Annotated in this window: 27 protein-coding genes (1 of these 27 only partly in view); 19 read left to right on the forward strand and 8 right to left on the reverse strand. The window is 58.8% G+C overall.

The window, feature by feature from the left end:
• The 3 genes from JL37_RS28835 to JL37_RS28845 form a co-directional block, all read right to left on the reverse strand.
• Nucleotides 1-1271: the 5' portion of an ATP-binding protein gene (locus tag JL37_RS28835; protein WP_043548708.1), read on the reverse strand. The gene continues 22 nt to the left of window position 1, outside the view; the window shows 1271 of its 1293 coding nt (coding positions 1-1271); it begins with the start codon at nt 1269-1271; its stop codon lies beyond the left edge, outside the window.
• Nucleotides 1264-1965 carry a response regulator gene (locus JL37_RS28840; protein WP_043548709.1) on the reverse strand — a complete coding sequence of 234 codons (702 nt, stop codon included), beginning with the start codon at nt 1963-1965 and terminating at the stop codon, nt 1264-1266. The genes JL37_RS28835 and JL37_RS28840 overlap by 8 nt, the downstream gene beginning before the upstream one ends.
• Nucleotides 1966-2113: 148 nt before the next feature.
• Nucleotides 2114-3241: a branched-chain amino acid ABC transporter substrate-binding protein gene (locus tag JL37_RS28845; RefSeq protein WP_043548711.1), complete on the reverse strand. Its 1128-nt coding sequence runs from the start codon at nt 3239-3241 to the stop codon at nt 2114-2116.
• Between the two features lie 314 nt (nt 3242-3555).
• Between JL37_RS28845 and JL37_RS28850 the strand changes: the two genes are divergently transcribed.
• The 9 genes from JL37_RS28850 to JL37_RS30270 all read left to right on the forward strand — a co-directional run bounded on the left by JL37_RS28850 (nt 3556) and on the right by JL37_RS30270 (nt 27290).
• Nucleotides 3556-4152, forward strand: a complete 597-nt coding sequence (locus JL37_RS28850) for an alpha/beta hydrolase (protein WP_043548874.1) — start codon at nt 3556-3558, stop codon at nt 4150-4152.
• Between the two features lie 791 nt (nt 4153-4943).
• Complete coding sequence (locus JL37_RS28855) at nt 4944-12566, forward strand: type I polyketide synthase (protein ID WP_043548713.1); 7623 nt, start codon at nt 4944-4946, stop codon at nt 12564-12566.
• 7 nt (nt 12567-12573) lie between these two features.
• Nucleotides 12574-13914, forward strand: coding sequence for an aminotransferase class I/II-fold pyridoxal phosphate-dependent enzyme (locus JL37_RS28860; RefSeq protein ID WP_043548715.1), 1341 nt, complete (start codon nt 12574-12576; stop codon nt 13912-13914).
• 367 nt (nt 13915-14281) lie between these two features.
• Nucleotides 14282-15424 carry a non-hydrolyzing UDP-N-acetylglucosamine 2-epimerase gene (gene wecB / locus JL37_RS28865; protein ID WP_043548717.1) on the forward strand — a complete coding sequence of 381 codons (1143 nt, stop codon included), beginning with the start codon at nt 14282-14284 and terminating at the stop codon, nt 15422-15424.
• Nucleotides 15421-16695 (forward strand): UDP-N-acetyl-D-mannosamine dehydrogenase, encoded by a 1275-nt coding sequence (gene wecC, locus JL37_RS28870; protein WP_043548719.1) that lies wholly within the window; start codon nt 15421-15423, stop codon nt 16693-16695. The genes wecB and wecC overlap by 4 nt, the downstream gene beginning before the upstream one ends.
• A gap of 116 nt (nt 16696-16811) precedes the next feature.
• On the forward strand, nt 16812-22148 hold the full coding sequence (locus JL37_RS30255) for a glycosyltransferase (protein WP_081955249.1): 5337 nt from the start codon (nt 16812-16814) through the stop codon (nt 22146-22148).
• Between the two features lie 5 nt (nt 22149-22153).
• Complete coding sequence (locus JL37_RS30260) at nt 22154-24649, forward strand: heparinase II/III family protein (protein ID WP_197064662.1); 2496 nt, start codon at nt 22154-22156, stop codon at nt 24647-24649.
• Nucleotides 24650-24779: 130 nt separating this feature from the next.
• Nucleotides 24780-25727, forward strand: a complete 948-nt coding sequence (locus JL37_RS30785) for a hypothetical protein (protein ID WP_197064663.1) — start codon at nt 24780-24782, stop codon at nt 25725-25727.
• 183 nt (nt 25728-25910) lie between these two features.
• Complete coding sequence (locus JL37_RS30270) at nt 25911-27290, forward strand: heparinase II/III family protein (protein WP_197064664.1); 1380 nt, start codon at nt 25911-25913, stop codon at nt 27288-27290.
• Nucleotides 27291-27292: 2 nt separating this feature from the next.
• Here the strand turns inward: JL37_RS30270 and JL37_RS28880 are convergent, their stop codons facing one another.
• The gene (locus JL37_RS28880; RefSeq protein WP_231570451.1) at nt 27293-28375 is read right to left on the reverse strand and encodes a glycosyltransferase; all 1083 of its coding nucleotides are present in this window, start codon (nt 28373-28375) and stop codon (nt 27293-27295) included.
• 282 nt (nt 28376-28657) lie between these two features.
• On the opposite strand from JL37_RS28880, the gene JL37_RS30275 reads away from it, so the two are divergent.
• Genes JL37_RS30275 through JL37_RS30290 form a run of 6 tightly spaced genes read left to right on the forward strand, consistent with a single transcriptional unit; the run spans nt 28658 to nt 35596 of the window.
• Nucleotides 28658-29437 (forward strand): ABC transporter permease, encoded by a 780-nt coding sequence (locus JL37_RS30275; protein ID WP_081955252.1) that lies wholly within the window; start codon nt 28658-28660, stop codon nt 29435-29437.
• Between the two features lie 4 nt (nt 29438-29441).
• On the forward strand, nt 29442-30095 hold the full coding sequence (locus JL37_RS28885) for an ABC transporter ATP-binding protein (protein ID WP_043548720.1): 654 nt from the start codon (nt 29442-29444) through the stop codon (nt 30093-30095).
• 17 nt (nt 30096-30112) lie between these two features.
• Nucleotides 30113-31219, forward strand: a complete 1107-nt coding sequence (locus JL37_RS28890) for an ABC transporter permease (protein ID WP_043548721.1) — start codon at nt 30113-30115, stop codon at nt 31217-31219.
• Nucleotides 31220-31230: 11 nt separating this feature from the next.
• Nucleotides 31231-32355, forward strand: a complete 1125-nt coding sequence (locus JL37_RS30280) for a polysaccharide biosynthesis/export family protein (RefSeq protein WP_231570452.1) — start codon at nt 31231-31233, stop codon at nt 32353-32355.
• The gene (locus JL37_RS30285) at nt 32298-34370 is read left to right on the forward strand and encodes a capsular polysaccharide biosynthesis protein (protein ID WP_081955254.1); all 2073 of its coding nucleotides are present in this window, start codon (nt 32298-32300) and stop codon (nt 34368-34370) included. The genes JL37_RS30280 and JL37_RS30285 overlap by 58 nt, the downstream gene beginning before the upstream one ends.
• On the forward strand, nt 34367-35596 hold the full coding sequence (locus tag JL37_RS30290; RefSeq protein ID WP_081955255.1) for a capsule biosynthesis protein: 1230 nt from the start codon (nt 34367-34369) through the stop codon (nt 35594-35596). The genes JL37_RS30285 and JL37_RS30290 overlap by 4 nt, the downstream gene beginning before the upstream one ends.
• 20 nt (nt 35597-35616) lie before the next feature.
• On the opposite strand, the gene JL37_RS30295 is transcribed toward JL37_RS30290, so the two are convergent.
• Nucleotides 35617-36522 carry a right-handed parallel beta-helix repeat-containing protein gene (locus tag JL37_RS30295; RefSeq protein ID WP_081955256.1) on the reverse strand — a complete coding sequence of 302 codons (906 nt, stop codon included), beginning with the start codon at nt 36520-36522 and terminating at the stop codon, nt 35617-35619.
• Between the two features lie 788 nt (nt 36523-37310).
• Between JL37_RS30295 and JL37_RS30790 the strand changes: the two genes are divergently transcribed.
• From JL37_RS30790 to JL37_RS28925, 4 genes are all read left to right on the forward strand, one after another.
• The gene (locus JL37_RS30790) at nt 37311-38807 is read left to right on the forward strand and encodes a hypothetical protein (RefSeq protein ID WP_043548725.1); all 1497 of its coding nucleotides are present in this window, start codon (nt 37311-37313) and stop codon (nt 38805-38807) included.
• A complete protein-coding gene (locus JL37_RS28915; RefSeq protein ID WP_043548726.1) occupies nt 38804-39973 on the forward strand; it encodes a glycosyltransferase in 1170 nt (389 codons plus the stop codon). The genes JL37_RS30790 and JL37_RS28915 overlap by 4 nt, the downstream gene beginning before the upstream one ends.
• Nucleotides 39974-40059: 86 nt before the next feature.
• Complete coding sequence (locus tag JL37_RS28920) at nt 40060-41832, forward strand: glycosyltransferase family 4 protein (RefSeq protein ID WP_043548728.1); 1773 nt, start codon at nt 40060-40062, stop codon at nt 41830-41832.
• Between the two features lie 47 nt (nt 41833-41879).
• Nucleotides 41880-43301 (forward strand): mannose-1-phosphate guanylyltransferase/mannose-6-phosphate isomerase, encoded by a 1422-nt coding sequence (locus JL37_RS28925; protein ID WP_052097664.1) that lies wholly within the window; start codon nt 41880-41882, stop codon nt 43299-43301.
• Here the strand turns inward: JL37_RS28925 and JL37_RS28930 are convergent.
• The 3 genes from JL37_RS28930 to JL37_RS28940 form a co-directional block, all read right to left on the reverse strand.
• A complete protein-coding gene (locus tag JL37_RS28930) occupies nt 43289-44803 on the reverse strand; it encodes an LTA synthase family protein (RefSeq protein ID WP_043548729.1) in 1515 nt (504 codons plus the stop codon). The two genes, JL37_RS28925 and JL37_RS28930, sit on opposite strands and share 13 nt — an antisense overlap.
• Entirely contained in the window at nt 44796-45593 is a 798-nt protein-coding gene (locus JL37_RS28935) for an SDR family oxidoreductase (RefSeq protein ID WP_043548730.1), read from the reverse strand. Before JL37_RS28935 ends, JL37_RS28930 begins: the two co-directional genes overlap by 8 nt.
• Before the next feature lie 104 nt (nt 45594-45697).
• Entirely contained in the window at nt 45698-46198 is a 501-nt protein-coding gene (locus JL37_RS28940; protein ID WP_013393962.1) for a Dps family protein, read from the reverse strand.
• Nucleotides 46199-46399 lie beyond the last annotated feature (201 nt).

Below are 46399 nucleotides of genomic sequence, written 5' to 3' on the forward strand. Positions count from 1 at the left end.
ACGAAACGCGCGCCGCCCAGCGGGCTCTCGGAAGCCTGCACCGAGCCGTTGTGCCAGCGCGCCACGCGGCTTACGATCGCCAACCCCAGGCCCACGCCGCCCGTGCCCCGGTCGCGGCTCTCATCCAGGCGGATGAACGGCTCGAAGATCCGCCCGCGGTCCGGGGCGGGGATCCCCGGGCCATCATCGTCCACGATCAGCACATACTCCCGCGCGGCCCCGCCGATCAGGCTTACCTGGACCAGCCCGCCGGCGTGCCGGATCGCGTTCTGCAGCAGATTCAGCAATGCGCGCGTCATGTACCGCTGGTGCACGTGCACTTCGCGCAGCTGGCATAGCGCGACCTCGCAACGCACCCCCGAGGCTTCGGCCTCGAACCCTGCGTGCTGCACCACCGAGTCCAGCCAGCCGCGCGCGTCCTGTGGCTGCAGCGCGACGCCGTCGCCCGTGGGCTCCAGCCGGGCATACATCAGCAGCTCCGAGGCCATGCCGTCCAGCTCGGCCACGTCGCTTTTCATTTCCTCTACCAGGCGCTTGCGCGCCGCCGGGTCTTCTTCCCGATCGATCATGTCCAGCTCGAAAGACAGGCGCGCGATCGGGGTGCGCAACTCGTGCGAGACGGCATTGGTCAGGTCCCGCTGGTTGCCGATCAGCGCGCTGATCCGGTCGGACATCTGGTTGAACGTCTCGCCCAGATTGCGGATGCTGGAATGCCGGGACAGCCGGGCGCGCGCCTGCAGATCGCCCTGCCCCATGCGCTGCGCCGCCGTCTTCAGGGCTTCCAGGTCGCGCCAGGTGGGCAACGCCCACACCAGCATGAACGCGCACAGCAGCAGCGCCAGCGCCGAATACACGGCGGCCATCACCCAGGGCCCCACGGGCGGCTCCGGCGGCAGCCTGACTTCCAGCCATTGATCGCCCGGGCCCGGCAGCGCCGCGACGAAAGTCTGCATCTTGTCGCGCACGAAGAACGTGCCCGAAGCGATCTGGGCGCGCTCATCCTCGCTCGCGCCGTAGCTGTCGGCGGAAGCCACTTTCAGGGCCAGTCCGTAATGCGGCGCAAGCTCGTCGCGCACATACCCCTCGCGCTCGGCGGGCGCGACGCGCCCCAGCTCCTGCACCAGGCTGTGGATCTGCCCTCGCACGGCTTCGCGCGTGTAGGCGTCGCTGACCGGCTCGAAAAAATAGTTGGCGGACCTGTCCACCACTTCATTCGAGATGACGAAGCCCACCGCCAGCACCACGAACAGCCGCAGCACGAACCTAAGCATCGCCGCCCTCGTGCGCCCTGGGCGAGAACAGATAGCCCTTGCCCCACACGGTCTTGATGCGGGCGGGATCCCGCGGGTCGTCGTCCAGCTTGCGGCGCAGCTTGCTGACGCACACGTCCACGCTGCGGTCCAGCCCATTGAACTCGATGCCGCGCACCGCGTTGAGCAGGTCGTCGCGCGTCAGCACCTGGCCGGCCTGGCTGGCCAGCGCCCACAGCATTTCGAACTCCATCGTGGTCAGGTCGACCTCGGCGCCGGCGTGGAACACCGCGCGGGCGCGCCGGTCGATCGCCAGCGGGCCGAATTCCAGGCGTTCCGGCGGCTCGTCCAGCTGGCTGTGCCGCCGCAGCAGCGCGCGGACCCGCGCCAGCAGCACGCGCGGCTCGACCGGCTTGATGACGTAGTCGTCCGCGCCCGACTCCAGGCCGAGGATCTGGTCCAGGTCGTCTTCGCGCGCCGTCAGCATCAGGATGGGCGCCGAGGAAAAGGCGCGCAGGTCGCGGCAGACCTGCAGGCCGTCGCGCCCCGGCAGCATCAGGTCCAGGATGGTGATGGCGGGCTCGTGCCGGCGGAACGCCCCCACCGCCTCGTCGCCCCGGTAGGCCTGGGCGACGCTGAACCCGTGCTGCTCCAGGAACTGCGCGATCAGCCGCGACAGTTTCGGATCATCTTCGACTAACAAGGCCTTGGTCATGGGAGTCCGGACAAAAAGGATCGATGGCGCCGCATTCTACGCGCGCGCCAATGAAAAACCGGGCCGGAAGACTATCGCTTCCGGCCCGGCCTGGCGTTCAACGACGGACGGCTTGCGCCGCCGCCACGGGCCTGCAGCCCGCCTGGATTTACTTGTAGACGGTCTTGGAGCCGTCCTTGTGCCAGACGAACACGTCGAACTGGAAGTTCGTCAGGTCGCCTTGCTTGTTCCAGGACACCTTGCCGATCGGGGTATCGAAGGAATTGGCGTGTAGGTACTTGGCGACCTTGGTCGGATCGTCGGTACCCGCGCCCTTGATGCCGTCGGCAATGACCTGGGTGGCCGTGTAGGCCGTCATCTGGAAGGCGCCGCTGGCGTTGCGCTTCTTGGCTTCGAATGCCTTGACGATGTCGGCGTTGGCGGCGTTTTGGGTGAAGTCGGCCGGCAGCGTCAGCAGCATGCCTTCGACCGCGTCGCCGGCGATGGCGTTGATGTCGGGGTTGCCCGTGCCTTCCGGACCCATCCACTTGGCCTTCACGCCCTGCTCGGCGGCCTGGCGCAGCAGCAGGCCCATTTCGGGGTGGTAGCCGCCGTAGTAGACGAAGTCCACGCCCTGGCTCTTCAGCTTGGTGATGACGGCGGAATAATCGCTGTCGCCGGCGTTGATGCCTTCGAAGATCGCGACGGGCACGCCGCCCTTCTCCAGGTCATTCTTGACCGCGGTGGCGATGCCCTGGCCGTACGACTGCTTGTCGTGCAGCACGGCGGCCTTCTTGGGCTTGATCTTGTCCAGGATGAACTTGGCGGCGGCGGGGCCTTGCTGGTCGTCGCGGCCGATGGTGCGGAAGATGAACTCGTAGTTCTTGCCGTCGGTCAGGGCCGGCGACGTGGCCGACGGGGTCACCATGACCACGCCTTCATTGTTGTAGATGTCCGCGGCGGCGATGGTGGCGCCCGAGCACACGTGGCCCACGACGAAACCGATCTTGCTGTTCACGACGCGGTTGGCGGCGACCGGGCCCTGCTTGGGCTCGCAGCCGTCGTCGATGACCACGGTTTCCAGCTTCTTGCCATTGACGCCGCCAGCGGCGTTGATGCGTTCGACAGCCGTGTCGACACCCTCGCGGACCATATCGCCATACTGCGTGACCGCGCCGGTGGTGGGGCCGACGACGCCGATCTTGATGGTCTGCGCCTGCGCTCCCGCGGCAAACGCCAACCCTGCGGCGACGCCCAGCGCGGCGATGACCGGGGTCAGACGGAATACTGGCTTCATGTTGGACTCCTCTAATGATTTGTAATCGTTAGTTTGTGCACCGAGCGGACGCCGGATCGTTTCCAGGCCCAGCACGCCTGCAGGACTGCCCATTGCACGGTGGTTCGGCCCTGGTCACGCCCGGTGGCATTGCGATTGCACGGCAAGCATACACTGAAAAATAATGGTTTTCGGGCCGGTTCCGAGCTGACATCGCGGCCATTTTCTTATTGCGCCGCCGCAATCATTCACCCTCCGGCTTATACCCGGCGCCATATATGCAAAAGACGATTTATTCGTTTGCGTTACTAAGGCGGCGCGGCATCATGGCCGCCATGAGACTCCAACCGATCATCGTTCCCGGATGGAAAAACTCCGGGCCCCAACACTGGCAATCGCGCTGGGCGGCGTTGCTGCCCCATGCGCGCCGCGTCGAACAGTGCGACTGGGAGCATCCGGCGCCCGCCGAATGGCTCGCGGCGCTGGCCGCCGAAGTCAATCAGGCGCGCAGCCCGGTCCTCCTGATCGCCCACAGCCTGGGCTGCGTGATCAGTGCGTCGCTGCCGGTGCCTCTGCGCGCCAAGGTCGCGGGCGCCCTGCTGGTGGCGCCGGCCGATGTGGAACGCACCGACGCGCCAGTCTGCCTGCGTGGCTTCGCGCCCATGCCTCGCCAGCCCCTGCCATATCAAAGCGTCGTCGTGGCCAGCGACAACGACCCCTATTGCCGTCTAGAGCGCGCCCGCGCCTTCGCCGGCGACTGGGGCAGCCGCATCGTGATCCTGCCCGATGCGGGGCATATCAATGCAGACAGCGGCCTGGGCGATTGGCCCCAAGGCCTGAAACTGCTTGGAGCGCTGCGCCGCCGGGCCACCTGGCGCATCCCCACGCCCGCCAAGCGCATCCCTCCCATTCCGCTCTACGACCCGTCGTAGCGGCGGGCATCCTCCGGCCGGACCGCCCTCTTCGGGCGCCTCCGCGGTCCTTCCGCGCGGGAATCACATTCTTTAAGGCATCCCTCCGCCCGGGTATTGCACGCAATTACAGACTGATCGTGGCGTTTGCAACAATACCTCTACGGAGAATTGCCACAATTGTTAATCAGTTCCCGCATTTCTTTCAGGTTTAGTCCGCGCAAGACCCGCCGACGCGCCGCCCAGAAGCTTTTTGACTAACTTTGCGCCAGATAAGTTACAACTGATTGATATCCTAGCGACCGGGAACATCGGGGACAGGGAAATGACAGCTTTCGAGCGCTCTACACTCGGGGAAACTCAATACTGTCGCCCAAATCGGTCCAATTCGGCTGAATCCGATACATACAGTAAAATCCCCCTATATTCATCTAAATGTCACGGCGGCCGTCCCGGAGTAGTTCCCTGCCTTTTACGTATTTATAAAGCGCGGGCGGCGCCGCTCGTGTCCCGGCGAAAGATTGGCACCATAAGAAATGAGAACGCAGAGCAATATCAATGCGCCCCAGCCATGGCGCAACAGCAGCCCCGCCCGTGTCATAACCCTGGCACCGACGGGCGGACGGGATCACCCCATCATCCTGGACGAGACCGCCCACGCCTGAATCCCCGGCATGGGCTTTCCGCTCTCCCGATAGTCGTCGGCGCCCACCATTGCGGCGCGGGGGCCTCATCCGGCCCCGGAACCCGTTTCGACTCAATCGCCATTTCTTATCGCCCGCCCCTGCCTGGCGGGATCAGAAGGACTCTGCATGCGTAAGCGCGTCGCCGTCATCGGACTTTCGTTCCGGTTCCCCAGCACCACCAATGACAGCTATTGGCCGGCCCTCCTGGAAGGCCGCGACCTGGTGACCCGGGTCGAAAATGACCGCTGGTCGGCGGACGCCTACCTGCATCCCGCCAAAGATCATCCCGGCACCGCCTACACCTTCGCCGCCGGCTCCATTGGCGACGTTTCCGGATTCGATGCGGGGTTCTTCGGCATTTCTCCGCGCGAGGCCGCGCTCATGGATCCGCAGCAGCGCCTGCTGCTGGAAATGAGCTGGGAAGCCTTGGAAAACGCCGGTATTCCGGCATCCACCCTGCGCGGTTCCAACTGCGGCGTCTATATCGGCATCGCCAGCGCCGACTACGCCTATCGCCTGGCCGAAGACCTGGGCGCCGTCGATGCGTCGATGGCCACCGGCAACACCGCCAGCATCGCCGCCAACCGCCTGTCGTACTTCTTCGACCTGCGCGGCCCCAGCATCGCCATGGACACCGCTTGCTCGTCCTCGCTAGTGGCCTTTCACCAGGCCTGCCGCGCGATCCAATCCGGCGAATGCAGCCAGGCGCTGGCGGGCGGCGTCAGCCTGCACCTGCATCCCTACGGCTTCATTACGTTCACCAAGGCGTCCATGCTGTCCCCGCGCGGCCGCTGCAACGTCTTCGACGCCTCCGGCGACGGCTACGTCCGTTCCGAAGGCGGCGGCATGTTCCTGCTTAAGGACTACGACCAGGCGGTCGCCGACGGCGACAACATCCTGGCGGTGGTCGCCGGCACGGCAGTGAACACGGACGGCCGCAAGTCCGGCCTGACCGTTCCCAGCGCCGACGCGCAAGCCGCCCTGATGCGCCAGGCTTACGAGCAGGCCGGCATCTCGCCCGCCGACATCGACTACCTGGAAGCCCACGGTACCGGCACCGCCGTCGGCGACCCTATCGAGACCCGCGCCATCGGGCTGGCCCTGGCCCAGCAGCGGGGCAAGGACGCGCCGCTGCCCATCGGTTCCGTAAAGAGCAACCTCGGCCACCTGGAGGCCGCCTCGGGCGTCGCCGGGCTGGTCAAGGCGCTGTACGTGCTGCGGCACCGCGAGGTGCCCGCCACCATCGGCATCAAGACCCTCAATCCCAAGATCCAGTTCCAGGACTGGAACCTGGACGTCGTCACCCAGAACCGCAAGCTGCGGCCCGCCGGCAAGCTGGTCGTGGGCGTGAACTCGTTCGGCTTCGGCGGCGCCAACGCCCACGTGATCCTGGAAAGCCCCCCGCCGAGAAGTGCGGCCGCCGAAGGCAAGATGGCCAAGACCGCCCCGATCCCGGTCCTGGTGTCGGGCAAGTCCGTCCAGGCCCTGCGGGCCGCGGCCGGCGAAATGGCCGAAGCCCTGCGCGGCCAGCCCGCCAAGTTCCTGTACAACGCCGCCTACCACGCCGCCATGCGCCGCGATTGGCACAACGAGCGCGCCGTGGTGTTCGGCACCCAGTGCAATTCCGTCGCAGACCTGCTCCAGCAGTTCGCCGAGAGCGGCGATTCCACGTCCGGCGTGGTCGCCGGCAGCGCCCTGCCCAAGGCCAGCGGCCCGGTGCTGGTGTATTCCGGCAACGGCTCGCAATGGGCCAACATGGGGCGCCGCCTGCTGGCCGACCCGGTATTCGCCAGCGCGGTCGACGAAGTGGACTCGCTGTTCGCCCAGTACGCCGATTTCTCACTGCGCAAGGAACTGGCCGGCGAAAACGGCGACGACCGCTACGAACGCACGGAAGTCGCTCAGCCCGCCCTGTTCGCGCTGCAGGTCGGCATCACCCGCATGCTGGCGCAGCGCGGCGTCGTGCCGTCCGCGGTAATCGGCCACAGCGTGGGCGAAGTCGCCGCCGCCTGGGCATGCGGCGCGCTGTCCCTTCCGGACGCAGTCCGCGTCATCTTCCAGCGCAGCCGCCTGCAAGGTCAGACCAAGGGCCAAGGCCGCATGACGGCCGTGGGCATCAGCGGCGAAGAAGCCCTGGCGCTGATCGCCCAGCACAACCTCGGCGCGAGCGTCTGCGTCGCCGGCTTCAACAGCAGCCGCGGCGCCACCGTGGCCGGCTCGCCCGACGCGCTGGCCGTGCTGGAAGCCGAGCTGGCCGAACAATCCCTGTTCTACCGCCGCCTGGACCTGGACTACGCCTTTCACAGCCCGGCCATGGACGCCATCGAGGCCGGCATCCGCGAATCGCTGGCGGACATCCAGCCGCGCGCGGGCGACGTGCCCTTCTACTCCACCGTCACCGGCGCGCTGCTGGACGGCGCGGAACTCAACGCCGGCTACTGGTGGCGCAACGTGCGCGAAGCCGTGCGCTTCGAGCAGGCCGCGAACCAGCTGGCCGGCGAAGGCAATAACGTCTACGTCGAAATCGGCCCGCACCCGGTGCTGCGTTCCTACCTGAACGACACCCTCAAGAGCGCCGACATGCAGGGCCGCGTGCTCAGCACCGCCACGCGCGGCGGCGACGATCCGGAAAAAATCTGGAACGCCGCCGGCCAGGTCATCGTCAGCGGCGGCCACCTGGACCTGCCGTCGCTCTTCCCCTGGGTCGGCCCATTTGTCGACCTGCCGACCTATCCCTGGCAGCGCGAGCGCCACTGGCATCCGGTCACCTCGGAATCCCTGGGCCTGCTCACGCGGCGCATGGCGCATCCGCTGCTGGGCTACGCCATGCAGCAGCATGAGCACAGCTGGGAAAACCAGCTCGACACGCAATCCCACCCCGTGCTGGCCGACCACGTCGTCGGCGACGCGGTCGTCTTCCCGGGCACCGGCTTCGCCGAGATCGCGCTTGCAGCCGCGCTGCGCTGGCAAGGCGGCAGCGCCGATTGCGCCGAACTCGAAGAACTGGAAATCCATGCCCCGCTGCTGCTCAACGCCGCGCCCAGCAAAGTGCTGCGGCTGCAGCTCGACGACAGCGACGGCCGTTTCCGCATCAACGCCAAAGACACCGGCAGCACGGAACCCTGGGTCAAGCACGCCAGCGGCCGCCTGCTGCGCGAGCCCCGCCTGGCGCGCCTGACACAGCCTGAGCTGACCCTGCCCGAACGCGCGCCCGACTTCACCGGCGACAGCCACAACGCGCTGACTCGCGCCGTCGGCCTGGACTACGGCCCGGCCTTCCGCGCCGTCAAGCACGGCTGGATGGAATCCGAGACCAGCGCGCTGGCCGTGCTCCAGGCCGACGCCTGCCTGGCCGCCGACCTGGACGCCACCCACTTGCACCCGGCCCTGCTGGACTGCACCTTCCAGCTCATCATTCAATTGCTCAGGAACGACCCGGCCATGGGCCAGGGCATCGCCTACGTGCCGTCCAAGATCGGCCGCCTGAGCCTGCGCGCCAACGCCGGCCAGCCCGCCGCCGCGCGCGTGCGGCTGGAGCGCCGCGCCCCGCATTCGCTCACCGCCAGTTTCGAGCTCTACAACGCCGAAGGCGTGCAGATCGCCGCCGTCGAGCAGGCCCGCTTCCGCAGCATCCGCCTGCGCAAGGCCGCGGCCGACCACCTGAGCTTCCTGGACACGGCCGCCATCCCGCGCCCGCACGCCCCGTTCGGCCCCAATCCGGTCGACCACGAAGGCCTGCGCGCCGCGCTGGCCGAAGCCGTCGCCCAGTGCATGGCCGGCGGCGCGCATGCGCGCTACGCGGACGAAGTCGATCCGCTGCTGGAAAGCCTCTGCGACAGCTTCGCGCTCGATGCCTTGCGCGTCATCGCCCCCGACGGCCGGCTTGTGCCGCAGGCTCTGATCACCGAGCTTGGCCGCCACACCCCGGAATCCGCGCCGCTGCTGCAATACGTCATCGGCCGCCTGACGGCGGCCGGCTACGTCGAAGCGCAAGCCACGGGCATCGCACTGCCTGCCGATGACGGCGGCGAAGGCGGCGCCACCGATATCTGGAACACGCTGCTGCGCGAATACCCCGACTACGCGCAAATCGTCCACGCCGTCGGCCGCATCGGCCTGCACTTGCCCGCGCTGCTGCGTGGCGAAGCGGCCGTGGATGAGATCTGCCCTCGCGCCACCACCCCGGCCGCCATCAACCGCAGCCTGCTAGGCGCCGCCAGCGGCCAACGCCTGGGCGTCGCGCTGCGCGCCGCGCTGGAGCAGGCGCAGGCGGCCCGCCTGCCCGGCCAGCGCCTGGCAGTCATGGAAGTCGGCCAGGCCGCGCCGCTGTTCAATTTCAACTGCTGCGACGCGCTGGACTTCAACGTGGCCGACTACTGCTACGCGTCCACCGATGCCGACATGCAGGACCACGTCGGCCATCAGCAATCCGAGCGCTATCCCAACGCCCGCACCGAACGCATCGCCGAAGACGGCGACGCCGCCGTCCCGCGCTGCGACCTGGTCATCTTCCACTGCGAATTCGACACGCTGGACGCCGCCCGCAACGCGCTCAAGCATGCCCGCGCCAGCCTGCGCGCCGGCGGCGTGCTGCTGTTCTGCGGCGCCCACCCCGCCACCTGGGCGGACTTCGTCTTCGGCGGCCGCCAGCAATGGTGGCAGCCCGGCGAACAAGGCGAACAGCTTTCCACCCAGCAGCCCGCCGGCTTCTGGCGGGACGAACTGCAGGCCCTGGGCCTGCAATGCGACGATCCGCTGGAATTCACGCAATCGCTCGCGACCGGCGCCTACCTGCTGACCGCCCGGCTGGACGCCGGCCAGGCCGCCGCACCGGCGCAGGCCCCCGCCGCCGCGCCGGCCCGCTGGCTGATCCTCGGCGACAAGAACCCTGAACATGGCGCGGGTTTGGCGCAAGCCCTGGAAGCCAGCCTGAGCGCGGCCGGACACCACGTCCGCCTGGTGGCTGGCGCCGCGCCCGAGGCCTTGGACGCCCTGCTGCTGGCCGGCGACGCATCGGAGCCGGTAGCGCACGTCGTGCACCTCGACGGCCTGGCCTGGGCCGACGCTCACGAAACGCCCGACGAGCTGCTCGCCAAGCAAACGCGCCGCTGCGCGACGGCCGCGGCCGTCATCCAGGCTTGCGAACGCACGCAGGTGCCCGCCACCGTGTGGCTTGTCACCGCGGATGCCGCGCAGTACCTGCGCCAAACGCCGCAGGCCGCCGGCATGCACGCCCTGAACGATGCCTCATTGTGGGGCTACGGCCGCACGCTGGCCAACGAAGCATCGAATTTCCGCATCCGCATGGTCGACCTGCCATTGGCCCAGGCCGGCCAGATGGCCGACGCCCTGGCGCGTGAATTGACGTCCATGGACGACGAGGATGAAATCCTCCTTGCCCCGGGCGGCGAACGCTATGCGCCGCGCATGCGCATCGCCCCGCGCCCCGCCCCGGATACGGCGCGGGCCGCCGAGGCGCATGCCGTGCGCCTGGGCTTCGAATTCCCCGGCCAACTGCGCAACCTGCGCTGGGAATCCTGCCCCGCCCCGGCCCCGGCTGGCGACCAGCTGGAAGTGCGCATCGAAGCCACCGGCCTGAACTTCCGCGACGTCATGTACGCCTTGGGCCTGCTGTCCGACGAAGCGATCGAAAACGGCTTCGCCGGACCCACCCTGGGCCTCGAATTCTCCGGCACGGTCACCCGCGTCGGCCCTGACGCCTCCGGCTACAGCGTCGGCGACGCTGTCGTGGGCTTCGGCCCCGCCAGCTTTGGCGACCGCGTGCTGACCCGTCCCAGCGCCATCTCGCACATCCCCGACGGCTTCTCGTTCGAGGCCGCCGCCACCATCCCCAGCACCTTCTTCACCGTCTACTACGCGCTGCAGCACCTGGCGCGCCTGGAAGAAGGCGAGAAGATCCTGATCCACGGCGCCGCAGGCGGCGTGGGCATCGCGGCCATCCAGTTCGCCCAATGCCTGGGCGCCGAGATCTACGCCACCGCCGGCTCCGACGAAAAACGCGACCTGCTGCGCCTCCTGGGCGTGCGCCACATCTACGATTCGCGCTCGCTGTCCTACGCCGACGAGATCCTGGCCGACACCGGCGGACGCGGCGTGGACGTCGTGCTGAACTCCCTGGCCGGCGAAGCCGTCAACCGCAACCTGCGCGTGCTGAAGCCGTTTGGCCGTTTCCTGGAACTGGGCAAACGCGACTTCTACGAAAACACCCGCATCGGCCTGCGCCCGTTCCGCAACAACATCAGCTACTTCGGCATCGACGCCGACCAGTTGATGAACGAGCGCCCCGGCCTCACGCAGCGCCTGTTCGCGGAAATGATGGCCCTGTTCCGCCAGGGCGCGCTGCACCCGCTGCCCTACACCGTCTTCGACGCCAACGACATCGTCGACGCCTTCCGCTACATGCAGCAGGCGCGCCAGATCGGCAAGATCGTCGTCACCTACCGCAACGGCATCAGCGGCGTCCATCACCCCGCCTCCCAAACCGCCGGCGGCCTGGCGCTGCCGGCCGACGCCACCTATCTGGTCACCGGCGGCCTCGGCGGCTTCGGCCTGCGCACCGCGCAATGGCTGGCCGACCGCGGCGCGCGCAACCTCATCCTGATCAGCCGCAGCGGCCCCGCAAGCGAAACCGCCCAGGCGGCCATCGCGGCTTTCGAAGCCCAGGGCGTGCGCGTCCACGCGGCCGCCTGCGACGTCACCGACCGCGCAGCGCTGGCCAGCCTGCTGCAGGAAACCTCGGCCACGCTGCCGCCCCTGAAAGGCGTGGTCCACGCCGCCGTGGTCATCGACGACGGCCTAGCCCGCAGCGCCACGCCCGAACAAATCCAACGCACCCTGGCCGCCAAGGTGCTGGGCGCCCAGCACCTGCACGAACTCACGCGCGCGCTGCCCCTGGACCTGTTCGTCTTCTACTCATCGGCCACCACCCTGTTCGGCAACCCTGGGCAAAGCAACTACGTCGCCGCCAACGCCTGGCTGGAACGCCTGGCCGCGCAGCGCCGCGCCGAAGGCCTGCCCGCCACCTGCGTGCGCTGGGGCGCCATCGACGACGTCGGCTTCCTGGCCCGCAACGAAAAAATCAAGGACGCCCTCCAAAGCCGCATGGGCGGCGGCGCCCTGGCCTCGCAGGTCGCGCTGGACGCGCTGGAAGCCATGCTGGCGGCCGACGCGTCCGGGCTGGGCGTGCTGGAACTGGACTGGCGCGCGCTCAGCCGCTTCCTCCCCACCGCCGGCCTGCCCAAGTTCTCCGACATCGCCCGCCGGGCCGGCGACGCCGGCGAAGACGACGGCGGCTCGGACGACATCGCGCACCTGCTCGCCACACTGGACGACGAGGCCCTGCACGAACGCTTCACCGAAATGCTCAAGGCCGAGATCGGTGAGATCCTGCGCGTCGCGCCCGACAAGATCGAAGCCACCCGGTCGGTCTACGACATGGGCCTGGACTCGCTCATGGGCGTGGAACTGGTCGTGGCGCTGGAGAACCGCTTCGGCATCCGCCTGCCCGTCATGGCGCTGAACGAAAGCCCCACCCCCGCCAAGCTCGCCGAGAAGCTCGTTCTGCTGCTGCGCGACGAACACGACGGCGACGCCGCCGACGCCGTTACCGCCAGCGTGCAGCAGGTCGTCGCGCACCACGCCGCGGAGGTCGCCTCCAGCTCGGTCTCGGAATTCGTCGACGAGATCAAACTCAACGGCAGCCTCCCCAAGCAACGCATGATTCAGTAGACAAGAATTGAGCACCGTAAAGAAGCTGCCCGGCCTTGCCGCCGGCATCAAGGACAAACTCATCCAGCAGGCGCTGGAACGCAAACTGCGCCAGGCCGCCGCGCCCTCCAGCCAGGCGCTGGCGCGCCCCGCTGAAAAGAAAGCCGAGATCCCCGAGGAACACTACCGGTTCCACCTGCATCCCGGCTACCAGCAGTTGCGCATCATCAACGACGGCGCCAGCCGCCTGGGCATCAAAAACCCCTTCTTCAAGCTGCATGAAGGCACCGCAGGCGCCGCCACCCAGATCGGCGGCAACGGCTACATCAACTACGCCAGCTACAACTACCTGAACATGTCCGGCGACCCGGACGTGATCGCCGCGGCCAAGGCCGCCATCGATCGCTACGGCACGTCCGTCTCCGCCAGCCGCCTCGTCTCGGGCGAACGCCCCGTGCACCGCGAACTCGAAACCGAGCTCGCCTCGCTCTACGGCGTGGACGACGCCGTCACCTTCGTCAGCGGCCACGCCACCAACGTATCCACCATCGGCTACCTCTTCGGCCCGCGCGACCTGGTCCTGCACGACGAACTGATCCACAACAGCGTCCTGCAAGGCATTCAGCTATCCGGCGCCCGCCGCCTGCCCTTCCGCCACAACGACTGGGAAGCCCTGGACGCCATCCTGCAAGACCAGCGGCATCAATTCGAACGCGTGCTGATCGTGCTGGAAGGCATCTACAGCATGGACGGCGATTACCCCGACCTGCCCCGTTTCGTTGAAATCAAACAGCGCCACCGCGCCTTCCTGATGGTCGACGAAGCCCATTCCCTGGGCGTCATGGGCTCGCGCGGCTATGGCATCCGCGAACACTTCGGCATGGACGGCAAGGACGTCGATATCTGGATGGGCACGCTCAGCAAGACGCTGGCTGGCTGCGGCGGATATATCGCCGGTGAAACGGCGCTGGTGGAACATTTGAAGTTCCTGGCGCCGGGGTTCCTGTATAGCGTCGGCATGCCTCCTAGTGTGGCGGCTGCGTCGCTGGAGGCGCTGCGCAAGATGAAGAAATTGCCCGAACGCGTTGCGACGCTGCAGGCGCGGGGGAAGTTTTTTCTTGAGCAGGCGAAAGCGGCGGGGATTAATACCGGCACAAGCATGGGATTCGCCGTGGTGCCGGCGATTACGGGGAGTTCGTTGAAGGCGACGCGGCTAGCCACGGAGCTGTTCGCTCACGGCATCAATGTGCAACCGATCCTCTACCCCGCAGTACCGGAAAAATCGGCGCGGTTGCGCTTCTTCATTTCCTGCCAACACTCTGAAGAGCAATTGCTGCGCACTATTGAGTTATTGCGCACGGCAACATGATGCGCAGGCCCTTAGAGAAAATTGGAATATTCGAGCGCGAACATCGCGTACATGTGCTTTCATCATTTTCAATTTATACATTTCCATCGTCACATCGCTTACCGAATTGCCTCGATACACTGCGCTCACAGTCAATTCTGCAGGATTATGCCCACCTAGCCCCGAATCGACGTTCATTATGAAATACATGTAGTGCCTTGCAACAGATTGCCGCGGCGCAGCAACATGATTTGATCCATACTGCAAAGTTTACTGGGGACTGAACAGCCTCCGTGGCCGAACTAGTAGATCCGTAGCCATGGGCTAGCCAACCCTCTCTAATGCGTTGAATCAAGCACCCTCTTTAATTTTGGAGCCTTAGTCGTTCATGAAAGTTCTTACGGTATTCGGGACGCGCCCGGAAGCCATCAAAATGGCTCCCGTCGTCGCTGCGCTCAACACCCATGCCAACATCGAATCGCGTGTCTGCGTCACCGGCCAACATAGACACATGCTTGATCAAGTGCTGCAGCTGTTCAGCATCAAACCCGATTACGACCTAGACATCATGCGTCCCGGGCAAGATCTATATTCCGTCACGGCCCGCGTGCTGGAAGGCATGCGCGACGTGCTCCAGGATTTCCGCCCCGACTACGTCCTTGTGCACGGCGACACGACCACGACATTGGCAGCCTCGATGGCAGCGTTTTACTCCCGTATCCCGGTTGGCCACGTCGAAGCCGGCCTCCGGACTCACAACCTCTATTCGCCCTGGCCCGAAGAAGCCAACCGCCAGATCACCGGCGTGCTCGCCGCGCTGCATTTCGCGCCTACCGAACAATCCCGGCAGAATCTGCTGACCGAGAACAAGCCGGAAGCGGCAATCCTGGTGACAGGCAACACCGTTATCGACGCGCTTCTGACTGTGCAATCCAAAGTCAGGGAGAACGGACCGTTGCGCGATGCTCTGCATGCGCAATACCCGTTCCTCGCCGACGACAAACGCATGGTGCTGATTACCGGGCATCGCCGTGAAAACTTCGGCGGCGGTTTCGAAGCGATCTGCGAGGCGATCCGGCAACTGTCGCTGCGCTACCCGGAAATGCAATTCGTCTATCCCGTGCACCTCAATCCGAACGTGCGCGAGCCCGTGAATCGCCTGCTTACGGGATTGGGCAATGTGCACCTCATCGAACCCCTGGAGTACGAACCTTTCGTTTACTTCATGGGCAAGAGCTTCATCATCCTGACCGACTCTGGCGGCATTCAGGAAGAGGCGCCCTCTCTTGGCAAGCCCGTGCTTGTCATGCGCGACAACACCGAGCGCCCCGAAGCCGTTGCAGCCGGAACCGTGCGCATGGTCGGCACCGACTCGCAACGTATCGTCCAAGCGGTAAGCGACCTGACCGACAACGAAGCCTCCTACCAGAAAATGGCCTATGCCCATAACCCGTACGGCGATGGAGAAGCCTCGCCTCGCATCGTCCAGGCGCTCTTGAACCACTTTCAAACCCAGCAAAGCTCGAAATGACGCAGAACACTACTACCCCCACCGTTTCGGTCATCGGCCTCGGCTACATCGGCCTGCCCACTGCGGCAATGCTCGCCTCCCGCCAGGTCAAGGTCGTCGGCGTCGACATCAATCAGCATGCGGTCGATACAATCAACCGTGGTGCGATCCATATCGTCGAACCCGGCCTCGAGAGCATCGTGCAGTCGGTGGTCAAGGAAGGTTGGCTGCGCGCGACCACCAAGCCGGAAGCTGCGGACGCGTTTCTCATTGCCGTGCCCACCCCGTTCAAAGGCGACTACGAACCCGATCTGTCCTATATCCAAGCTGCGGTCGAAGCAATCGCCCCAGTGTTACGCCCGGGCAACGTCGTAATCCTCGAATCCACCTCCCCGGTCGGCACTACCGAACAGATGGTTCAATGGCTGTCGGAACTGCGTCACGACCTGAAATTGCCTCTGCAAGGCAGCATCGACAGCGACATTTACGTAGCCTATTGCCCGGAACGCGTGCTGCCCGGCCAGGTCGTGCGCGAATTGGTTGAAAACGACCGCATCGTCGGCGGTATCAACCCGATCTCCGCCGAGAAGGCAAAGGCCGTCTACAAGCTGTTCGTGGAAGGTCAGTTGCTCGAAACCAACGCGCGCACCGCGGAAATGTCCAAGCTCACGGAAAACGCCTTCCGCGACGTGAACATCGCCTTCGCCAATGAGCTTTCGCTGATCTGCGACAAGCTGCAGATCAATGTGTGGGAACTGATCGGCCTGGCCAACCATCATCCGCGGGTAAACATCCTGCAGCCCGGCGCGGGCGTCGGCGGCCACTGCATCGCGGTAGATCCGTGGTTCATTGTCAACAAGACCCCCGAGCAGGCGCGCCTAACCCGCACCGCCCGCGAAGTCAACGATTCCAAACCGCACTGGGTTTTCGGACAGATCGAGGCAGCAATTCACAAGGTCGAAGCCCACGGCACGCCCCGAGGCGAGGTCAAGGTCGCGCTGCTGGGCCTGGCGTTCAAACCCAATATCGACGACCTGCGTGAAAGCCCCGCCCTGCATATCGCTCAGGAAATCAGCGAAAAGGTCGATTGCGAACTCTATTACGTAGAGCCGTATATCGACGAACTGCCCAAATCGTTCAAACGCGGCGCCCTCGCACCCATGGACCAAGCACTGCGTGAAGCCGACGTGGTCGCCGTGCTGGTCAAGCATAGCCAGTTCTCGGAGATGCCCTTGACCATCAAGCAAGGCGCCCATCTGGTCGACGTCGTGGGATTGCCCTCCAAACGTTGACCCTGAATCAGGCAGGCGGCGACTAGATCAGGAACCACCCGCCTAGCCGTGACCCCGGACGCTCATCCTAGCAAGGCAAGCTAGAGAGAGTGTCCTCATTTTTTACGACGAGAGCTATGTCAGCCGTACTTACGATGCAGCAACGAGGATGGGAAGCCTACGCCGGCAAACTGGGCGTGGACGTAATGCAGAAAACGCAGAAATGCCTGGATTGGATTTGCAGCCAGGTGGAAGGCGAATACGTCCTGGATGCCGACTGCGGTCAGGCGGCCATCCTCATGTTGCTTGCGCGAGAAGGCAAGGCAGTCGTCGGACTATGCTCTCGTAGCGCCGCATTGACGCAGGCCAGCTCGTTCATCGGAGAGGAGCCCGCCCAGGTCCAACGCAACATCACACTGCAGACGGGATCGTTGCAGAGCAACCATACCCTGATCGATCGCACCTTCGACACCGTGCTGCTGCCGCAAAGCCTGATCCAGGAAGAACATCCCGGTGATCATGTCGAGCTCGCATTTCGCAAGCTGAAACCAGGCGGCAGACTGATTTCGCTCTGGCCCTTCGGCGCCCTCGCTCCGTCCGGAGCCGGTTACTACCTGCGCGAGCCAATGAAATTGCTCGCTCGCCACTTCGAAACCCTTGAGGTCCGTTTGTTCGGGGATGTGCTCGTCATCGTCGCCAACGCCCGCCTCAAGGTGCTGGAACGACTCCCCGCCCCTAATGCTTGGCCAGACAGCCTGATCCAGGAGGCGGAAAGCACCGTCACGCAGCTGCAGCAAGCCTCCAAAGGCCAGTTGCACGCAGCGCAAAGCCAGGCCCAGGAATTGCGCCATGAATTGGAACAAGCCAACGCCCAGTTGGCCGAGTTGATCCGCCTGCAGGCGGAACATGAAACCCAGGCGGCCACGCTAAAGGCGCAGCTCGATTCGATCCAGCATGCCGAACGCGACTCGGCTTCGATAGCGCAAAACGAATTGCGCCAGTTGAAGACTGCGTTAAAAGAGAGCCAGGAAGCAGCGGTCACGTCGCAACATGCCGCAGCGCACGCGCAGGCTCAAGCCCGTATCCTTGAACTGGAGAAGGTGCAGGAAATCGCAGTCTTGCGGTACGAAAAGCTGCAGCGCGAAACCGCCATGCGGGAGGCGCAGCAGGATGCCGAGCTGAAAATTGCCGAAGCCAAGGCCGAAGTATCGGGCGCAGCCGAGGCGCTCACTGCCGCGCGCCAGGAACTCGACAAGCTGCGGCAGCGCTTCCAGGACGCCGAAGCGACCTCAGCCGCCCGAGAGGAAGTTTTCGGCAAGCGGATCGAAGAGTTGCAGCAATCACTCAACGCCAAGCAGGAAGAAATCGCTGAAGGCAAGTCGCGCATCGACGAACTTGTCGCGACGGTGTCGCAACGAGAAAGCGCCATTCTGAAGCTGGATGAGGAAATCGCAGAACTGCGCGATGCGCGAGAAGCGTTGGCTGCGGAGAAGCAGCAGACCGATGCCCGCATTATTGACATCGAAACGGCCGCGCAACAGACGGCCAAAGCCCTCGAGCAAGAAAGAGAACAGGCAAAGCGCCGCATAGACACGCTCGAAGCGTCGATCGCCGAAAGCGCTGCAACACGACAGTCGATGGCACAAACGCAGGCCCAGTTGCAAGCCGACAACAAATCGATGGAATGGTCTCTGAAGACGCTGAATAACCAGTTGTCGGAAGCACGCACAACTCAGCGCAATACCCAGGCAGCGAGTGCTCAAGAGATACAGCAACTGCAGAAACAACTCGCAGAAGCGCAAAAGCGCGTTGACATGACGGCGGCTCAACTGAAAGAAGCCCAGATGAAGGGCCGAGAGTTCGTGACGCAGTTCAGGGAATCGCAGTCGCAAGAGAAGGAAGCGGTAGAAAAAATCCGCCATCTTGAGCGCCGTATCCGCAACCTGGAGCAGCAGAAGGCCCAAGCCCTGCTCCAGGTTGAGCAAACGCGCAAAACCCTCTCCTTCCAGTTGGGCTATGCTCTACTTCACGCCTTCAAGTCCTGGTCATCGTTTATCGGTCTCCCCGGCGAATTAATCCGCATACACAAAGATGGCAAGGAACGGCGCAAGCGCAAACTCTTGAAGCAAACAGGGGCATCCCATGCGTCCGCTTCTGTCAAGGCTACTCCCCGCGCAGAACCCAAAGTTGCGCCCCAAGCCTCGATCGTCACTCCTGCATCGGTAGCCGACTTCCTGCTTCAACAACAAAAGTTGAAGGTCGCAGGGATCATGGACGAATTTACCTTTCACTCTTATGCTCCAGAGTGCGAACTGCTCCAGCTTCGCCCCGAAGACTGGCGCACGCAAGTCGACGACTTTCAGCCCGATCTCGTATTTATCGAGTCCGCGTGGAAAGGCGTGGACGACAGCTGGAAGGGCATTATCAGCAACTGCACGGACGAGATCACCGGCCTGCTCGCACATTGTCGGGCTAAGGGTATTCCTTCGATCTTCTGGAACAAGGAAGACCCTGTCCATTTCAGCACCTTCATTCCGGTAGCGGGCTTAGTCGACCACGTATTCACCACAGACGTGGACTGCTTGCCCAAATACAAGGCCGCGCTTGGCCACGACCGCGTTTCCCTGCTTCCGTTTGCCGCGCAACCGAAAACGCACAACCCGATCGAAAAATTCGATCGCAAAGACGCTTTCAACTTTGCGGGCTCCTACTACCTGCGGTATCCGGAACGCCAGCGCGATTTCGCCGCCCTTATCGATACTGTCTCCTCATTGAAACCCGTAGAAATCTACGATCGGAATTACGACAAACCGCACCCGCATTACGAGTTTCCGGAAAAATACTCTTCGATGATTCTGGGCAGCTTGCCCTTTTCCGAGATCGATAAAGCCTATAAGGGATACCGCTATGGGGTGAACATGAACACCATCAAGCAATCCCAGACGATGTATGCGCGACGTGTTTTTGAATTGCTTGCCTCCAATACCGTGGTAGTAAGCAATTTTTCGCGCGGCGTACGAGTTATGTTTGGCGATTTGGTAGTATGTTCTGACGACGCGGACCAGATCCGGACCCAGCTCGAGCCGATCTGCGCTGATGAAGTCACTTACCGCAAGTTCCGACTCCAGGGATTGCGTAAGGTTATGTCGCAGCATACCTATCGACAACGCGTGCAATACATAAAGGCAAAACTCGCCGGCCAACCAGTCCAAGAGCACGTCCGCTCCGTGCTTGTCGTAGCCTACGCAAAAAATGCGGCCCAGCGCGACACGGTCATTGATGCCTTCTCCCGACAACACCACGCAGCCAAGACCCTGTATATTGTGTCCCCAACTGACGGAGCCAAGGGGGTAGACCTTCCAGGTGTACATGTCTTTTCGAGTGTTGGTGACATGACAGCTGCAGTCCTTGCGTCGCAATCCAGCTTCGAGCTGATCGGAGGCATGCACCCTCAGGCTTATTATGGTGCGCACTATCTCATGGACCTTGCGCTGGCTCGCGAATATTCCGATGCCGCGGCCTACACAAAGGCTGCCCATTATGTATTCGAAGCGGATGGCAACCTCATTCTGAAAAACGACGGCAAGCAATACCGTGCTAGCACGAACGCTGCAATAAATCGCTCGTTGTACAGAATCTCCAGCTTGAGCCCCGAACAGCTGCAGCACATTTGTGCAATGGAGGCGACTCAGGTGCCGGTCGACGCGCTTGCCATAGACGAATTCAACTATTGCGACCTGCCACCGCACACCGCTTTACCTCTCGACGCCCAGCAGCGTTGCTCCGACCTAGCCGTTCGAGATAGCGGCGCGTCATTCTATGCGGACTTGATTCCAATCGCGGAAAAAATAAAGAACACTCCAACCTCGGATCGCAATGGTGATAACACGCTGCCCAGGCTTACTGCACAGGAATTGCATGCTGTGCTCCCGGCGCCTGCTTCCAAACAAATCCAAATGAGCTTGAAGGACGGGAAACTAAATATCCGCAGCACCATGCCGCCGGACAAGTTCGCGTATTTATATGCGAAGAAGATCTTTACCCGGGACGAGCTCAATCTCGTGTTGAATAGCCACTTCGAAGTCGTGACCTCTGATTCCCAGGAGATCAGATCGGTGTTCGAATTCCAAGATCAGGCCGGCAAGAAAATTGCTCATCAGATGAATCCAATAGGCGGTGGCCACACCCTCGCAATTCCGCCGAATTGCGTCAAGATAAGGCTCGGATTCCGAATCCAAGGAAATGGAAGCGGCAACATCGAGGCCCTGGTACTAGGGTCCCACGGCGAGCCACCAGCTACGCTCGTAAGCCGCTCCCAATATCTCGTGCTAACGAAGCAGTATCCTGCATATGACGATCTGTATCGCTATGGCTTCCTGCACAGCCGCGTTCGGTCCTATCGCGAGGCAGGTCTTGACGTTGACGTATTCCGATTGACCAATCTGCAGGAAACGCCATATCGAGAGTTTGAAGGAATCGACGTAGTCAGCGGAGATCTGGAATTGCTTGACCAGACCTTGGCTAGCGGGCAGTACAAGAAGGTGCTGGTACATCTTCTCGATGAAAAGATGTGGTCTGTGCTCGAAAAGCACCTGGACAAGGTAAAGGTTGACATATGGGTGCATGGCGCAGAGATCCAGGTATGGCAACGGCGAGAATTCGAATTCGAGAGAATGTCGAAGGATGAAGTAACACGCCAGAAAAAACTGAGCGATAAACGTGTAAAGTTCTGGAAAAGAGTCCTGCAGCCACAACCCCATCCCAACGTGCACCTGATCTTCGTCTCCCAGTACTTCGCTGACGAAGTCGCTGGCGATCTGGGCGTCAAGTTGCCTGACGCATCCTATTCGATCATTCATAACTATATTGACAGCAGCATTTTTGCGTACCACAAAAAAAGTCCGTCCCAGCGACTGAAGCTATTGTCGATCAGGCCGTATGCAAGTCGAAAATATGCAAACGATCTAACTGTGAACTGCATTCTGGAATTATCCCGGCGCCCCTACTTCGCCGAACTTCAGTTCAATCTGTATGGAGATGGCGATCTGTTCGACGATGTCACCAAACCGGTTTCTCATTTCGAAAATGTTCATTTGCACAAGAGATTTTTGTCTCAACGAGAAATTGCGGAAGTCCATACCAATCACGGAATTTTCCTGACACCTACGCGTATGGACGCCCAAGGAGTATCACGCGATGAGGCGATGTCGTCCGGACTAGTGCCGATCACCAATTCAGTCGCAGCAATTCCAGAATTTGTAGATGCGGCGTGCGGATATCTGGCCCCGGCAGAGGACAGTATTGCCATGGCAAATGCCATCGAAGAAATGTATAAAAATCCGCAAATTTTTCTCGACAAATCCGAACGTGCATCCGCGAGGGTTGCTGCGCAATGCGGCTTCGACAACACTATAAAACAAGAGCTTGCAATTCTGGCCGGCACCCATCGCGGCAGGCCTGCACCTACGCAATAAAATATATGAAAATACTGCGTGCCGCTGTTTTCGGCGGCCTATATCTTGACATCGATCTACGGCGAAGCATCGAAATCCAGGCAGGAATTGCTGTTTTACCAAATGCGGCTCGATCCAGCATCCTGGTGTACGATGCCGCCTGCCGGCGGCCCAACGGGCAACAAACCATACGCGTGCCTGCCGTATCCGAAAGAGTCGACTCGATTATTCAGACAGATTTATGCGGAAATTGGTTTAAACAGATTCGCAAATACCAACCGGAGATCATTCTGTTCGATCTTACGGCGGAATGGTATAGCATCGTACAAGATTCAAACGGATTGCTATATACCACATCGCCAGAATTTCGGAAACACGTCAAGCCGCTACTGGCGGAACAGGCGCTGTCAACAGTCATCGAAGATGAAAAAGGGTGGGACCAAGCATTACGCCGCATTCGGGCAGAGCTCGCTGCTAACGATCTGCTAGATAAAATAATTCTTGTGGAGCTACGTTCAGCTGAACGTGGCGCCTCGGGTTCACCCCATTTCAATATTTACAGCACCCTGGAAAGAAAGTACGCCGTCGCCCGGCAGGTTTTTTCTGAGCAAAAATTTATCGTTCATCATATTGCTACTAATGACCTGATTGCCAACGACTCGCCAGTAAATCCTTTCGAAATTCCCGATCGGAATCGCCCTGAGTTCATAACTCTGCTGCGCACCGCCGTCACTGAGGGCAATGGATCAACGGCACCGGAGAATTCCCAGATGCCCGCGCCTCCACTGCTCCCAAAACAATCATTCGACTCATATATAGCCGGGCGCACAACCACTCAGCCGTCGCCCATCTCAATTGCGGCAGCAGAGGAGCTTATTGAGAACGGAACACTACGTATCGCCGGGTTTGCCGATTTCCATTACTCTCTTCCATTGCTTTGGAATGCCGATCCATTCCACAATCGCACATGGAAATGGTATGTACACCAGTTGGTGTTCATACCATGGCTTATTGCACATTCGAAACAAGCGCCGGAGTCTAACGCACTGAGCTTCGCTGTAAGCGCAGTGTTTTCATGGTGGGAGTTCGCCTCGGAGAATCCCGAGGCTGAAGATATATGGCACGACCATGGCACGGCATTGCGTGCACGCAATATACTCGATCTCTTGATCGCATTGAAAATCAGAACAGCTTCCAGTCAAGAGATCAGTATTGCACGTCTAGAATCGGTCCTCGCAGAACATCAAAAAAAGCTTTCGGTCACTAGCTTTTATAGCCGACATACGAATCACGGTTTCGACCAAGCATTGGTCCTGGTCGAAATATCCGTCTATTTTATTCATCGCCAAGGCCAAGATCGGCAATATTTAGATCTTGCTCTGTCCAGACTGGAAGATGAGATTTCCCATGCGTTTGCGACTGACGGAGGGCATGTAGAGAATAGCCCTGGCTATCTCGTATACGGATTGAAACAGGCATTAGAGGCTCAAAACGCAATCCGAAAACTACTCGGCTCATCGTCCGACTTCGGCATGGAACGGGAACGCTTTACTGCCGCCCTCTCCGCACTTGCCTATTCTGTTCGACCCGATGGGAAACTCCCTCACATCGGAGATACTGCTGATTTCATAGTCAAAGATTTTCTTCGACGGGACCCATCGTCGGAATATCAGAATTTTCTATATTCGATCAGCGGTGGAACCCGAGGACGAGCGCCGGAAGCTCTAAGCAAGGTGCTCCCCGTATCTGGTTGGGCTATGGTGAGAAGCGAACATTCAGACGCGACAAGTTTTCGGTCGTCAGTGCACATCGTATTCAAATGCGGTTTTCTCTCGACCTACCACCGCCATGATGATGATCTATCGTTTGTGCTGTTCGGTGCCGGTGAAGACTGGATTGTCGACGGTGGGCTCTATAAGCATGCTCCTACGGATCCATTCCGTGTTTACGCCCGATCACACAATGCTCATAGTCTTGCCAGTCCGATCCATGCCCGAGTGTCACGCAGACTTCCCCAGCCCAAGTCTGCGCCCCGCATTTTGCAGCACAATGACGATAACAAAGTATTTTCGATCACGGCCGAAACTCACATGTTCGAAGGCTTTGAATCTGTTCGATCATTGACGTACGATCGAGCCGCTGCCGAGATTGTTCTTTCTGATAGGGTTTCACCACTAACCAGCAAGGCCGCTGAATCAGTAACTCAAGCGGAGAAAGACGGCAATGGCATATATCGGCAGAGATTTATCGTTCCCACAGACAAGAAAGTTGAGCAAAATGAATCTGGCGATATATACATCTTCTCCAGAAAAACTGGAAATAGATTAATTTTATCCCAACTCAATAAAAACTGTCCCATGCAAAGGGTAATCTCTATTGGCACTGACGCTCCAACACTTGGAGCCTGGAGATCCACTGTGCCCGGAAAGATAGAGCCAGCATACGCCATTGACTTTATTTCTTTCTCACAAGAAATGCTTTCAGAAATATTGATAAGAATAGACTTTAACAAACAAAGCTAGCGCATAATTTGCATAGCAATCAAACTGGCAACGAACGCTCTCCTCCCGGGCGAGTAAAACTGCCCTTTATGCAAGCGATTTAGATGCGATGAGGCAGCGAGTTACGCGAATTTAAACGAGACAAACAAGCATGGTCAATGAGTCCTTCTCCCCCACCGCGATAGCTAAAGTTATAGAAGAGAATAGTCGGCTGCGAAGCAAGATTTCGGCTTTGGAGGCGCAATGCTATGCATTTACGACGGCCCTGGAGGCTTTGACTAGCACGCTATCACCTAACATCAATGATGATGATAGACGGCGGAGACTTTCAAATGCCGCACAAATCGCAGAAAATACTCCGGAAGATCGACGAGCAAGGCTCACGGCCTCGCTGCTTCGACAATTGGCCACCGCGTGTTCGTCGACAGATTCCGTCCCAGTGGCTATCGCTCACGCATCAACGCCGGCGACAGATGATAATACGCAACCCTATGACGCCGCGGTGAGCCCATGGCTCGAATCATTCGGGGGGTATCTGGACAGAGGAATACCTTCCTCATATAGAATTTGGCAAATGGGCCAACGCTTCCAGGCAGCAGGCAACGAGCAAGCTGCCAAACGCTGCGTTCAATTGAACTATCTCCTTCATAACTCCTCAATACCCAACACTGTAGCGATTGGAGAAAATACATCTTTTGGCTATGGTGGTATTGGAGTCGTGCTCCATGCGGCCGCTGAAATAGGGAAAGGCGTTGTAATCGGTGTCAATACAACCCTTGGGGGAAAAACAAATACGTCGAGTAGAAGTACGGACAACCCTGGTTCGCGGTACGTTCCCAAAATTGAGGACTACGTATATCTTGCTACTGGATGCAAAATATTAGGCGGTGTCCGCGTCGGAACGCTGAGCATCATAGGTGCCAACTCTGTAGTAATTAATGACATCCCCCCCTTCAGCGTCGCGGCAGGATCACCTGCGGTAGTTCGTCGTCAAATCACGCCGGAAAACTGTCTGCAATATCGGACTCATTTTCCCGCCCTGAAGCACATGACGAAGCAAGAATATATAGATCTTTTCTCGAGGAACTCACTCGGTTAACGCAGATTCAGTTTTCCTTGATTTTCGGTGACAGGCTATACGCCTGACAAGCCCAAAAATATATTATAAATAGACATGACAATCGCCCGAGTAAGTCACCCAGGATACGCTCCCATCGATCTCAAGCTTCCCATAGATTGGAGAACAAATCCGTACAAATCGACCTCGTGGCGTCATCACTTTATGAGCTTGCGCTGGGTTACCACGCGCGACAATATTTCTGCGGCGGCCGAAATCCTGCGAAACTTTTATAATTTTCACTGCGAACGCGGCATTCGCAACCCCCACTATAACGAGTTACGGGGTGACCACGCGGCGACAATACGTGTAAACCATATATTGAATTTTCGTGATAAATTTCTGGGACAAGGCAATACGGAGGCCGCAAAGTTATGCGACTTAATATTGTTTGAGGAAATTAAAAACCTACAGAACCCAGAGATGTATAGAAAAGGCCATAATCATGGCCTAATGATTGATATAACTCTATTGAAACTGGCTAAGATCAATAACAGTTATAAGTCAAACATTGATATTTCAGAAATATCCAGACGAGGCCATGAAACCTTGTTGGAGATGTTCACCGAAAACGGGATAACTCGCGAACACTCGATCTCATACCAGGAATTTAATTACCCACTCGCAGTTGAGTTTCTCGATTTATGCACAGGGCAGGACTCTCGCGTAAATCGCCAATATCGTGCGGTCCTAGAGCGTGAGACACGTAATATCTTGGCGTTCGCTTTACGAGATTGTGGCGAGTATTTCACACTTGGTGATACGTTAAAGCAGCCCGCCCTTTCAATACGCCAGGCGCACCCCGAAATTCTGATGTCTCCTGTGGAGAGTAGCCAACTTGGGAACGTTGGCAATAGACTTTATTGTCAGGATGGATTCTTTTTCTATAAAAGAAGGGCTATGGGAGAGAGCGCTCCATTCGAGAAGGATCTTCATTTTGCGGCCACATGTACATGGCACTCGGCCAACCATAAGCAAGACGATGAACTTTCTTTTTGCCTCGAGGTAGGCGGCGATCTTATTTTCGATGATCCTGGATATACTGTTTATACGCCTGAAATCGATTCCACTCTACTGCCGGCCTCGTCTCACAGCACCGTCTTTTTACCCCACTTCCCGTTCTGTAATACGCAAGAGCCGGCCTCCGGCAGTGAAATACTGCAATACTACGAAACTTCATTAGGCTTCCATCTTGAGATGGTCCATCGTAGAGTCCCGTTATACAAAATAGCACGCACTTTCAGTCTGGTTGGATCATTGCTTGAAATAATCGATTCAATAGAATCGGAACGAGACGCCGAACTTCAAGCCGAGATAGAACACAATTTTATCTTATCTCCAGGAATAACAGCTCTGATCGAGAACACGAGTGCCGTTCTGAGAAAGAACGGCAAGATCATTGCAATAGTTTCCACACACGAACAAGGTACGTGGATTGAGACGCGGCAGCATACAGTAGGAAGCGATAGATTTGAGTATATAGAAACTACGAAGCTCGCCTTTTCCTCTCCTTCGACCGAAGTTATTTTTCAAGTTCAGATATAACGTCAAAAACAGCCACTTGCTTCTATTTGCTCCAAACGATGCATCCACGTGTGATGATTGGCCACAAGTTCTGCTCCATATCGAGCACGCTCAAGGGCTTCATTGTATTGCGCCGCGGACCATTGGACGATGGCTTCCAGCTCTTGTCTCGAACTCACAATACTGCAACACTCGGAAAAATGGCGGGAAGCCGCCAATGATGGCGTCGAGACAGCAACAGCGCCTACGGCCAGAATTTCTATCAAACGACGGGAGAACATCGTCGGTGACGCTTCTATCGTATTGACGTTCAAATTGAATCTATAGCTTTTATAGAGCTGAGCCGTCAACGAGTATGGAACCTTCGGTCGCACGGTCAGACCAGGGAATACGGGATATCTATAGTGACTCGCCTTTCTCGATGAATTTCTATCATAAACGTCCAGACCAAATCTGGAAAATACTTCGAATAGCAGGTCTTGCCATTGCCGCCGCTGCGGGTGTATGTGCGCACCATAGCTTCCCACAAAGCAGCTATGGCCGATCTTTTTCGTAGCCACGCCAGCATGATGAAAGCGCGGCTGTACAGCGAACATCAGCGGTTGGATGACGCGAGCGGACGGCACATCACTTTGGTATCGAGGGATGCAATTTTCGTCCACGGTGAAAACATATTCAAACAACTTGGCGCTATCGATAAACCGATCGTAATGAACATTATCTTCTTTGTTCCAGAAGATGGCCGGGATTCCAACGTCGCGTGCCTCACTCAACATCTGGTGCAACAGATAGTTGTTCCGCTCCGCATGGCCTGGATAGCTCGCTATTTTATACTTCCAGGTCTCCTTAATACCTTGCCAAGCTGACTCAACAAACAACAGATCAGGTTTCCATTGCCGAAATATCTTTCGATAATTATTGGGGGTTAGATGCCTCACTTGGCATTCCGATTCCAGAGAGGCCTGAGTGAGGTTATCGGCAACCAAGCCGATCTTCAATGAGCCATAAGGGAGGCTCAGCTCTGTTCGCCTTTTTAGGCTGGCGAAGTAGTTTTTAATAAACAACAAAATCCACACTCTCCAATTCATATTGGGAAAATAAAGCACGCAAAGCCACTCGATTACTTAACTTGGCTGCATTTCCATATTACAATTGCAGTACGTCTTTATTCATTTTATTTAGCCAGACCTAATCCTGGCCATCTATGCCCCAACAGCCCTTCTCTCGCCTGCCAAAGTTTGATTTCATCACATGAAACACGATTTTTGTTCGAAATAGCCTAATAATTGTATTGACACACAGAATTGGCAACATCTTTTGTGAGTCAAAAGAGCCGAAAGTTAGCTCGGCATTGTACAATCGGCGCGACTCCACCGCAAACCCCAGTAATGCATACTCGCTCCCCTCTTCAAATTACTCGCTCCGTAATATTCGCCCTTGTTCTGCGCGAAATGCGAGGCAGGTTCGGGCGCGTTCGCCTTGGCGCGTTTTGGGTCGTAATGGAACCCATGGCGCATATGATCGTGCTCGGCACCATCATGAAATTGCGTACCGCTCCTACGCAAAGCTATGATTTTCTAGTTTTTCTCTTAATGGGTGTAGCACCGTTTCTGCTCTTTAAGAACATAGTCATAAAAATAATGGGGAGTGTCGACGCCAATAAGGCGTTGTTTTCGTATAAGCAGATTCAACCTGCCGACGCTTTTTTTGCACGCTGTATCGTTGAAACATGCGTGGCCACGATAGTATTCCTAATTCTCTATATGTGCCTAACCTGGTATGGATATGACACAAAAATCGAAGATCCATTCAGCTGGCTGTTTGTTCTTTTTTTAGGAATAATATTTTCATTTGCTGTTGGAATATTTTTTGCACTCATTGCAGAGGCCGCACCGGAATTGCGCAATATATTGGCATTGATATTTATGCCCCTATATCTTCTTTCAGGTGTTATTTATCCTATCAGCAAGCTTCCACACACGATCATAGATTATCTACTGTGGAACCCATACTTGCACATTATTGACCTTATACGTTATTCGACATTCAAATATTACCGGCTTTATCCAGGCATTTCGATTGAATTTGTCGTAAATTGTACGATTGTCGCCTCTTTTGCCGCATGTGCCGCATACCGGCTCCGCAAACGCCGACTAATGTCGCTTTGATAAAATGTTTGAAATACGAAACGTCACCAAATCCTATTTGACGCCACGCGGACGTCGATATGTATTTCGCGATCTATCCTTCACCGTCCCACCGGGAAGAAATATCGGTTTGATCGGACGCAATGGCTCAGGCAAATCCACCTTGATGCGCTTGCTTGGAGGTGCAGATACACCTGATCACGGTAAAATTGTGACAGATAGAAGCGTGTCCTGGCCCGTTGGTCTAACAGGCGGATTTCAGGGGAGCATGACCGGACGCGACAACGTAAAATTCGTCAGCCGAGTATATGGCGCAGTTGGCCCGCGAATGCGAGAAATCATTGCCTATGTACAGAACTTCGCAGACTTGGGAAAGTGGTTTGATGAACCGGTACGATCTTATTCGTCCGGCATGCGATCGCGTCTCGCTTTCGGCTTGAGCATGGCCTTTGATTTTGATTATTACCTGATCGACGAAGTCATGTCTGTTGGCGACTCTCAATTTCGGAAGAGGTCTACAGTAGTATTCGCCGAAAAAATGAAGAGCGCCAACATCATATTGGTCAGTCACTCAATGGAAGAAATTCGGCGACTTTGCAATCTTGTACTGTACGTCAATGATGGCACTGTACACATTTATGATGACGTAGAAGCCGGCATCGCCGCCTATCAAGCCTAGCACTTTCGGAAATATTCGTGGTGAACGTTGAAAAGCTAAAGAAGATCCCTTTATTTGTCTACATGGTCGTAATACCTTTTGCGCTTATTAGCATATATTACACTTTTTTTGCGCTGGACCGATACACGAGCACTTCAAAAGTGGTTGTTCGCCAACCACATGAAGCCGCTGGAGCCAATATTCCAAGCCTAGCATTGCTTGTGGGCAGTATTAATCCCACTTCGCGCGAGGAGACACTATTCGTACAAGACTTCATCGTGTCGGCAGACATGATGAACTATCTGCAAACAAAATTGAATTGGACTGATGCTTACTCTGGGCGCTGGACCGATCCATTATTTTATTTAAGCAAGGACGCTCCCGCGGAAGATCTGCTAAAGTTTTACCGTCGTATCGTGCAGACTCATTTCGATGAGTTCACGGGCATACTGGAGGTGGAAGTCCAGACCCCGGATCCCGCGCTCTCAAAATCCATGGTCGACGAAATTTTGAATGAAAGTGAACGATTCGTTAATGAACTTTCGCATAAAATTGCGCGCGACCATCTCGCATTTGCCGAACATGAATTGGGTAACGCTCGTCGAAACTATGTGGAAAAACGAGATATCCTCATAGCATTTCAAAGCGCCAATAAACTGTTGGACGCCAAGTCTTCCGCAGAATCTCGTGCGGCAACTTTAGCCGGCCTAGAAGATCTTTTGACCAGGGAGCGCGCCTCCTTGAAGGCTCTGCTGTCAACTCTGGATAAAACAAGCCCACAAGTCCGCCAGCAAGCCGTGAAAATTCGGGCCATCGAGCAACAATTAGCGGCTGAAAAAAAGGATCTCATCTCTGAAGTAGGCGGTGATCAGCTCAACGTCATTGCCTCCGAATATCAGAATTTGACAGTCGATGCTGGAATTGCGGAAGAAAGCTATAAACTGTCAGTCGCTGCATTAGAAAATGCAAGGATCGAGGCGTCCAAGAAGATTAGGAGTCTCGTAACCATTGTTCGGCCGTCTCTCGCCCAAAGCGCTCTATACCCAAATCGGCCTTACAACCTTTTCACGCTCTTAATCCTACTGACCTTACTCTACGGTGTAGCCCGCTTCGTTATCGCCACCATCGAAGATCACCGCGACTAAAGCTACCATCCATGAACACCTTTGTAGAATTCGTACCGTTTCTCTCTGGAATGAACTTACACCGGCGCACTAGATTATTCCGCGGAGCCGCCACACTTGCGTTGGTTTCTGCACTTTCAGGTTGCGGCATTCTCTCGGGTGCAGGACCATATCGGACTTCGATTTCGTCCGATGCTGGGTCGTCCAATCCAAATTACGACATTATCGACCTGGATGCGACCAATATCAGCCCGTATATGCGACCTCCGATCAAAGAACTCACTTCGGATGTATCCAAGGTGGGCGTTGGCAATGTGTATCTCATTCCCGGCGACGTCATTGCCCTGATGATCTCCGACAGCATGCAAGAAGGGGGCCTCTTCGCCCCGTTAAGTGCTGGTGGAACCGTATTTCCTAAGCTGCGCGTGGATGCCCAAGGCCAAATCTCACTTCCATATGCCGGGGAACTCAAAGTTTCGGGAATGACGCTCCCACAAGTAGAGCGCGCAGTGCGAAATCGCCTTAAAGGAAAAGCAGTAGATCCACAAGTACATGCGGAACTTGTTGGGGACCTTTCCGGCTCTGTGCTGGTGGCCGGGGGGGTAAAATCTCCAGGCCGCTTCACTACACTCCAGGGGCCATTGACCCTACTCGATGCTATCAACCAAGCTGGCGGGCCCGTCTTGGAGCCTCATCTTGCAAACGTAGTTGTTCGCACGGGTAGCAAAGTCTATACCTATAGTTATCAGGATTTGCTTTCCGGCAAAAATCAGCCCGTCCAGCCCCGTTCGGAGATCATTGTTGAGCGTGCGCGCCAACGTTTCGTAGCTATGGGATCCGTAAAAACCCCGGGATTGCACGACTTGCCATCCGCCAGCCCAAGCTTGCTTGAGACGTTGGGCACTGTTGGTGGGTTGGACGAAGCCAAGGCAGACCCTACAGGAGTATTCGTTTTTCGGCTTGTCGATGCCGACCCGAATAATGTTCATGCCATGGTTTTTCGCCTGAATATGCGGAATCCGGAGTCCATATTTTTGGCCAAGCAATTCCTGGTACACCCTGAAGATGCCATATATGTGACTAACGCTGCGGTGTACGAATGGCAAAAGATCATAACCCCCATTCTTCAAGCTATCCTGATCGGCCAGCGTTTTTAGACACTGAAATGAGTGGCAAAACTGCTGCCGTTCATTGGCTAGATTGGGGAATATGGTTCCAGCCGCAACTTTTCAAACGGCTGCATGTGCGCCTGCGCGTTATTTCGTTGCTATCGTCTCGTCATTCTAACCTCGCTTATATTGGCTGGGGTTTGAAGCGTAGCGGACGACGCGCCAGACGACTGGCCACGCAACGAGGGGGGGTATGTTGGTTATTGGAGGATGGCTTCCTACGTTCTATGGAAGGAGGCGGCTCACCATCGCATTCTCTCATCGTAGACGATATTGGAATCTACTACGACGCATCTCGACCCTCATTACTTGAGAATTTAGTCGAAGCTCCGTTAACCAGTGATCAATGCGAACGGGCACGTCAAATTGTCGGAAAATGGAAAGATGGCGGATTATCAAAATATAACGAAGGTAGAGACCCTGTAGTTTCCGAGTTACCACCTCGCTACGTGCTGGTCGTTGACCAGACCCTTGGGGACGCTGCAATCTCCGCAGGTAACGCGCACGAAACCGATTTTCTGAAGATGCTGGAGGATGCATTGCTTGCTCACCCGGATTGCACAGTGGTCGTGAGGATTCATCCTGACGTCGTGGCCGGGCGTAAGCGAGGACATTTTGACCTCTCCAAGCTACAACAAAACTCGCGTGTACAGGTGTCCGCCGATGGGTCGCACCCAGCTCGCTGGCTGGCACATGCCGAGGCCGTTTATACAGTTACCTCGCAACTAGGATTCGAAGCCCTGTTCTGGTCAAAACCTGTTCATGTCTATGGCATGCCGTTCTATGCAGGTTGGGGACTAACTCACGATATTCAGATTCCCCCTCATCGGCGCCGTCCGATATCATTGGAACAGTTGGTTTATGGAAGCCTCGTGCGGTATGTTCGGTATTTCGATCCCGAGTCTGGCCTGCCATGCGAGATTGAAACATTGATGGCCTGGGTCTCTTTACAACGCCAGCAGCGACAACGTTTTCCACGTCGCCTCTCAGCCTACGGGTTTTCAAAATGGAAGCGGCCTTTCGTGCGCGACTTTCTTTCGGGCTCCAACCTTCACTTCCTGTCAGAGTTGCGTGACTGTGATAGCTCCGACGATACATTGGTGACATGGGGCCATAAGCATCGCGAGGAGCTTCAAACGCGTGGTTATCTTAACCAGCCAATACTGCGCATAGAGGATGGTTTCATCCGATCAGTGGGATTGGGGGCTGATTTGATACGACCCATCTCGTGGGTAATCGACCCGGACGGAATTTACTATGATGCAAACTCCCCTTCACGATTGGAACTTATTTTACGCGAACAGGAATTTGATCAGACTATTCTCGCCAGAGCTAAAGCGCTGCGCCAAAAAATAGTCAAAACCGGGATTACAAAATACAACCTTCACGCTGGCGAAATTTGGGTAAGGCCGGATAATGCGCGCAAAGTGGTGCTTGTCGTCGGCCAAGTCGAAACCGATGCCGCAATTCGGTACGGCGCTAGTACTATCACGCGCAATATGGAGCTTCTTCAAGCAGTACGACAAGCACGGCCTGACGCTTGGTTGCTTTATAAGCCTCATCCTGACGTGAAGGCCGGCTTGCGTGAACCCGGCCAGGGCGAGCGCGACGCCGGTAGATGGTGCGATGAAATAGTTGGCGACGTGCCTATTGCGCAGTTGCTGGAGACAATCGACGAGCTTCATGTGCTAACGTCGCTCGCAGGCTTTGAAGCCTTGCTGCGGCATGTGCCGGTCGTTACCTGGGGCCTTCCCTTCTACGCAGGCTGGGGATTAACCCAAGACAATGGAATGACCGCCGACGTGCTAACAAGAAGAGGCAGATCACTTAGCCTCGACGAACTAGTAGCAGGAACATTGCTCATGTATCCGACGTATGTAAGTCGCATTACCCGCAATTTCTGTACACCCGAACGTGCCGTTGACGAGTTGCTCAACTGGCGCAAAGAACGGCGTCCCTTTTTTTTGCGTCGTTTCGTAGCGAGACTTTCTCGTAAACCATGACCCAACGTTTTCTATTTCTTCAGGGCCCCTGCTCACCTTTTTTTGATTCTCTGGGCAAGGCTCTGCGTAACGCCGGGCATACAGTTCAACGAATCAACTTCAATGCAGGCGACTCCTGGTACTGGAATGCCGGTAACGCCTTATCTTACAGATCCTCCGTTGAACATCTGGAGACCTGGTACGCAGCATTTATGGACAAGGAGGCTCCCACTGACCTTGTACTATTCGGGGATCAACGTCCTGTGCATCGACCCGCAATTCAGCTAGCCAAAAGCCGCGGCATAAATGTGCACGTCTTTGAGGAAGGCTATTTTCGGCCTTACTGGATTACGCTCGAACGAGGGGGAGTCAATGCGCACTCGCAACTCCCACGCGATCCTGCTTGGTATCGTCGTATTGGCCCTCGTATCCCCGACTATGACAACGGCACCAGCTTTGCCCCCTCCTTCTCCTCTCGGGCTTGGCATGATGTTGTCTATCACATAGCAGGCATCCGCAATCCATTAACTTACCCTGGTTACCGCACTCATTCACCAGTGCTAGCGCACGTAGAATACAGAGCCTACCTAAAACGCAGCATCAGATTGGCGCAGAGCAAGCGTCGCGATCTGGCTGCAATTCAATCGATTATCTATAATCGCGTTCCATTTTGGCTGGTTCCGCTGCAGTTGAGTAGTGATGCGCAGATCCGCCATCATTCGCCATTCGACAACATGAGGGAAATGCTAGAGACCACGATGAGTTCTTTCGCTCGAATGTGTCGGCCAGATGGACTACTGGTGATCAAGAATCACCCGCTTGATACTGGCCAAGATGATCACGCAAGAACAATCTCCGAAATTTGCAAGAGTATCGGTCTAAAATCCGATCGCGTGCTGTATCTGGAGACGGGCCCCCTACCCGCTCTGCTCAATCATGCCCGGGGCGTTGTCACTATCAACAGCACAGTCGGCGGTTCCGCGTTAGTGCATGGCCGCCCCTTAAAAGCTCTGGGTAAGGCCATTTACGATATGCCAGGCCTGACTTTCCAGGGAGAGCTGGATGCCTTCTGGCGATATGCCAAACAGCCCGACAAGCGCCTGTTCAGATGGTTCCGCAACACGGCCATCCATTGCACGCAGATCAATGGCGGTTTATATAGCGCCCCGAGCATCAAGCTTGCTGTCTCCAATGCAATACCGCGAATGATCTCCAACCTTAGCCCGCTCGACAAATTATTCATTTAAAAAATTCGAAAAAGCTAGGGTCATTCAGCACATACCGTCTTGCGCTCAGTCCGATCGGCATAGCTTGCTACGTTTTTTCCTTGTATCCGATTATCACTGAGTTCCAACTTCGACGATTCACACTCGTTGCGGGGGATTGCTCGCTCAATACAGGCCAGGACCTGCGGATTGCAGTGCCACTGAGAAATCGCGTGTATCTGTCCTTCGGGCGCTCCTTTCGAGGCTGAGCCAAAGACATTTTCCGCGATCTTATTCCGATCCGACGCATCTCTTATACGGATAGCATCGCCCGAAAAATTCTCAAACCGATTTCTCAGTATGACGTTATCTCTCGACATATTTGATATATAAATGGCATGCAACAGCGTGCTGCCATAGCTTCGAGAACCCGTCTGATTCTTCGGTAAGTTAATTATATTTTTGAATGAATTATCTTCAACTCGACCGTGGCCGACGCCTTGTAGTCGTAATGCAGCAGTGCATTGCCCTCGAGGGAGCTTTTTTCTTAGCACAGGGTCATACTTGCTTCCAATATTTTCGAAAGTATTGTGTCTAATTACGACATCCCTACCTCCCGGCTGGCGAACATCATCCGCCCATGAGCGCAAGCTTATTCCCTCGCAGTAATTGCGGATAGTAATACCGTTAAATTCTAACTTCATCGATACCGGACTACTTCCCCGCTGAGGCGCCGGAGGCTCTCCTTTGAAAAAAAAGGATTGCGCTCCCCCGCGGCCATCAAACACCACAGTTTTACCCTGTGCCAAAGGCAAGAACCGGATCCAGATCCCAGGAAACGTGCGCCACTCCACACCTTGCCCCCGATAGATGCCCGGTGCCAACAGGACGCGGATTTCGTCGTGCCCCGATGCGTTCGCTGCCACGATTTCCTGCGCCCGCGATAGAGACGCAATAGGTGCATTCATTTGGGTGCCACTAGCAGTATCGGCACCGGTTGGTGACACATAGATGTCGAGACTCTTTGCTGAAGCGTTCGCCGACACGCAGACCGTCAGCGCTAGTACTAGCGCCTCAACAAGAGAACGAGAAACATCATGATATCGAAATCGTAACAAGTGATTGGCCTCTTCATGCTGTTATCAATGTCGCCCTTTGCACTGCATGTTCGGCGCCAGCCGAGCACCCCCGATTTGCAGTTCGCAAGGAAGAGCTTCGGATCTTTGATATACACGCATCAGATTAGGCTCCACCTTCAATTTGGTGCACGATGCTACGAAATCTGTATCTATTAGTACACCTACCGCGAGCATTTTTTGGAGGATAGTTACCCTTTTCCAGGGAATTCGCGTCGTAGATACATCCACACAACGCAGATAAACGGCGGACTGTACAGCAAGGAAAGTATCCGTCTGACGGTGGCGAATGCGCTGCCTCAGTTGCTGTCGGATCGCGGGGCGCTCGAGAAGCTGTTCTAAGCGCCGTGAGCGTGCGCGGGGGCCGGGCTTCGCCGGCTTGGTGGCTGCGCGCGCTCCGGTAGTGCCGCATACCGCCCCTATTCTTCTTTTATATCCGGAATTACCGGGGAAAAGCAGGGTGTTTCTCACTAGGCTCCGCTCTCGTTTTGGTGCATGATGCTATGAAACATTCCCCCTGGAGACACCTTCTGCAAGAAGGGCTGGCGTCAATCCCAAAGATGGTAACAAGTATTACAAAGTACGCTGAGTCAATTGAAAGAGACCATTCGATCGGCCCCATGACAGATACGATCAAGCCCCCGCAGAAAATCCTGCTCGGGCCCGGGGAAACCGACTTACTGGATGCGCAGCGCCCGACCAGCGCGGGGCAACATATTTCGGTCGAATTGTCGGCCGAAAGCCGTTTGGTCGTGGAAAATCTCAGATGCACGCTGGAGGTGAGCGGCGCGGGAACTGAAGGCATACGCGCCACCGTGCGGGTCGGCGAGAATGCCGAAGTTGCCCTGCTGGGCGCCGCAGCCGGCCTGGCGGAACTCCGTCTGGAGATCGGCCCTGGCGCTTGTCTGGATCTTGCACCCTCCTGCTTTGCCGATCCGGCGGGCCCTGTCCTGCGCGTCGTGTTTGAAAGCGAAGGAAGCGGCTGCCTGGCCGCGGCATGGCACGCGTCGCACTTGACGGAAGCGCGCTTGCATGTGGCCGGCATGATGGCGGGCGACGCCCTGAACCTCGCCTATGTAAATAGCGCCGGGGGGATCCATGCCGTCACGGGACTGGGCAGCAATGCGGCGGGCCGCCTACGGCCTACCTTCACCCCGGCCATCGCCGACGCGCCATTCCCGATCGCTTTCGCCGACCTGTCGGGAGAATCTCCGATGCGCTGGGAGGAGGACGCCATTGCGCCTCCGCCCCGGCCGGCCGGATTGCTCGTTGTGAGCGGCACCGGAGAACAGGTAGTCGCGGACGATAGGCCGTTATTCTGTGGGCGCATCCCGCACGCGCTGCGCTCGCGCTTGTCGCCCGTGCGGATTGAGGCGGGCGCACTGGCCCATGGCGAACCGGCGCACCCTATCACGCTGGCCCCATGGCAGGCACTGAAAGTCCACGGTACCACGCTGTATGCCCATCAGCTCGTCAACGGACGGACGGTCACGCAAACGGATCATTGGCATTGGCTGCAATATGCCGTGCCGGTGGCGCTGGAGAAGAATCCTTCCAAACTGGCGGGCGTCCTGCTCCTGCCCGAGAACGCGCATGCCGCTGGCGGCCCGTCGGCGGCACGCTGCCGGCAGCGGTTGCTGAACGACGCGGCCCGTCAATCAGGCGCAGCCCTGGTTTCGGAACCGGCCTTGCGCCTGGAATTCAATGGTCTCGTGATACACGGCACGGCCACGTCTTCCGGTCTCCAGCGCTGGCGCTTCACTCTGCCGTCCGTGATGGAACCCTCCGCTATGCGGATCCTGTCGCGTAGCTCGGTCGCGCGCGAAACCTCAGCACTGGCATTGAATGACCGTCGCATTCTCGGCGTCGCGCTGGAATCGATTGGCGTGCTGGCAAACGGAGAACACCGCAGCATCGATGTCTGCCACCCTGCCTGGTCGGGGATGCATGCACCCACCGTCCGGCATGGGCAGACCTTGCGATGGACGAACGGCATGGCGGCGCTCCCTTACGACGTGCACAAGCTGCGTGGCGGCGAGATATTGGAGCTGCATGTGGCCGAAACGGGATACTACTGGCTCGAGAACGGCTGCCTGCCCGCAGGAGAAACGTCATGAGAATCGATGAACTGGCCAACGGAACCCAAGGCTGGGCCAGCGCTTTCGTGTCCGCCGCATTGGGCACCGCAACGGACCGTGGGCTTCCCGACCTGCTAATGTACTACCCGGTGGCGCAGGTCAATCCCTATCAGCCGCTGCTTTATTCCGCCGCGGAACGCAACGCATTGTCCGCGCTGCCGGTGTTGCGGCTGGAGTCGCTGGACGATATTGCATGGCAAGGACACGGCATCGTCCATCTGCACTGGCTGGCCGGCGTGCTGCAGAATGCCGCCACCGAAGCGGAAGCGGACGCAGCCGTCGATACCTACGCCCGGCGATTGGGTCACTGGCGCAGCAAGGGCTTGCGCATTGTCTGGACTGTACACAACGTCATGCCGCATGCCACGGTATGGCCGCAGGCCGAACGGGCGGTGCGCCAGACCACGGCGGACGCCGCCGACCTCATTCACATCATGAATCGCGACACCGAGCGGCTCACGGCATCGAGTTTCCGCATCGACCCGCGCAAGGTGGTGCACATCCCGCACCCCAGCTACGGCGATTGGTACGCCAATGTGGTTCCGCGCGCGCAGGCGAGGCAGGACCTCGGCCTAAACGCGGAGGATTTTGTCTTTCTTTGCTTTGGCGCGATCCAGCCCTACAAGGGACTGCTCGAATTGATCGATGCATATGATCTCGCGCGCCAGTCCCGGCCCGACGCCCGCTGCATGCTGCTGATCGTTGGCCAAGTGGATGACGAGGCCTATTTTTCTGCCTTACGCAAACGCGTCGAAAACCGCGCCGACATCCGGCTCGCCCCGGGGAATGTGCGCGACCAGCGGGTACAGTATTACTTCAATGCGTGCGACGTCGCCGTGGCTCCGTATCTGGAAACGCTGAACTCCGGCGTCGCTATGCTCGCGGCGACCTTTCAACGTATGGTCGTCGCACCGGCGGAAGGCGGAATGGCGGAGGTGTTCGCGGAGGATCCTTCCCTGCTCTACACGCGCACCGCCGTCAACGGCTTGGCCAATGCGCTGGAGCGCGCACTCTCGCATCGCCCGAACCGCGTCATATTCGACGGAATTCTCGCACGTCACGATCCGCGACTCATCTCGAACCAATTCTGCCAGGCGCTACGCAAAGTACTGGAAGACGGCACGGTGGAGCGTCACTCATGCTGATACTTGCCTCGACCGCGGCCCCCCCTCCGCCAGCACCACGTGCCAAGACGCTGAGGCGCCTTAGCCAAACACTTGACACTGCCGGCATGGGCTGGTTTTTCCGTGCGCGCGCGGCGGGCCCGGTAAAACAGCCGGTTCCGCGTGGCGCGGTGCTGACAATCCAGTTCTACGATGCGCAAGGCCGCATCGTAGATCATCCCGGCTCCGGACTTACGTATTCCGACTCCCTGAAGTCTCGCTTCCTTTACGTGCCTGTCGAGCCGGCACCCGGGCCCGGGATACGCACCAAGCCGCTGCTTCCCCCGCCGGACGCTGTCAGACTGGAATGCCAGCTGCAACTTTGGCAAGGGCCGCAGGACGTCCAACTGACCACAGAGCTTACGCTCGAATGCTACGAGTACACCTTGGCCGACATTGCCGGCCTCGAACGCACAAGCCCGCGCGACGCTGAGCGGGCGGCTGAGCGAGGACTCGCGCTGCATGGCAAGGAACGGCAATACCTGCTCGATATCCAGGCCTTGGCCTGGCGCATCGGCGCGCCCGCCCTGCTTGTCAAGGCATGCCAACTTCTCGAGGCCGCACCCGACGTCCGCGGCTATATGCGCAATCAATCTCGTTACGCGCTGGCTGCGCTAAGCGAGATCGAGAATGGAATCGCCGACCCCGGCCGCGCGGCGTTGCCGCATCAGGGGTTGCCGCACCGGATCGCCCACTTGGTGCCGGCCGCGGCAGGAGGCGCGTTGGCGCTCGCCCAGTCGCAGTTCGAACGCGGAATGCGTCCATTGTTGATTGTTCCGTCGGAATATTCATCGCAATCGGCTGCCACCGGCCCCTACTCAGTCAGCCAGGACGGCGGCAGCGATATTGTCGAGCTGAGCGCACTCAGTCCTGAAGCCTGCCGCGGCGTGCCGCGTCCGGACCTGCTGCGCTTCGATGTCATGCTCGGAGAACTCTGGCTACGACGTATGCGCATCGGTCTGCTGCATGCCCACGTGGGGCGCTCGGGCCACGATCTCGCCTTGCGCACCCTCGCACTGGGCAGGCGCCTGCGCCTGCCGGTGGTGATGAACTGGCATGCCTCCGGCAACCCCTACCCCGTCGCCGACGCCACATGCCCCACGCCGGATTCCGAATGGGCTGCAATCGCTTATCGGCAACAATTGCGGTGTGCGGCACGTGCCGATGCGGTGGTCGTCTCCGACTCCTGGCAGGCCTGGCTGCTGGAGAAGGCTGGCGTGCCGGGCGACCGGATATTCGTGGTTCCGCGCGTGCTCGCCATGACGCCAGCCGCAACGATCCCGCAACAGGGACGGGGGAAAAAGCCTTGGACCGCCCTGATCGACGTCCGCGGCGTTCCGCTGGCGCGCGTAACGGCGCTGGCATCCGCTTTGCCCACCGCTATCGGCCGCAAGAGCGTGCAGCTGCGGGTAGACGGCGACGCGGCCGCCTCGGACCAGATCCAGAACGCACTGCGTACTGCGGGCATGTCCGACCTCCTGGCGACGCCGGCCGCCGACCAGCCCCCCGCCGTGCTCATTCGCCTGCGTCCCGCTTCGCGCGCCGACCAACCGGAATGGCTTGCCGATCTTAACGATCTGGCCTGCTCCGACACGCTCATGCTTGCCGAGAGCACCGCAGAAAGCGAGCATCTAGTCCGCAACGCGGGACTCGGCCTCACGTTCGACCTCGGGAATCCCACCACGCTGGCGAACGCTTTCACGGCGCTATCGCCGTCTCGACCTGACGGGGGCAGGCTGCGGCGCAATCTGCGCGCGCTGGCCGCGGAGCACACGGATGCAGAGGCTCTCGCCGGCCTGCTCGATCATGCATACCATCGCGCTCTTGGCGCCTTCGGCTGAAATTTGCCTATTAGACTAGAACTACATTCTCCATCTCCTGCCGATCCATGCTGATTCCAATTGTTCTCTCCGGTGGCGCCGGCAAGCGCCTATGGCCAGTTTCCAGGCTATTGCACCCCAAGCCTTTCATTGAACTGGACGGAGAGTCTCTATTGCAAAAATCCCTCCTCCGCGCGCAACAGCTGCGCGGCGTGCGGGAAGTACTTACGGTCACGACTCGAGAACTCCATTACAAGACGCGGGACGCCTATCGCTCCGTCCGACAACCTGGCCTGACGCTCGGCTATCTGCTAGAGCCCGAAGGCCGCAACACGGCGCCGGCCGTTGCGGCCGCAGCGCTAGTTTGCGCGCAGCGGCATCCCGGCGCCGTGTTGCTGTTCCTGACCGCCGACCACCTGATCGAGGACGTGGCGGCATTCGGCGCCGCCGTCGAGAAGGCGCGCACGCTGGCGGCGACTCAGGTGGTGACCTTTGGGCTGCAGCCCGACCGTCCGGAGACAGGATATGGCTACATCCAGGCGGAGGGCAGCCGGGTCTGCCGGTTCGTCGAGAAGCCCGACCTAGCTACGGCCGAACGGTATCTGGCCGAGGGCACGTATCTGTGGAATTCCGGCATGATCTGCGTGCGCGCCGAAGTGCTGCTGGAAGAGCTGGGCCGCTACACGCCAGAACTACTGACCCAGCAGCGTCAGACGCTGGCCGCCGCCATCGTCGGGAACAGCGATGGTGATTACGAGATAGAGTTTCGTGCGGACGCCTATCAGGACGTGCAGCCGATTTCGATCGACCACGCGCTGCTCGAGAAGACATCACAGGCGGCCGTCGTGGCATGCGACCTCGGCTGGACCGACGTCGGCACCTGGTCCACGCTCGCCACGCAACTGCCGGCTGACGCCGAGGGTAACCGCGTCCGTGGCGAAGTGCTGCTGCACGGCACCCGCGACTGCTATGTCCACGCGACGGACCGTCTCGTGGCCGCGGTCGGCGTCCAGGGGCTCATCATCGTCGACACGCCCGACGCATTGTTGGTCATGGACGCCGGCCATGCCGACCTGATCGAGCAGATCATCGAACGTTTGACGGCCCAGGGCCACGCCAGCCGGCTGCAACACCGCACGGTGCATCGACCATGGGGCACGTACACGGTGCTGGAGACTGGTATCGGGTTCAAGATCAAACGGCTCTGCGTCAATCCGGGCGCATCGCTGTCCCTGCAAATGCACCATCACCGCAGCGAACACTGGATCGTCGTCGACGGCACGGCCCGCATCACCAACGGCGACCAGGTTTCGACGATCGAACGCAACCAGTCCACCTATATACCGGCGGGCACGGTGCACAAACTCGGCAATCCGACGGCCGCGCCGCTGGTGTTGATCGAGGTGCAAAGCGGCCCGTACCTGGAAGAGGACGATATCGTTCGATTCGACGAAGCGGCTCCGGCGAACACGCCCGGTCAGCGGCCGTAGCAGTGCCGTAGCCACAGGCCGGCCAGGTCCTCCAGCGCGGCGGAACTGGCGCTCGCCTCGCCGGCGCTGCGGTTATGCCACACGAGATAGGGGGTCGTGCCTTCGGGCTCGCCCAGGCTGCGGTAGACATCCGCCATGATCGGCACATGATCCCCATAGATGCAAAGCCCCGCTGCGCGGTGGTGGCCGCGTAGAAAGTCGGCGATGCGTGTAAACATGGCGTCGGCGTTGCGCAGGTGGCGCGCGTAGGCGATCAGGTCGCGGCAGGAGTCCGGCAGCGCTTCTCTCACCACTGCCGCCATATCCTCCTGCCCCACCGTTTCCCAGTGCAACGGGCCATGGTTTTCCATGGTGATCACGTGCACATAGAGCGGCCGCGTGTCGGTCCGGCGCAACATGGCGACCACTTTTTCCGCCAGGGCCCTGTCGCCCACGTACGGGCCCTGCCTGTCTTCATCGCCAAAGGCGCCAAGATCGACAAACTCGTCGAACCCCAGAATCGGCATGACGCAATTCCGGCGATAGAAGGTGGCGTGGTAAGGATGGACGCACACCGTGCGATATCCCTGGCGCTTCAGGTGCCGGACGAACGAGGGCACCGTGGCCGTCGCCATGCGCCGATAGGGGTTGTATCGATGCACGCCCAACGCTTCTTGGGTCTGGCCGCAAAGAAAGGCGAATTCGCTGCGCACGGTGTTGGCTCCCCAGGCGGGCACGCTGAGGGAACCATGCATGAGGGCCTCGCCGCGCAGGCGATCGAACCCGGCAAGCAACTCTTCTCGCAGCGACGGATAGGTTTCGCGCGCGTCGAAAAAGGATTCGCTCTGGATGGAAATCAGGTCGGGCGCTTCGCCACCCGGCTGCACGTCGGGCCAGGCGCTGCCCGAATGCTCGACCAATGCGGGGATCCTTCTTTCCGCGCGGGCATACGCATAAAGGTTGGCCAGCAGTCCGAACTGCCGTAGATCCCGATCGGCGTCGAAGGCGGGCCGCAAGGCCTTGCCGGCGGCGCATAACGCAAGGCCCGCCACCGTCATGGCAGCCAGCAGGAGCGCGAAGCCCGTTGCGCTTCCGGGCAGGGTCAGGAGGCTGGCCTCGTACCGGAATGCCGCAACACAGATCAGCGCATAGGCCGCGGCAGGCAGCACCACTGCCCACAGGCCGATAAACGGCAGATACAGCCGCGGATGCTTGATGGCGTCCAGGAAGTATTCGAAGTCGGGGTAGACGAAAGGCTCCCGCAATACGCTGCGTTTGGCATTGCTCACGACAACGATCACGAGTTCGAGCGCCAGCACGTTGCCCGCCGCGAAGTACGGACGTCTCATGAGAAGCAGCTCGGCCGCGAATGCCAGCGTCCATATGCCGACATGAACGGCCAGCGCCGCCCAAGGCCGTCCGATGACGGCTGGGCGTGGGTGCAGCAGCTGTTCCACGCAGAACGAGAGCAGCAGCCCGCCCAGGAAGGCCGGAAGCACCAACGACAGGAATACCTCAGCCACGGTATCCCAGGCGCGTCAGAATCCAGCCAGAGATCGACGGATGTACCACGGACAATAGAAAGCACCCCAGATTCAAAGGGAACGGAAAAGAGATCCTGGGCCGGTTCCTGGCCAGGCCTTTGCGGATCGCGCGGGCGGCCTTGTCCGCCGGCCAGAGAAACGGCTTGGGCCCAGGCATGTCCCTGCACATTTGCGATTCCACGTAACCCGGCATGATCACATTGACGCGTATGCCCTTGGGCCCCAGGAAGTCCCGCATGCCCTCGCCGTATGCCTTGACGGCGGCCTTGCTGGCGCTATAGCTCGGCGTATCGGGCAGGCCACGCCAGGCGGCCAGGGAACTGAGCAAGGCGATCTGCCCGAAGCCGCGCTTCTGCATGGACGCGGCACTGGCATGCGCCGTAGCAATGGCGGCTACCACATTCACGTCGAGCAGCCGTTGCATATCTGCCCACGCCTCTCCATCGGAGAGCGGACCAGTGTTGATGTTGACTCCGGCGTTGGCGATAACGAGTTCGGGCATTTCCGAATCGCCGACTTCCTCGATCCACGCTCTCAAGGCCGTGGTGTCGCGAACGTCGATTTCCTTGGTCACGACGCGCGCCCCCGCCGCCTGACATCGCTCGGCGAGATCCGCCAACAGGGCCGGACTGCGGCCGTGCAACAACAGCGTCTCGCTTCCGGCCCGGGCGTACTCCAGCGCAAGAGCTGCGCCGATTCCCCCGGTTGAACCGGTGATAAGGACGCAACGGGGAACGTCTGAGGGCCGGGCTCGATTCAATACGGGCATAAGCGGTGAGAATTACACAAAAAACGGGTAACGAAAACAAGCCGAGTGCCCCTCGCGCTGGCGGCGGGCACTCGGCTGCGAAACGCGCTACGCGGACGGCGGATTTATTGCAGCAGGCTTCGCAGCATCCAGGCGTTCTTTTCGTGCACGTCCAGGCGCTGGGTCAGCAGATCGGCGGTGGGCTGGTCGTTGGCGGCGTCGGCCTTTTCGAACGCGGCGCGGGCGGTCTTGGCGACGGATTCGTTCGCGGTCACCAGCAGGCGCACCATTTCCAGGGCTTCCGGCACCGAGTCCGGTTCGGAGATGGACGACAGTTTGCCGAATTCGCGATAGGTGCCGGGCGCGTAGTGGCCCAGGGCGCGGATACGTTCAGCGATGCTGTCCAGCGCGTTCCACTCTTCCGTGTACTGCGTCATGAACATCAGGTGCAGCGTGTTGAACATGGGCCCCGTGACGTTCCAGTGGAAATTGTGCGTCATCAGGTACAGGGTGTATGAGTCGGCAAGCAGCTTGGACAGTTCACCGGCGACGGCGGCGCGGTCCTTGTCCGAGATACCGATATTGATGCGCGGAACGCTTGAGGTCTTCTTGGGGGACTTGGCCATTGCTAGCTCCTATGGATGAAAGTGCAAGCTAAGGATACCACCGTGGCTGCCGCGAATTGAGGGGTTGCCGGAGGTTCGCGTCAACAAGGTTGGAGGGAGTTGATGGCACTCAAGGATTGACGGCGAAGGGAGGGGTTGACGCCGTCAGTGTCTGACACCCGGGCGGCAATATCGCAAGCAGTGGCAGCCTCTCGTGGGGTG

Source organism: Achromobacter sp. RTa, from assembly GCF_000757485.1.
Taxonomy (GTDB): Bacteria; Pseudomonadota; Gammaproteobacteria; order Burkholderiales; family Burkholderiaceae_B; genus Achromobacter.

Bases quoted from the DNA above. Each gene is read 5' to 3' on its own strand.
- wecC (WP_043548719.1), top strand. From the start codon at position 15,421: ATGACGCAGAACACTACTACCCCCACCGTTTCGGTCATCGGCCTCGGC.
- JL37_RS28915 (WP_043548726.1), top strand. From the start codon at position 38,804: ATGAGAATCGATGAACTGGCCAACGGAACCCAAGGCTGGGCCAGCGCT.
- JL37_RS28920 (WP_043548728.1), top strand. From the start codon at position 40,060: ATGGGCTGGTTTTTCCGTGCGCGCGCGGCGGGCCCGGTAAAACAGCCG.
- JL37_RS28925 (WP_052097664.1), top strand. From the start codon at position 41,880: ATGCTGATTCCAATTGTTCTCTCCGGTGGCGCCGGCAAGCGCCTATGG.
- wecB (WP_043548717.1), top strand. From the start codon at position 14,282: ATGAAAGTTCTTACGGTATTCGGGACGCGCCCGGAAGCCATCAAAATG.
- JL37_RS28845 (WP_043548711.1), bottom strand. From the start codon at position 3,241: ATGAAGCCAGTATTCCGTCTGACCCCGGTCATCGCCGCGCTGGGCGTC.
- JL37_RS30255 (WP_081955249.1), top strand. From the start codon at position 16,812: ATGTCAGCCGTACTTACGATGCAGCAACGAGGATGGGAAGCCTACGCC.
- JL37_RS30290 (WP_081955255.1), top strand. From the start codon at position 34,367: ATGACCCAACGTTTTCTATTTCTTCAGGGCCCCTGCTCACCTTTTTTT.
- JL37_RS30260 (WP_197064662.1), top strand. From the start codon at position 22,154: ATGAAAATACTGCGTGCCGCTGTTTTCGGCGGCCTATATCTTGACATC.
- JL37_RS28840 (WP_043548709.1), bottom strand. From the start codon at position 1,965: ATGACCAAGGCCTTGTTAGTCGAAGATGATCCGAAACTGTCGCGGCTG.
- JL37_RS28940 (WP_013393962.1), bottom strand. From the start codon at position 46,198: ATGGCCAAGTCCCCCAAGAAGACCTCAAGCGTTCCGCGCATCAATATC.
- JL37_RS30785 (WP_197064663.1), top strand. From the start codon at position 24,780: ATGGTCAATGAGTCCTTCTCCCCCACCGCGATAGCTAAAGTTATAGAA.
- JL37_RS28885 (WP_043548720.1), top strand. From the start codon at position 29,442: ATGTTTGAAATACGAAACGTCACCAAATCCTATTTGACGCCACGCGGA.
- JL37_RS30280 (WP_231570452.1), top strand. From the start codon at position 31,231: ATGAACACCTTTGTAGAATTCGTACCGTTTCTCTCTGGAATGAACTTA.
- JL37_RS28855 (WP_043548713.1), top strand. From the start codon at position 4,944: ATGCGTAAGCGCGTCGCCGTCATCGGACTTTCGTTCCGGTTCCCCAGC.
- JL37_RS30275 (WP_081955252.1), top strand. From the start codon at position 28,658: ATGCATACTCGCTCCCCTCTTCAAATTACTCGCTCCGTAATATTCGCC.
- JL37_RS28850 (WP_043548874.1), top strand. From the start codon at position 3,556: ATGAGACTCCAACCGATCATCGTTCCCGGATGGAAAAACTCCGGGCCC.
- JL37_RS28935 (WP_043548730.1), bottom strand. From the start codon at position 45,593: ATGCCCGTATTGAATCGAGCCCGGCCCTCAGACGTTCCCCGTTGCGTC.
- JL37_RS30285 (WP_081955254.1), top strand. From the start codon at position 32,298: ATGGCAAAAGATCATAACCCCCATTCTTCAAGCTATCCTGATCGGCCA.
- JL37_RS30790 (WP_043548725.1), top strand. From the start codon at position 37,311: ATGACAGATACGATCAAGCCCCCGCAGAAAATCCTGCTCGGGCCCGGG.
- JL37_RS30295 (WP_081955256.1), bottom strand. From the start codon at position 36,522: ATGAATGCACCTATTGCGTCTCTATCGCGGGCGCAGGAAATCGTGGCA.
- JL37_RS30270 (WP_197064664.1), top strand. From the start codon at position 25,911: ATGAGCTTGCGCTGGGTTACCACGCGCGACAATATTTCTGCGGCGGCC.